This window comes from Pseudomonas sp. CBC3 (assembly GCF_037967085.1).
Taxonomy (GTDB): Bacteria; Pseudomonadota; Gammaproteobacteria; order Pseudomonadales; family Pseudomonadaceae; genus Stutzerimonas.
Genome location: NZ_JBANEO010000003.1, coordinates 564549 through 620511 on the forward strand (window position 1 = coordinate 564549; position 55963 = coordinate 620511).

A 55963-nucleotide genomic window follows, 5' to 3' on the forward strand; every position below is an offset into this window, starting at 1 on the left:
CTCGCGCCGCCCCGAGGCGAAAAGCAAAGGTAGCTATTGCCGATGGGTTCGGGGATGGCTCCGAGCCTTGTAGGGTGGGCTTTAGCCCACGATGACCGCGTTGGTGGGCTGAAGCGGAACGCCGCCCGGCCCACCCTACGGCTTTGCACCAACCCCAACACTTAACGCAGACATAGCCAAAGCAAAACGCGTTCCCTGCCGAGTCGCCACGAACTTAACCCACAAGACAAAATGCGCGCACAGCTTCACAGAATTCCGGTATAGTACGCGCCGGCTGAAACCCAGCCTGCGTTCAGGTACTACAACACACGAAGCGCTGCTTCGGCTGCTGTCCGCTTCTCGCGGCTGTCCTAGACGATTCATCATTCAATACGTTTTCGCAAACCCCGCCGACCAGGCTGCCAGGGTGACCTTCGGGTTTTGCATGGCATGCGCAGCTTCGGAACATGGGTCTTTGCGGAGCATCAGGAAAAGACCCATGACCCAGGAAATCGGCGGCTTTGCCGCACTCGGTATTCATCCCTCTGTACTCGCTGCCGTTATCGCGGTGGGCTACGAAGAGCCTTCGGCGATCCAGAGCCAGGCTATCCCGGTAATTCTCGGCGGCCACGACATGATCGGCCAGGCCCAGACCGGTACCGGCAAGACCGCAGCCTTCGCGCTGCCCATTCTGTCCAAAATCGATCCGGCCAAGCGTGAGCCACAGGCACTGATCCTCGCGCCAACCCGCGAACTCGCCCTGCAGGTCGCTACCGCGTTCGAAACCTATTCCAAGCAGATGCCTGGCGTTGGCGTTGTCGCCGTCTACGGTGGCGCCCCGATGGGCCCGCAGCTCAAGGCCATCCGCCAAGGCGCGCAAATCATCGTCGCCACCCCCGGCCGCCTGGTCGACCACCTGAGCCGCAACAGCGCGCTGCTGTCGACCATCCAGTACCTGGTGCTCGACGAAGCCGACGAAATGCTGAAGCTGGGCTTCATGGATGACCTCGAAGTCATCTTCGAAGCCATGCCGGAAAGCCGCCAGAGCGTGCTGTTCTCCGCGACCCTGCCGCACTCCATCCGCGCCATCGCCGAGAAGCACCTGCGCGAGCCGCAGCACATCAAGATCGCCGCCAAGACCCAGACCGTCGCCCGCATCGAGCAGGCGCACCTGATGGTTCATGCCGACCAAAAAATCCCGGCCGTGCTGCGTCTGCTGGAAGTCGAAGATTTCGACGCGCTGATCGCCTTCGTACGTACCAAGCAGGCCACTCTTGATCTGGCCGCTGCGCTGGAAGCCAAGGGTTACAAGGCTGCCGCACTGAATGGCGACATTGCTCAGAACCAGCGCGAGCGCGTAATCGAATCGCTCAAGGATGGTCGTCTGGACATCGTCGTCGCTACTGACGTCGCCGCTCGTGGCCTGGACGTGGCCCGTATCACCCACGTTTTCAACGTGGACATGCCGTACGATCCTGAATCCTACGTGCATCGCATCGGCCGTACCGGTCGTGCTGGTCGCGAGGGTCGCGCACTGCTGCTGGTCACTCCCCGTGAACGCCGCATGCTGCAGGTCATCGAGCGCGTTACTAACCAAAAGGTTGCCGAGGCCCGTCTGCCTAACGCCCAGCAGGTGTTGGATGCGCGCATCAAGAAACTCACCAACAGCCTGTCGCCGCTGGTAGCCGATGCCGAAGCCAGCCATGGCGAACTGCTCGACAAGCTTGTGGCCGATATTGGCTGCAGCCCGCGCGCCCTGGCCGCTGCGCTGCTGCGCAAGGCCACCAATGGTCAAGCGCTGACCCTGGCCGAAGTGGAAAAAGAACAGCCGCTGGTTCCGACCAGCAGCCCGCGCGAACGCGCTGAGCGTTCCGATCGTCCAGAGCGCAGCGGTGACCGTGAGCGTCGCGCCCCGATTCCGCTGGCCGAAGGTCGCGCCCGTTGCCGTACTCCGCTGGGCGCCCGCGACGGCATCGCTGCCCGCAACCTGCTCGGCGCCATCCTCAATGAAGGCGGCCTGGCCCGCGAAGCCATCGGACGCATTCAGGTGCGTGATAGCTTCAGCCTGGTCGAGCTGCCGGAAGAAGGACTGGAGCGTCTGCTGGGCAAACTCAAGGACACCCGCGTCGGCGGCAAGCAGCTCAAGCTGCGTCGCTATCGCGAGGATTGATGCCTAACCACAGCGAAGCGCTTTAAGTTAAAGCCTCTCGCTAGCTAGAAAAATAAAGGGTGGGCCTCGGTCCACCCTTTTTTGTATCCGTTATTCGCTTGCGTAGGATGGGTGGAACCCATCACCGAACTTCGCGCGCCGGAGCGTCCAAACGTTCCGATGACGCCAACGAAACCCATCGCTTTCCCCAAGCTCGTCCCATCCCCTCCGTTCATATCTCAATTCCGCACAAAATCCCCTTACCTCGCCAGGCTGTTCAAACTCTGAACAACATGCTACAAACGAACGCAACCCAAATGATCTAGCCGCTTGAAAACGAAGGGAAAACCATGACCAAGTCGGAGTTGATCGAGCGTATCGTCACCCAACAAGGGCTGCTTTCGTCCAAGGATGTGGAACTGGCAATCAAGACTATGCTCGAGCAAATGGCCCAAGCACTGGCGACCGGAGACCGCATCGAAATTCGCGGCTTCGGCAGTTTTTCCCTCCACTATCGCGCCCCCCGCGTCGGCCGTAATCCCAAGACCGGCCAATCCGTCCCGCTCGATGGCAAATTCGTCCCGCATTTCAAGCCGGGAAAAGAGCTGCGTGATCGGGTGAATGAGGATGAATAAGAACCACTGTTGTTAAAGGTGTGAGGTTCAAGGCCAGCTTGAACCTCACACCACCTTTCGTCCGATAAATATGTGATTTGTGTTTGGCTTTGAGTCTCGCCCATGGCAGGATTCCGCCTTTTTTAGGCGCATCCTTTGGAGAGATTCATGCAGGACAAGGACACCCATCCAAATGCATACCGGGACGATGAAATCGATCTGGTGGAACTGTTCAAGGGGCTCTGGAAACAGAAGCTCATCATAATAGGGGTAACCATCGCCGTAACTGCATGCGCGGCTGCGTATGCATATCTAGCGAGACCCATATATGAAGCTCATGCGACTGTTTTGCCGCCGCTCCTTTCTGACATTACCGCCTATAACGCTGGCCGAAACGTACCGGCTTATAGAGCTGATCGAGATAATTCAACCGAGGGACTGCAGAAGACTTTCTCGACTGAAGATGTCTACGCCGTTTTTACACGCAATCTGAATTCATTGTCGTTGCGTCGCGCTTTCTTCAAAGATGTGTATCTCCCTTCTTTCCTGGATGGCCAATCTGCAGCGGACGACCGCCTTTGGACGAGTTTTAACGATCTGCTTTCTATCAAAGCGCCAGATAAGCAGCAACCGGATATGTATGAAGTGAAGGTCGAGCATCATGACCCAGAGCAAGCGGCGGCTTGGGTCAATGACCTTGTCAGCCGAGCTTCGGTTGCCGCGAAAAGCGATATGCAACGCAACGTAATGAGCGAAATAAATACGCGGATCCGTTCAACCGAACGTCGCATTGCCTCCTTGCGCAGTACCGCATCTCAGCGCCGCCAGGATCGTATAGCTGTGCTTCAAGAAGCGCTAGTGGTCGCCAAGGCCGTCGGGATGATCACACCTCAGGTGACTGCGGGCCATACTTCGTCGAGTGATGAGCTGGCACAGTTTGTCGATGGAAGCTTGACCTATATGCGTGGCGCCAAAGCCATCGAAGCTGAGCTGGCTGTTTTGGAGACGCGCAAATCCGATGACCCGTTCATCCCTGAATTGCGTCGCCTGCAGGAAGAGTTGTCCTTTCTAAATACTATCGAGATCGACCCCAGCACCGTCGCCGTGTTCACGCTAGACAGTGCTGCCCAGCAACCGCAAACCCCGATCAAGCCGAAGAAGATGATGATTGTTGCGCTTGGGCTGGTACTAGGCGGGATGCTCGGCATCTTTGTTGCCTTGATACGACTCATGATCGGCCGAAACGCGAGCCAGGTGTAAGCACGCTCGTCGCATTATGTTGCGGTGTTGTTGAGTTGGTATACGTTACTGCTCCTCTCCAAGGCGGAACGCTTAACTAGGTGCTATTGGTGTTAAAGGAATAACCATGAACTATCCACAAATAGAACATCACGGCGCCAAGGACGGCGTTACCGGCTCCTGCCACCAACTGCGCATGAATGCCACCGCCAGCCTGCTAATCGACTGCGGCCTATTCCAAGGCAACGATGCGTCGATTCCAGGCGAGCCTGGCACGGATCGTCTGTCCATTGAATTCCCGCTGGACACCATCAAAGCGTTGGTTGCCACCCACGTGCACATCGACCACGTCGGCCGCATCCCTTACTTGCTGGCAGCGGGCTTCGAGGGGCCCATCCTCTGTAGCGAGCCTTCCGCGAAACTGCTGCCGATCGTGCTGGAAGATGCCTTCAAGCTCGGCTTCAGCCGGGACCAGGCGCAGATCGAGAAATACATCCGCCTCGTCGAGCAGCGAATCATCGCATTGCCGTACCAGCAATGGTTCACCCTGACTGATACCGACGAGTTGTTGGCACGCATACGGCTGCAGCGTGCTGGGCATATCCTGGGATCGGCCTACGTAGAAATCGATCTGGCATACCCGCAAACAGGGCAGAGCAAGCGCGTAGTCTTTTCCGGCGACCTCGGTGCGCCGCACGCCCCCTTCCTGATGCCGCCCGAATCACCGGAACGCGCCGACATCCTGGTGCTGGAAAGCACCTATGGCGACCGCATCCATGAAGACCGTGCCAACCGCCGAAAGCGGCTCGAAGCCGTCATCGAACAAGCCCTCGAAGACCAAGGCACCGTCCTCATTCCCGCATTCAGCATCGGCCGCACCCAAGAGCTGCTCTACGAGCTCGAAGACATCATTCAAAACAACCAAAGAGCGACCGCAGACCAGTCCCCTCTCCCCTCTGGGGAGAGGGCTACCTCCGATCATCTCCCTCTCCCCCCTGGGGAGAGGGCCGGGGTGAGGGGCAAGGCTAACAACACCGATGCCAAGCCCAACACCGAACCAAACTGGCCTGAACTCCCAGTCATTCTTGACTCACCCCTCGCAAGCCGCTTCACCGAGACCTACCGAAGCCTAAAACCATTCTGGAACCAGGAGGCCCGCGACCGCATCCAATCCGGTCGCCGACCGCTAGCCTTCGAACAATTGATCACAATAGACAGCCACGGCGACCATCAGCGCATCGTCAATCATCTGACTCAGACTGCCCGTCCCGCCATCGTGATTGCCGGTGGCGGCATGTGCAGCGGCGGTCGCATCGTCAATTACCTCAAAGCGATGCTGAGCGATAAAAGACACAACGTCCTGTTCGTCGGCTACCAGGCCAGGGGGACGCCAGGCCATGCAATCCAGTCCTACGGGCCGAAAGGCGGTTACGTTGACCTCGATGGCGAACGCATCGATATCCGTGCTGGCATCACTAGTATCGGCGGCTACTCTGCTCATGCGGATCAGAAAGGGTTAGTTGAGTTTGTGACTGGGATGCAACAGTGGCCGACTGAGATACGGGTGGTGCATGGTGAGGAGGGAGCGAAACGGGCATTGGCTGCCCAGCTCCATGAGAATTACAAGCAGCATAAGAAGCCGCCCACCGAGATTAACACCGGCACGTAAGCCTAGATTAATTAGGCCGTATCCAATGCGATATGGTCACTTTTGCAGCCTGGCCCGCAAGTCAGCCAGGTAGGGGCATATTTTTATGAAAATCACAATTGCTGGCACCGGCTACGTCGGGCTTTCAAATGCTGTACTCCTTGCGCAGCACAACAAGGTCATCGCTCTAGACATCGTTCAAGCCAAGGTAGATCTAATCAATGATCGTCAATCGCCTATCGAGGACAACGAAATTGAACGTTTCTTTGCCGAGAAGTCTCTTGATCTCAGGGCTACCCTCAACAAGGAAGAGGCATATCGCAACGCCGAATTCGTAATCATCGCCACGCCTACCGATTATGACCCGCAAAGCAACTTCTTTAATACCCGCAGCGTAGAAGCCGTAATTGAAGATGTCCTGGCGATCAAACCCGATGCGGTCATGGTGATCAAATCCACTGTACCGGTTGGCTACACAAAGAGCGTACGCGAGAAGTACAACACCCAGAACATCATATTTTCGCCGGAATTTCTGCGCGAAGGCAGGGCGCTATACGACAATCTCCATCCCTCGCGCATCATCGTTGGAGAGCAAAGCGAGCGTGCCAAGGTGTTTGCCGAGCTGCTGCTACAGGGGGCCATCAAGCGGGATGTACCAGTCCTGTTTACAGACTCCACCGAAGCGGAAGCCATCAAGCTGTTCTCCAACACCTACCTGGCCATGCGCGTAGCCTACTTCAATGAGCTGGACTCCTATGCGCAGGTGCATGGCTTGGACACCCGGCAGATCATCGAGGGAGTAGGGCTGGACCCCCGTATTGGTACTCACTACAACAATCCATCTTTCGGCTACGGCGGCTACTGCCTGCCTAAAGACACCAAGCAATTGCTGGCCAACTACGATCAAGTACCCAACAACCTGATCAATGCCATCGTCGATGCCAACCGAACTCGCAAGGACTTCATCAGCGATAGCATTCTCGCTCGCAGCCCGAAAGTCGTCGGTATTTACCGCTTGGTGATGAAATCAGGATCGGACAATTTCCGTGCCTCAGCCATCCAGGGCGTGATGAAACGCCTCAAAGCCAAAGGCATCGAGGTGGTGGTCTACGAACCTGTGCTGGAGGAGAGCAGATTCTTTCAATCCCGCGTAATCACTGATCTGAACGAATTCAAAACCGTCAGCGACGTCATTGTGGCCAACCGCCGCTCGGACGATCTGCAGGACGTTGAAGATAAGATCTACACCCGGGACCTGTTTGGGAGTGACGCGTGAAATACCTGATCACCGGCGCAGCCGGCTTTATCGGAATGCACACGGCCAAGCGCCTGCTGGAGCAAGGCGAAGAAGTGGTCGGGCTTGATAATCTGAATGACTACTACGACCCGGCACTAAAAGAATACCGCCTTGCCCAGCTCTCGCCGTTCCCCCATTTTCGCTTCGTTAATATGGACCTGGCCGACCGTGTAGGCATGGCTGCGCTGTTCAAAACCGAACAGTTCACCCACGTCATCCATCTAGCCGCCCAGGCTGGCGTGCGTTACTCGCTGGAAAATCCCTTTGCCTACGTAGACAGCAACTTAGTAGGCACCATGACCGTCCTCGAGGGCTGCCGTCACAATCCGGTGCAGCATCTGTTATATGCCTCATCCAGTTCGGTCTATGGCATGAATGCTAAAATTCCCTTCAGCGAAACCGATCAGGTAGACAGCCCAGTATCCCTTTATGCCGCCACAAAAAAAGCCAACGAACTTATGGCGCACAGCTATTCCAAGTTGTACAAGATCCCGACTACGGGTCTGCGCTTCTTCACTGTCTATGGCCCCGCAGGTCGCCCGGATATGGCCCCCTGGCTATTCACCGAGGCCATCCTAAAAGGCGAGCCGATTAAGGTATTCAACCACGGCAAAATGCAGCGCGACTTCACCTATATCGACGACATCGTAGAAGGCGTCATTCGCATCCAGCAGCAGCCGCCCAAGGGCGAAATGCCCTACAGCCTATTCAACATCGGCAACAACCAGCCCATCCAGCTTTCACGCTTTATCTTGGCTATAGAAACCGCCTGCGGCAAACAGGCAGAAAAAATCATGTTGCCCATGCAGCAGGGGGATGTTGAGCGTACCTATGCCGATACCAGCAGATTGGAAGAAAAGGTGGGCTACAAACCGAAGATGGAGATTGAAGAAGGTGTAGCTAGGTTTGTGAAGTGGCTCAAGGCATACAGTAGTAATGACTAAAAATCTTAAGAATAAGGCCCTGAAGGGCTTCGGTTGGATTTTCGCAGGCACACTTGGACAAAATGTTCTTCAGTTTCTGAGCTTAATGATTCTAGCTAGGCTACTTACGCCTGATGAGTTTGGGGTAGTTAGCATAGCTCTCGTAATCATTGGTTTTTTGAGGATATTCACTGAGCTTGGTGTCGGGCCAGCAATAGTACAAAGGCTGGAGTTAACAGAAGCCCATATTGGAACTGCTAACACACTGGCAGTTGCCCTGGGAGTAACTATCTCTTTTCTGTTATATTTGAGCGCAAATGAAATCTCTTATTTCTTTGAAATGCCCGAGTTGACGAATGTAGTTAAAGTTCTATCCTTAATGTTGCCGGCGTCCTCACTTGCTGTTGTCGGCCAGTCACTATTGCAGCGCGATTTGAAGTTCAGACAAATAGCGATATATAACGTGTTGAGTTACTTTGTCGGGTATGCCTGTGTTGCAATACCTATGGCACTTTTAGATCATGGTGTTTGGTCTTTAGTGTTTGCCCAGTTGGGACAGATACTAACTATAAATCTGATCATACATTTCGTTGTAAAGGAGACAAATCACTACTCGTTTAACTTGGCTAGTGCAAAGGAGCTGTTGAATTACGGAGCTGGTTATTCACTAGCTAGATTTTCAAACTTTATAGCTGGTGAAGGTGATAACTTAATAGTCGGAAAGTTTCTTGGTGCAGGTGCTTTAGGAGTGTATAGCAATTCATACCGGCTAATGCTTTTCCCCGCCTCACTGATTGGCGGTGTAATAGATAAAGTTTTGTTCCCTATTTTGTCTAATATTCAAGATGATAAGAAAAGGATTTCTCGAATCTATGTAGATATATTATCGTTAGCAACAATGCTTCTTGTGCCTATTTCGATTTATTTATATTTTTTTGCAAGTGAAATAATTATGTTGGTGTTGGGCGAGCAATGGGGCGATGCTATTATTGTTTTTCAGTTACTAATAGTTTTTCTTGCTTTTAGACTTAATTATAAATTTAGTGACTTGCTAGCAGCGGCATTGGGTGCGGTTTACCGTAGAGCGATCAGGCAATTAGTGTATGCGCTTGCTGTTATTTTTGGGGCATATGTAGGGCACTACTTTGGCACAGAGGGTGTTGCTGTCGGAGTTGGATGCGCAATTATATTAAACTATGTGATTATGTTGCACTTAAGCCAGGCTTTAATTGGCTTCAATTGGGGGGAGGTTGCGTTCATGCACTTCAAGCAGTTATGCATAGCTATGCCTACAATTGCACTCACCTATTTCTCTAAGCGCTATATTTTCGATGGGATAGATAATGAGTTATTGATTTTATGCCTGTCGGGTTTGTTTTTTGTTTCAACAACCTTAGTGCTTTGGTTTGTCTTTGCGAAAACGATGAAGAAAGAGTTTGAAATTTTGAAATTTGTTGCGGGTCGATTTGCGCACTAAATTAGCAATGTAGAAAACCTGAAAATCAGATGGCAAATATTGAGATTGAAAAGTATCGATAAAAGTAGTTGGGGCTGAAATCATTCTAACTGGCGTTTTATTTTTGGTATTGAGAAAATAGTGTTCGATAACAAATTAAAAAAAATTAAACTTCATGCCATAGTGGTTATTACATTTTCTTTCGTTTTTCTAAGAGCTGTAATTCCTGCAGGCATTGCTGATTTATCTTTTTTGGTTATGCTTTGTTTTTTTATTCCAAAAATTAAATTTAGTAAGCATAATTTAGTATTGCCCATGGTAATTATCTTGTTCTTGTTCTCTGTTCTGGTAAGTGCTATCGCGCATGCTGACAGTATTAATATAATGGACTTGATAAGGATTTCTGTATACAGCTTTGTGGCTATCTCAATAGTTGGACTTTCTCAAGCTATTAACCAAGAGAAAGAAATCTTTATATACATGATGCGGATTTTTCTGATAGTTGTTGCGGTTTATTCAGTGATAGTAGTTGTTGCATTTATTCTTTTTTATATGAACATCAGTGTTTTAGGGTTGCATGATCTGCTGTATATTAGACGTTCAATCGCAAGGGCATCTGGTTTAGCTGATAATCCTAATTACTATTCTTTCTCGATGTTTTTTGCTTTTGTAATCGCTTTTTTTGCTTATAAATTGCAAAGAATTTCAAAAATTGTTTTGGCTATAATATTTTTGGGTGGGCTGATTAGCCTTTCTCGGGGATTCATTTTGAGCGTAATAATATTCACCTTCGTTTACGCTTCTTTATCCTTTTCATCGCCCACAATGAAATTTAAGGGTAAGTATACTGTGAATCTGATTTTCACCTTTTTTGTGTCCTTTTTAATCTATTTATCATCGCAGTATGATTGGGTAATTTCGGAGACCCTGCAAAAAATATTTCTTCGATTTTCAGATGGCGGTGGTGGAGCAGGAGCGAGACTGGAATCGGTAACTAACTGGTATCAGTTTGGCACAAACTACCATTGGCAATTATTACTAGGGAATGGGTCTGATTTTTTTAGAGAACTTTCTAGTACTAACAACGCTGCTCATAATACATATATTAGAATTTTGGGTGAATTTGGACTTCCTTCGCTTATTGCGTTCCTTTTATCCTTGGTTGTATCTGGCAGGTTAAGCATAAGAAAGTTAGATATGTTTAGCTCTAGTGTGATTCTTTCCCTGGCCGTGCTGATATTTACTAATGACTATTACTTGGTCAGAGAAACTTGGCTAATTATGGCATTTTTATACATTGCACCTTCGCTGCAAGTCAATGACAAGTCTGGAGTGAATTTGAATGGGTAGATTGCTATTCACACGCTTTTGGCCATTGTTAAAACTAATGGTTTTGTTGTTTAAATTTATTCCCGGTTTCATTCATTGTCTGTTGTGGGGTGTAAGTACTTCTTTTTCTGGAATTTTCGCTGTTTTTTTGCGTTATTTATCTTTTTCATCTAGAGTAAAATCTTTTAATAGAAACTCATATATTGGTACTCATGTAGTTCTAAAAAATATAAAGAATATGCATGTTGGCGAAAATTTCAGTTTGCATGATTTTTGCTATATTGATGCGGTTGGCAACATTCAGATTGGAAATAATGTATCCATTGCGCATGGATCATCCTTGATCAGTTTTAATCATACGTGGGGCTCTACGGAACTGCCTATTAAATATAACCCTGTTAAAGTGGCACCTATAGTTATTGAGGATGATGTTTGGATTGGCTGCGGTGTTCGTATAATGCCGGGTGTAACCATTGGAGCGAGAAGTATTGTTGCTGCAGGGTCAGTAGTTGTTAAAGATGTTCCTGCCAATACTATTGTGGGGGGTGTTCCAGCCAAGGTAATTAAAAAAATATGAAAACTTTATTTGTGCATGATCATAAATTTAAGTGCCTTGGTGGGAAATACTATTCTAGTGGTGGATTACCATACTCTATCTGGCCTCGTTACACCAATATTCTGGGTCAGATAACTGTTGTAGGGCGGGACGGCGGTATTCTTGCCGACGCTGATAAAGGCTTTACTCTTTCAAGTGCTGAAAAAGTGGCTTTTCAGCTATTTCCTAATATTGCTAATATTAAAAGCTTATTATTTGGCAATGAGCAAGCCATGAAATCAGCGCGTGTTCTGGTGGGTGAGCATGATGCACTTATTGCTCGATTGCCCAGCAGGCTTGGTGTGTTGTTTGTCAAGGAAGCTATTAAACAAGGTAAGCCTTATGCAATTGAGGTTGTTGGCTGCCCCTGGGATGCTTTGTGGAACTACGGCGGATTAAAAGGGAAAATGTTCGCCCCCTATGCATTTTTGGAATTAAAAAAGATAGCCGGCAATTCCATGTTTGCACTTTATGTAACTGAGTCTTTCCTTCAATCACGTTATCCGGCTCACAAAGATGCGGTAACAACTTTCTGCTCAAATGTGGAGATTCCTTCTGTTGGCAGTCACGTGTTAGTCGACAGGCTGAATAAAATTGCCGGTGATACATCAGGGAAACCAGTTATTTTTGGGCAGATTGCCAACTACTCGTCTAAGTACAAGGGCATAGACATTGCCATTAAAGCTCTAAAAGAGGCGGATTTGTCGAACTGGCATCTGCAGGTGTTAGGTAATGGTAACCCTAGCTACTATCAATCTATTGCTGATGAGCAGGGCGTTGCAGACAGGGTGCATTTTGTCGGTAGCCTTCCGTCCGGCGATGCAGTTTTTGAATGGATAGATTCAATTGATATCTATCTGCAGCCCAGCTTAACAGAAGGATTGCCACGCGCCCTTGCCGAGGTCATGAGTCGGGCAGTGCCAGCATTTGCTAGCAATGTTGGAGGGATTCCTGAACTGTTGAATCGTTCCGAGCTGATTGTCGCTGGCGACCAGAAAGTCTTGGCGGAAAAAATAGCAAGGCTGGTAAATGATAAAGCCCTGCAAGCTTCACTAGCTGAGCATAATTATAACAAGGCGAAGGGCTATTACAAGAAGGTCCTTGATGAGCGCAGAAGGGCTTTTTGGCAGCAGTTCCGGCAAAGTGTGGACAGGTAGGCTCTTTCTATCAATGATTCTTCATTATTGTTAATTACTTTTTGGTTTATGGATATGGATACTTCAAACAGTTCTAAAGGTTTAAATCTCGCCATAATCGGACTCGGCTATGTAGGCCTACCCCTAGCCGTTGAGTTCGGTAAAAAACGCCCTTTAGTGGGCTTTGACATCAACACCAACCGCATTACCGAACTGCAATCCGGCTACGACTTTACTCTTGAAGTCAGTGGAGAAGATTTGAAGCAAGCCAGCCAGCTGAGTTACACCGCCAATCTGGACGATCTGCGCCAATGCAATTGCTTTATCGTTACTGTGCCAACGCCGATTGATGCCTACAAACGTCCTGACCTGACACCACTGATCAAGGCCAGTGAAACCATCGGCCAGGTGTTGAAAAAAGACGATATCGTGATTTACGAGTCTACGGTCTACCCTGGTGCTACCGAGGAAGACTGTGTGCCGGTGCTGGAGCGGGTGTCTGGCTTGAAGTTCAACGAGGACTTCTTCGCAGGCTATAGCCCGGAGCGTATCAATCCCGGTGACAAGCAGCACCGTGTGCACAACATCATGAAGGTCACGTCCGGCTCCACACCAGCAATTGCCGAGGTGGTGGACCGGCTGTATCAGGAAATTATTGTAGTAGGCACACACAAGGCCCCGTCGATCAAGGTGGCCGAGGCGGCTAAGGTTATCGAGAACACTCAGCGCGATGTGAACATTGCACTGGTCAACGAGCTGGCCCTGATTTTCAACAGGATGGGCATTGATACCCAGGCGGTGCTTGAGGCTGCTGGTACCAAATGGAATTTCCTGCCGTTCCGTCCCGGTCTGGTCGGTGGCCACTGTATTGGCGTGGACCCCTATTACCTGACGCACAAGGCGCAAGCCATCGGTTACCATCCAGAGATGATTCTAGCCGGGCGGCGCATCAATGACGGTATGGGCGAATATGTGGTCAGCCAGCTGGTTAAGGCGATGGTCAAGGCATCGATTGGCGTGGCAGGTGCGAAGGTTTTGGTTATGGGGCTGACCTTCAAGGAAAACTGCCCGGATCTGCGTAATTCACGAGTAGTGGATATTGTCGGGGAGCTTAACGAATACGGTGCTAAACCGATTGTCTATGACCCTTGGGTGAGCGCCTCTGAAGCACAGCAGGAATATGGCATTACGCCGGTCAGTGAGCCGCAGGCTGGTGCTTATGACGCCATTATCCTGGCCGTTAGCCATGAGCAGTTCCGTCAGATGGGCGCTGCCGCCATTCGCGCTTTGGGCAAGGACAAGCATGTGCTGTATGACCTGAAGTACCTGCTCGCCGCCGATGAAAGTGATTTGAGGCTGTAAAACCATGACTACGTATGAAAATTTGCTGGAGGCCTTGCCACAGCAACCTAAAACCTGGCTGGTCACCGGCGTAGCCGGTTTTATCGGCTCCAACCTGCTGGAAACCCTGCTCAAGTTGGATCAGCAGGTGGTCGGGCTAGACAACTTTGCTACCGGCCATCAGTACAACCTGGATGAAGTTCGGGGGCTGGTCACGCCGCAGCAGTGGGCACGCTTTCGTTTTATCGAGGGCGATATCCGCAATCTGGATGACTGCCGCCGCGCCTGTGAGGGCGTGGACTATGTGCTGCACCAGGCAGCACTAGGCTCGGTGCCGCGCTCGATCTATGACCCGATTACCACAGATGGCACCAATATTGGCGGTTTCCTCAATATGCTAGTGGCAGCCCGTGATGCCAAAGTCAGCAGCTTCACCTACGCTGCCAGCAGCTCCACCTATGGTGACCACCCGGCGCTGCCCAAGGTCGAGGAAAACATCGGAAAACCGCTGTCACCCTATGCCGTGACCAAGTATGTGAATGAGCTGTATGCCGATGTATTTGCCAAAAGCTATGGCTTCAAGTGCATTGGTCTGCGTTATTTCAACGTGTTTGGGCCGCGTCAGGACCCCAACGGCGCCTATGCCGCCGTCATCCCGAAATGGGCTGCGGCGATGATCAAGGGCGAAGAGATATTTATCAATGGCGACGGCGAAACCAGCCGTGATTTCTGTTTTATCGAAAATGTCGTACAAGCCAATCTACTCGCTGCCACCGCAGGCGATGAGGCGAAAAACGAGGTGTACAACGTAGCTGTAGGCGACCGCACTACGCTAAACGACCTGTTCTACGCACTTCAGGCGGCGCTGGCCGAAAGCGACAAGGCCTACGGGCAGCAGCCGGTATACCGCGACTTCCGCGCCGGCGACGTACGTCACTCGCAAGCGGATGTGTCCAAGGCGGCTAGCAAGCTCGGCTATGCACCGCAGTTTGACATTAGGCAGGGAATTGTCAGAGCGATACCTTGGTATGTTTCGTCTTGCTAAGGAAACTCTGAACAGCCATACCTCGAAGTTACCGTGCAGGCGGCGGCCTAAGCGCTGTGGCTTCTAGCCTGCGCTGGAATGTTAATACTTCAGAGCGTCGCTAAGAAATCGACCTGTTGCTAGTGGGAATTAAAGGAAAAATTCATTTGCCTTCCCGTATAATCGTCTTTGTTGTAAATGACCCCGCTTACTTTGTTTCTCATCGCATGTGCATCGGTCTACGCCTACTTGCAGAAGCTTATGCAGTACATGTCATGGCTCCGGGGCCATGTCCTGAAACGCTAGTGGGGCACGGCTTCATTTATCATGAGGTATCGATGTCTCGCAAAGGCAAGAATCCCTTGTCTGAGCTTTCAACTATTTATGAGCTGTATTCGCTTTTCAAGACACTCAAGCCGGACGTGGTACACTTAGTTACTATCAAGCCTTACCTTTATGGTGGCATTTCCGCGCGGCTTGCTGGTGTTAAAACGGTGGTTTCTGCTGTGGCCGGCTTGGGTATTCTGTTTAGCCAAAATACCCTTAAAAGTCGTGTTTTACGTGCAGTGCTTTACCCGCTTTATCGTTTTGCTTTTGGCCATCCACGGCAAACGGTTATTTTCCAGAATCAGGATGACAAGGCTTTGTTGCAGCGATTTGCCCGCCTGCCGAAGGAAAAGGCTGTTGTGATCCGTGGTGCGGGCGTTGACCTTGCTGCATACCCTTTTCTTCCAGAACCGCAAGGCGAGATTGTCGTTAGTCTTGCTTCCCGATTGCTCAAGGACAAGGGAGTGGTCGAGCTTGTCGAAGCCTCCCGCATTCTGCGGCAACGGGCTGTTGCTGCGGTTTTCTGGCTAATTGGCACGCCTGATCCCGGCAATGCCAATACTGTCACCCAAGAGCAGCTGGATGCTTGGGAGAAGGAAGGGCTGGTAAAGTGCCTGGGCTATAGGACGGATATAGCTGATATCTTTGCTAAGTCTCACATTGTTACTTTACCTTCCTGCTATGGTGAGGGATTGCCGAAGGTTCTCATTGAAGCAGCAGCTTGTGGGCGAGCAGTTATAACAACTGATCATCCAGGTTGCCGAGATGGTATTGAGGTTGATGAAACCGGCTTGCTAGTTCCGATCAAAGACAGTACTGCTTTGGCTGATGCCATTGAGCTTTTAATTGCCAATCCTGAAAAAAGGAAACAGCTCGGACAGGCGGGGCGCCGGCTGGCTGAAAGTGTATTTGATGTGGAAAAGGTCATTGATGAGCATATAAGGATTTATGATCAATTGTTGAAGCCCTGAGTGGATTTTTGGTGTTGAACCTGGCTACAGCCCAGGCACGCTGGCATTGGTAAAGCCGATGAGAATATATTGGAGCTATAATGGCTTCAAGGAGAGTTAATGAGATTGTTTTATTTCCCATGATCAAAATTATTCTGTCCGGTGCGAACGGTTTTGTTGGTTCTCGATTGTTCTCCGAGCTTAAGCAAGGCCCTGGGTTTCAGACTGTCGGGCTGTGCCGTCGCTTACCGCAGGGAGAGGACAGCTCCGGACTGGATGCTGTGGGGGATTTACAGCAGGCTGATTTGTCTGCCTTGTTGCCGGGCGTGGATGTGCTGATCCACGCCGCCGCCCGTGCCCATATCATGAAGGACGAAGTGTCCGATCCTTTGGCTGAGTATCGTCGCGTCAATGTGGAAGGCACGCTGAACCTGGCTCGTCAGGCTGCGGCTGCTGGAGTGAAGCGTTTTATCTTTATCAGCTCGATCAAGGTAAATGGTGAAGCAACCATTGATGGGAGGGCTTTCTCTGCTAATGACAAGCCTGCTCCCGAGGATGCCTATGGCCTTTCCAAATCTGAAGCAGAGCAAGGCCTGATGCAATTGGCTGCAGTAACTGGCATGGAGGTGGTGATCATCCGTCCCCCGCTGGTGTATGGGCCGGGCGTAAAGGGCAACTTCGCCAGCATGACCAAGCTGGTCGAGAAAGGGATTCCCCTTCCATTCGGCGCCATCCACAACAAGCGCTCACCGGTCGGTATCGACAATCTGGTTGATCTGATCATCCGCTGCATTGATCATCCCGCCGCCGCTAATCAGGTATTCCTTGCAGGCGATGGTGAAGACTTGTCGACTACTGAGTTACTGCATGGCGTGGGCAAGGCCATGGGTAAGCCTGCTCGGCTGATCCCCGTGCCGGCTGCTCTGCTGCAGTTTGGGGCTACGCTGCTGGGTAGAAAGGCCATGGCTCAACGGCTTCTCGGCTCGTTGCAGGTGGATATCAGCAAGACATGCGAGCTGCTGGACTGGAAGCCGCCTTATACGGTGAAAGAAGGGCTGAGGCGCTGCTTCGAGCGTTCCAATTGATCTTTTGATGGTGAATCCGTGATTCGAGTGTTTGATTTTGTTTTTTCGCTGTTGGGGCTCGTGGTTGGTTTTCCGGTGTTGCTGGTCCTGACGATTGTCGGCTTGTTCGATACCGGCTCGCCGGTTTTTCGCCAGGTGCGGGTTGGGCGCCATCAGAAACCTTTCACATTGGTCAAGTTCCGCACCATGAAGGTGGATACCGCATCGGTTGCCACTCACTTGGCCAGTAGTGCTTCCATTACCCGTTTTGGCCACTTCCTGCGCAAGACCAAGCTGGATGAACTGCCCCAACTCTGGAATGTACTCAAGGGTGAGATGAGCCTGGTGGGGCCGCGCCCTGGGCTGTTCAACCAGGAAGAGTTGACGGAAGAGCGCGCCAAGCGCGGGGTATTCGATGTTCGGCCTGGTATTACCGGGCTGGCACAAGTCAATGAAATCGATATGTCCACGCCGGCGTTGCTAGCGGAAACGGATCAGAAAATGATCCAGAGCCTGACGGTGGGGGACTATTTCAAGTACATCTTTATGACGGTTGCCGGGAAAGGGGCGGGCGACAGGGTTCGGTGAGGTAGCTGTGTTTTCTGCTGGGCTATTTTTTGATCGAGGCTGAAGCGCTCCCGCAGGTATGTAGCGAGCAAGCTGGCTCTTATCTATAGGAGGCGAGCTAGCCGTTATATTAGTTAGGCAGTGCTCGTGAATAGGGCCTATACCTTTTGGGGTACAAACGCGCATTAAGGTTGATTGGTTTGAGGTTTTCCTGTGTTGAGACTGGCTGAAAAACTGCGCTCCCGCCTAGTAAAGCTGCCACGTCGGCAGAAGCGTGTCATTCAGGTGGCCACGGATGTTCTGTTGGTCTGGATGGCGCTTTGGCTGGCCTTTTTCGTTCGTTTGGGTGATGCGGATTTTGTGCAGCCACTCGGTGGGCACGCCTGGTTATTCGGAGTTGCACCGCTGGTCGCGATTCCGTTCTTCATCCGTTTCGGCATGTATCGGGCCGTGATGCGCTACTTCGGCAACGACGCGCTGATGGCCATCGTCAAGGCGGTTACGCTCTCGGCGCTGCTTTTGTCTCTGGCGGTGTATTGGCGTACCGACGCGCCCAAGGTCATTCCACGCTCGATGGTGTTCAACTATTGGTGGCTGAGCCTGGTGCTGATCGGCGGTTTGCGGCTGACGATGCGCCAATACTTTATGGGGGACTGGTTTTCCCCGGATTCGCTTACCAAGTTCAAAGGCCGCGATGTGAGCCTTCCCAAAGTGGCCGTCTACGGAGCAGGTGCGGCGGGCAATCAGGTGGTTGCAGCGTTGCGTCTGGGACGCGCGATGCGTCCGGTTGCGTTTATCGATGATGATCCAAATCTCTTCAACCGCACTATCGCAGGGCTGCGCGTGTATTCGCCCAAGCATATCCAGCAGATGATCGACGAGACAGGAGCGGATGAGATTCTGTTGGCGATTCCGTCTGCATCGCGGGGCCGGCGGCGTGAGGTGCTGGAGACATTGGAGCATTTCCCCCTCCATGTACGCAGTGTTCCCGGTTTTATGGACCTGGCCAGCGGCAAGGTCAAGGTCGAGGATATTCAGGAAGTCGACATTGCCGACCTGCTCGGGCGCGACGCCGTACCGCCGCGGCAGGCGCTGTTCGAGAAGTGCATCCGCGGCAAGGTGGTAATGGTGACCGGTGCTGGCGGCTCGATTGGTTCGGAGCTGTGCCGGCAGATTCTGTCGAACAAGCCTCAAACGCTGCTGCTGTTCGAGCACAGCGAGTTCAATCTATACAGCATTCACATCGAACTGGAGCGAGCTATCGAACGGGCTTCGCTGCCGGTTCGATTGGTGCCGATCATGGGTTCCATTCGTAATCCCGAGCGTCTACTGGATGTCATGCGCACCTGGCAGGTGGAGACGATCTACCACGCGGCGGCGTACAAGCATGTGCCGATGGTGGAGCACAACGTCGCCGAAGGCGTTCTGAATAATGTGCTTGGCACCATGAACACGGCCCAGGCGGCGGTGCAGGCAGGGGTTACCAACTTCGTGCTGATCTCGACCGACAAAGCGGTGCGCCCGACCAATGTGATGGGTAGCACCAAGCGTGTCGCGGAGATGATTCTGCAGGCGTTGAGCCGTGAAACTGCGCCGGTGCTCTTTGGCGCTGGCGAGTCGGTGCATCACGTCAACAAGACTCGCTTTACTATGGTGCGTTTCGGCAATGTGCTGGGCTCGTCGGGGTCGGTGATTCCGCGCTTCTATCAGCAGATCCGTTCGGGTGGGCCGGTGACGGTTACTCATCCGAAGATCACTCGCTACTTCATGACCATTCCGGAAGCCGCTCAGCTGGTGATCCAGGCAGGCTCTATGGGGCAGGGCGGTGATGTGTTCGTGTTGGACATGGGCCAGCCAGTGCGGATTGCCGAGCTGGCCGAGAAGCTGATTCACCTGTCTGGCCTGAGCGTGCGTTCGGAGAAGAGTCCGCACGGGGATATCGCCATCGAATTCACTGGGTTACGGCCGGGTGAGAAGCTGTATGAAGAGCTGTTGATAGGCGACAACGTGAGCCCTACCGAGCATCCGATGATCATGCGCGCCGATGAGGAGTATTTCACTTGGGATGCGCTGCGCAGTGTTCTGGCGAAACTGCTCAAGGCGGTTGAGCAGGATGACTATCCGCAGGTCCGGGTACTGCTGCGCGAGGTGGTGAGCGGTTATGTGCCTGAGGGTGAGATCGTTGATTTGATTTATCAGCAGCGTAGAGCGGGGCCGGCTGAGTAGGGGTGGTTTGGAGCTGGGTTTGGCGATGTCAATAGCCTGAAAGCAAAAGCTTCGCCCCGAAGGCGGGCCTCCTACAGGTGAATCGCAGATTTTCGCTATGTGCTAGCCCGCTGCGCTGTAGAAGTGTTTTCCGATTCGGGCGATGTGATCGATCAGCTGTGGATTATCGAGTTGGTGATGCAGGGACAGGTCGATCTTGTAGGGCAAAAGCAGGTCGTCCAAGGCCAGCTCGATGTTGAGCAAGTCTTGATATGAGAGCTCATTACCTATCAAGGTCAGGTCGATGTCCGAGCCGGGCCGATAGGTCCCCTTGGCGCGAGAGCCATACAGGATTGCTTCGGTAATTTTTGGAAACAGCCGGAGCGCTTCTTGGATTGACTCGATGTCCTTATCTGATAAGCCAGAGTCGTGTGGATTCATGCGCTTGGCTCGACGCGGCTGAGCAGGGTCTGCTGTAGCTCCGTGAGCAAGGGATGGTGCTGCAACCGGATGTTCGTCAGGATCGCTTCGGCGGTTTCTTCGTTGTACGTATGCGAAGTGCGGTTACGATCCGTGAGCATTTGCATCCAGGCATGACCGTCGCTGATCAAATTCTTGCTGAAGGCTTCACGAATGGTATCGCGCGAGCCGACGATGCCATCAATGCCTTGCCATACAAGGAAATCCTTTAGCGTGTTCCAGCCAAGCTCATAGCAGTATTCGAAACCCTGAATGACACCTTGTTTTTCCAGTTTCGATAACTCACGTTGCTGCATGAGTTCCATTGCGTCATCGAGCTGTAGCAGAGCCCTGCTGAAGTTATCCAGGCGTTGTTGCCAGCGCACATCAATATTGTTCATTCGTGGGCCCTAATACGTTTGCGCATATGCTACAGCTTCGTCGTTGATAGGCCTATTTGTCTGACTCCTGCATCCATTTTTCGGCTTCGGATAAGGACGGTCCGACTTCCCCGCCTTGAGCACGGCGCCCGGTACGTCATGCCCGACTAGTTCCGGTAGGCTGGCGGCGCATTGGATCAGCTGATCAAGGTTAACTCCCGTATCCAGGCCCATGCGCTGGAACATGTGCACCAGATCCTCGGTGCAGATATTGCCGCTGGCGCCGGGCGCATAGGGGCAGCCGCCGAGTGAAGCGTCGAAGCGATCGATACTTGCATTCAGCGCTGCTGATGCATTGGCCAGTCCCATGCCGCGGGTGTTGTGAAAGTGCGCGTGAACACCGCTTCGGGCCAGTTGCTTAAGGCTTCACGGCAGATGCGCTCGACCTGCGCCGGATCATCCATGCCGGTGGTGTCGCAGAGGGTGATGCCTTGCACGCCGATATCCAGCAGGCGCTGCACCAGCTTGTATACACGGGGCTCCGGAATCTCGCCCCGAACGGGCAGCCGAAGGTGGTGGACAGCGAGGCGTTGATGAACACGTCGCTGGCACGGGAGACTTCGATGATTTCGCGGAACTGAGCCAGAGATTGCTCCGGCGTCATACGCAGACTGGATGTATAGGCGTTTGGTCATGATGTCTCCGGGAGTGGCATGCGCTGATCGTTCGATGACCATCAGGTTAGTTTGATAGTCCCAAGCTCCGCTGGAAACGGCACTGCGACGCTTTGCGTCGCTGGACGCTGAGCGTCCCGTTGGCGCTCCTACGCAGAGCGTGACAGCCATAAGATGCCCTTTGGGCAGCGAGTGGCTGGTGGGCTGAAGCCCACCCTACGACTGCTTCGTGCCGAGGGCTGGCCTCCTACGACATTTAAAGCCTACGCCGCACCGCTTTTTGTGGGAGGCGCGCCCTCGCGGCGAATACAGGCGATAGCTAACAAAACCAAAGCCTCGCCCCGCGGCGAACGGGTTTGATGGCTGCTCAGATAACTCCCCGTTCACGCAATCCCTGACGCTGCGCTTCGGTAAGGCCAAGCCCTGCCAGTACGTCTTCGGTGTGTTCGCCCAGCTGCGGGCCGCCGGTGCCGATGCGGCCCGGTGTGCGGCCGAGTTTGGGCAGCACGCCTGGAACCTTGAGCGGGCCGGCGAACGTTTGTACCTGCTCGATCATCTGCCGCGCCAGGTAGTGCGGGTCCTTGACGATATCGGCGGCGGTGTAGGGGTAGCCGGCTGGGACGCGCGCTTCTTTGAGCGCCTCGATCACCTCGTCGCGGCTGTGCTGCGCGGTCCATTCACCGATGGCGGCATCGATCAGTTCGGCATGCTGGGAGCGGCCGTCGTTATGGGCGAAGCGCGGATCATCGGCCAGGTCCTGACGCTCCATCAGCGTCATCAGGCGCTTGTAGATGCTGTCGCCGTTGCCTGCGATCAATACGTACGCGCCGTCGCTGCACAGGTAGGAGTTGGACGGCGTGATGCCGGGCAGGGCGCTGCCGGCTGGCTCGCGAATATAGCCGAAGGCGTCGAACTCGGGCACCAGACTTTCCATCATGGCGAATACCGATTCGTACAGCGCGACATCAATCTCCTGGCCCTTACCGCTGCGGTTGCGCTCCTGCAGGGCGAGCAGCACACCGATCACACCGTAGAGCGAAGACAGCGAGTCGCCAATGCTCACGCCTACCCGTACCGGCGGTTGGCCCGGATAGCCGGACAGATGCCGTAGGCCACCCATGGCCTCGCCGATCACACCGAAGCCGGGCAGGTCTCGGTACGGGCCGGTTTGGCCGTAGCCGGAGATGCGCAGCATGATCAGGCGCGGGTTGAGCTTGGCCAGTTCGTCCCAGCCGAGGCCCCAGCTTTCGAGGGTGCCGGGGCGAAAGTTTTCCACCAGCACGTCGGCTTCAGCCACCAGCTGACGAACGATTTGTTGACCCTCGGTTGCCTTCAAATCGAGGGTTATCGATCGCTTATTGCGCGACTGCACGTGCCACCAGAGCGAGGTGCCATCCTTGAGCTTGCGCCACTTGCGCAGTGGATCGCCGACGCCCGGCGGCTCGATCTTGATCACCTCGGCGCCGAACTCGCCGAGCATTTTGCTGGCGAAGGGGCCGGCGATCAGCTGGCCCATCTCGATAACCTTGAGGCCTTGCAGCGGCAAGCTGTTTTCATTCTTTTCGTTCATCACAACACCTGTGCCGGCTCGATTCATGTGCGGAGGATGACCGAGAGCCGCGACGCGGACAATTACCAACTAACCAAGCATGGTTTCGCAGAGTGCACAGGCTGTCGGTTGATGTCTTTTAATCGGGCGGTTTACCAGGGGTAGTGCAGGCCTTGGTTGGCGCGGGTGTGGTTGTCGCGGGGAGCGGTCCAGGCCTCGGTTTGCATAGGAGGCACGCCAACGGGGCGAGGTGTTTTTGCTCTGCCGGTGAGCTAACGAACGCCACCGGTTTTCGAATGGTGGTTCAGGCGCGCGGAGAATCTTGAGCCATTCGCCGCGAGGGCGCGCCTCCTACAGGATTTATGCAGGTTTCGGCGTTAGTGGCGGGCGTGGTGGTTGCAGGGGCGGCGCAGGCCTTCGGTTTGATGTAGGACTCGGGGCGAAGCTTTCAGGAGGGCTGTCAGAGCTGACGTCGCGGGCTGGGATCGAGGTGAATGTCGGCCCTATAATCGCGCGATATTTCCCAGGGGTATCGACATGGCTATCGACGATCAGCGTTTTGGCGGTATAGCCCGTCTCTACGGTGCTGCTGGGCTAGAGCGGCTGGCGGCGGCGCATGTGGCTGTGGTCGGGATCGGAGGGGTTGGTTCCTGGGCGGCCGAGGCGCTGGCGCGTAGCGGGGTCGGCGAGATCAGTTTGTTCGATCTGGACGATGTCTGTATTACCAACACCAACCGGCAGGTGCATGCGCTGGAAGGCGCCGTTGGCAAACCCAAGGTTGATGAGATGGCGGCGCGGATCAAAGCGATCAACCCCGCATGTGTGGTGCATGCCGTTGCCGACTTCGTCACGCGCGACACCATGGCCGAATACATCACCGAACAGATGGATTGCGTCATCGACTGCATCGACAGCGTGCCGGCCAAGGCGGCGCTGATCGCCTGGTGCAAGCGGCGCAAGATTCAGATCATCGCCACGGGCGGCGCGGGCGGGCAGGTTGATCCGACGCAGATCCAAGTCACCGATTTGAACAAGACCTTCAACGATCCGCTGGCCGCCAAGGTGCGTTCCCTGCTGCGGCGCGAATACAATTTTTCCCGCACGCCGGGCCGTACCTACAGCGTGCCCTGTGTGTTTTCCACCGAGCAATTGCGCTACCCCAAGCCGGATGGCGGTGTCTGCCAGAGCAAGAGTTTCGTGGGCGAGGGAGTAAAGCTCGACTGTGCCGGCGGTTTCGGCGCGGCGATGATGGTCACTGCCAGTTTCGGTCTGGTGGCGGCGGCGCGCGCCGTCGACAAGCTGGTGGCGGGAGCACGGCGGCCGGCGGAGCGTGCGCCGATAGGCTAGTCCTGACGCTGTTGCCTTTGTCTTCATTGAAGTCGAACCGTGGCGTTGCGCTTGTTGTCCTTTAGATTCATGGAAAGGATGGGACGCCAGAGAACGTGAAAAAGCTGCTCGGCAGGGTCGATACCCTGATCTACCTGATCGTCGGCCCGTTCGGCGTGCTCTATGTATTCCCGCGTTTCTTTCTGCAACTGGAACAGCAACTGGGCATCGAGCTGCCGCGCCTGGCAGTTCTGAAATACGCCGGTGTCACGCTGATGAATCTGGGAGGGCTGCTGGCGATCGTCTGCGCGCTGATGATGTACCGGCATGGCAAGGGTACGGTCAGCCCGCTCTCTGGACCGAAGGCTCTGCTGCGAGGCGGTCCGTACGGATGGGTCAGGCATCCGATGATGTGGTCGGGCACTTTCGTACTGATCGGCCTGATGTTGATCTACAGTTCGCCGCTGCTGGCGGTGTGGCTGGCGATCTGGAGCCGCTTTGCCGCGGTATATATCGCGCGCTATGAAGAGCCCTACCTGGAATCGGTGTTCGGTGAGCAGTATCGCGATTATCGCCGACGTACGCCGCGCTGGTTCCCCTGGCGCCCTGCCAGATGAGCTGCTATCGCGTTTGCCGGCTCAGTTCGCGCATGCGCGCCAATACTGCATTCATGCCGTTGCTGCGCGAAGGCGATAGCTGCCGCGACAGGCCGAGTTGGTCGAACCACTCTGCGATGTCGAGCTGCCGCAGCTGAGCAGCGTCGAGTCCGTTGACGCGCACTAGCAGAACGGCCAGAAGCCCGCGTAGCAGGCGCGCCTCGCTGGTACCCCGGAAATACAAGAGATTTCCCTGCCGCTCGCCGATCAACCACAGCTTGCTCTCGCAGCCTGCCACTTGGTTGGTCTCGTTGCGTTCGAGTTCGCTGACCGGCTCGAGCCGGTCGCCCCACTGCATCAGCAACCGCGCGCGCTGCTCCCAGCCGGCAGCCTGTTGAAAGCCGAGCAGGGCTTCGCTGGCAGAGGCAGGCAGCTCGCTCATTGAAGCAGCTCCAGCGATTGGTCCAGCGCTGCGAAGAAGCGTTCCAGATCGGTGCCGTCGTTGTACAGCCCGAGCGATACGCGGATGGCGCCATCGACTCCCAAGGCTTTCAACAGCGGCTGTGCGCAGTGGGTCCCGCTGCGTATGGCGATCCCTTGCTCGGTGAGCAGGTGCGCTAGATCACCGTGATGAATGCCGCTCACGGTGAAGCTGGCCAGCGCTAACTGCGGCTTGCCCAGCAGTCGCACGCCTTCACGTGCCGCGAGGCCTTTCAATAAGTGTTTATGCAGTGCTTGTTCGTGATCAGCCACTGCCGTTGCGTCCAGGCTGGACAGATAATCCAGCGTTGCGCCGAGCCCGATGACCGCACCGATGGGCGGCGTACCGGCCTCGAAGCCCAGCGGCGCGGCATGGAATTCGGCGTCCTGGAAGTCGGCGATACGGACCATCTCGCCGCCGAATTGCCAGTGCCTGAGCTTGAGCAGTGACTCGCCGCGCCCATAAAGCGCGCCGACGCCTTCCGGCCCGTAGAGCTTGTGGCTGGAGAGCACATAGAAGTCGCAGGCTAGCGCCTGCATGTCGTGTCGGCCATGGACCACGCCTTGGGCGCCGTCGACGATGGTCAGCGCGCCTTGAGCCTTGGCCAGCGGCAATAGCTCTGCAAGCGGTTGCCAAGCGCCGAGCACATTGGATAGCTGGCTGACGGCAAGTAGGCGGGTCCTTGGGCCAATCAATTGAGCCGCCGCTTCGAGATCGATCACTCCGCGATTATTCAACGGCAATACCACCAGCCTGGCATTGCGTCGCTTCGCCAGTTGCTGCCAGGGCAGCAGATTGGCGTGATGCTCCAGCGCGCTGACGACGATCTCGTCATCCGCTTTGATCAGCGGTTCGAGGCCATAGGCAAGTAGGTTGAGCGCCTCGGTGGCGCCACGGGTGAAGACGATTTCGGTCGGGCTGGCTGCGTTGAGCCACCGCGCCACCTTGATCCGTGAATCCTCGAAGGCGCGTGTCGCGCGCTCGGCCGGCTGATGCTGGGCGCGGTGAACATTGGCGGTGCCGCTGGTGTAATAGCCGGTCAGCGCATTGATCAACGCTTGCGGCTTTTGCGCCGTGGCGGCGCTATCGAGGTAGGTCTGGCCCTGGGCTTCGAGAATGGCCAGGGCGGGGAAATCGGAACGCCAGGGGGACAAAAGCATAGCGTTAAGCCTGAAGCTGGAAGCTGGAAGCCCAAGCGATGCGCGGTTGCTTCCGGCTTCCGGCTTATGGCTTCCAGCTAGCGGTCAGTTATGCGCGTGCAGCGCTTCGTTCAGCTCGATCGCGGACTTGTGCGTCTTGCATTCGACCGCGCCAGTCAGCGAGTTGCGGCGGAACAGCAGGTCGGTTTGGCCAGCCAGCTCGCGTCCTTTTACCACCTTGACCAGCTCGCCTTGCTCGTCGAGCAGGTTCACTTTGGTGCCAGCGGTGATGTACAGGCCGGCTTCCACGGTGTTGCGGTCGCCCAGCGGGATGCCGATGCCGGCATTGGCGCCGATCAGGCAGCCTTCGCCCACGGAAATGACGATGTTGCCGCCACCGGACAGCGTGCCCATGGTCGAGCAGCCGCCGCCGAGGTCCGAGCCCTTGCCAACGAAGACGCCCGCCGAGACGCGGCCTTCGATCATGCCTGGGCCTTCGGTGCCGGCGTTGAAGTTGATGAAGCCCTCATGCATGACGGTGGTGCCTTCGCCCACGTAAGCGCCAAGACGGATGCGTGCGGTGTCGGCTATGCGCACGCCAGTCGGGACCACGTAATCAGTCATCTTCGGGAATTTGTCGACGGAAATGACTTCCAGCAGATAGCCCTTCAGGCGTGCTTCCAATTGGCGCTCGGCCAGTTCAGCCAGATCCACCGCGCCCTGGTTGGTCCAGGCGACGTTGGGCAGCAGCGGGAAGATGCCGGCAAGGTTCAGGCCGTGCGGCTTGACCAGGCGATGGGAGATCAGATGCAGCTTGAGGTAGGCCTCGGGCGTCGAGGTCAGCGCGGCGTCTTCGGCAAGTAGTGTGACTACCAGCGGGCGCTGGCTTTCGGCCAGACGGGTCAGCAGTGCGTGCTGGGTGCTGTCGATCGATTTGATCGCATCCGCCAGTTGCGCGGCCTGGCTGGTGGAGATGGTGATGGCCTGATTGCCACCTTCATAGCCGAGCAGCGGGGCGATAGCGGCGACCAGCTCGCCGGCCGGTTGCAGCAGCGGCTGCGCGTAGAAAACTTCCAGCCAGCTGCCCTGACGGTTCTGTGTGCCGACGCCGAACGCCAGGCTGAATAGGTTTTTGCTCATGGGGAATCCCTTTATCAATCACGCTCGTCTTGGCGAGCGGGTCTCAGTTCTTGGCTGCCAGCTCGACAGCGTAAATATCCGGCTTGAAGCCAATCAGCGTCTTGTCGCCCAGATCGAATACGGGGCGCTTGATCATCGATGGCTGAGCCTGCATCAGCTCGATGGCCTTGGCTTGGTCAAGATCAGCTTTTTGCACGTCGTCCAGCTTGCGGAAGGTGGTGCCAGCACGGTTGAGTACGGTCTGCCAGCCATGTTCGTTGCACCAGGCTTCCAGGTGGGCGCGGTCGATGCCGGCGCTCTTGTAGTCATGGAACTCATAGCTCAAGCCCTGCTGGTCGAGCCAAGTACGGGCCTTTTTCATGGTGTCGCACGCCTTGATGCCGTACAGACAGAGTCCTTTGTGTTGATCGGGCATAACAGCTCCGCATTCTCCGGCCAAACTGGACCGCGGATTATGCCACGATGAACACGAACCTGCCGCTTTGAGCGGCCTGGCGCTTTAGCTAGCGGAGTTGTCCGCCTGGCGCAGCAGATCCTCGATAGCCTGGGTGCTGGTCGGACGCACCACGCGGTCGAGTTCTTCGCCCTGGCGCATGAGAATCAACGTCGGCCAGAGTTTGACGCGAAACGACCGCCCCAGTGGCCGCCCAGGACCGTCTTCGATCTTCAGATGACGCAGTGAGCGCTCGGCCATAGCAGTCGCCAATGGCGGTTGCGCCGCACGGCAATGACCACACCAGTCGGTGCCGAATTCGAGCAGGGTAAAACCTTCGAGATCATCCACTTCGTCTCGCGAAGGGGCATTGGCGGTGTAGGTTTCGTTCACGGGCATGGTCGGCTCCTTGAGAATCCTAATAAGAGTGGGAGTCGCCGCAGCGGCCATCGGTTCAGCGGTAAAGGTCGCAAAGCGGTTCGACCTTTTTCAGGCCATACGTTGTCCATTGATCACAATCGTAACGATGAGGTCATGTATGGCACGCAAGCATTTCGAAAACCATGAGGCCATTTCCTCCGCCGTTCCTGCCGATGATGGATTCGAGGCGGTGATCGCGGTGAAGCGTCGTGATACCGACGACACTGCCCGAGTATTCAAAGTCGCCAACGGCCGGCATTACGACCTTGCGTCCGAGGCCGAAGTAGCAGCCGAGGCGGCGCTGACCAAGGTCAGGGAGGTCAGCAACGACGGTGAGCTGATTTGGGAAGAGAACGCAATCTGAGGAGAGCGCCATGAACGAGCCCGAAAAGCCCAATGTGGAGGAGCGCGATGAGCGCGAAGAACCCATCACGGCGGACATTCCGGAGCATATGAAGCCGGAAAACCTCGAGAAACTGCGCGACTACGGTAAAGACAAGATTCCGCCAGGTGTCGCCTGAAAGAGGGCCGGACGCCGCCGCGTCCGGCTCCGGCTCAAAGCGTGGCGATAAACGCGCGGATGCGCTCGGCTGCTTCAACGCAATCGGCGAGCGGCGCCACCAGCGCCATGCGAACCCGATCCTTACCAGGGCTGACGCCATCGACTTCGCGTGACAGATAGGACCCTGGCACCACGGTCACATGTTCGCGGGCAAACAGCTCGCGAGTGAATTGTTGGTCGTCGACAGGCGTTTTCGGCCACAGGTAGAAGCCGCCATCGGGGCGCTGCACATCCATCACTGGTGTGAGGATGTCTAGAACCGCATCGAACTTTTCGCGGTACATCTGGCGATTGGCCTGGACGTGCGCCTCGTCGTTCCAGGCGGCGATGCTCGCGAGTTGGGTCTGCACCGGCATGGCGCAGCCGTGATAGGTGCGGTAGAGCAGAAACGCCTTGAGAATATCCGCGTCTCCAGCGACGAACCCGGAGCGTAGCCCCGGGAGGTTCGAGCGCTTGGACAGGCTGTGGAACACCACGCAGCGTTTGAAATCAGTGCGACCCAGCGCGGCGCAGGCGGTCAGCAATCCGGCTGGCGGTTGTTTCTCATCGAAGTAAAGCTCGCTGTAGCACTCGTCGGCGGCGATGACGAAGTCATGCTCGTCGGCCAGCGCGATCAGCTTCTGCAGCGTGTCGAGCGGCACCAACGCGCCGGTGGGGTTGCCCGGCGAGCAGAGAAACAGGATTTGCGTGCGCTGCCAGATATCGGCCGGAACGGCGTCGAAATCCGGATTGAACCCATTCTCGGCGGTACAGGGCAGGTAGTGCGGCGTGGCGCCAGCCAGAAGCGTCGCGCCTTCGTAAATCTGATAGAACGGATTGGGGCTGAGCACCAGGGCGTCCGCGCTGCGGTTGACGACGGCCTGAGTGAACGCAAACAGGGCTTCGCGGGTGCCGTTGACCGGCAATACGTGGCGCGCCGGATCGAGACTGCCAGCCGGTACGCCGAAGCGACGTTCGCACCAGCGGGCGATCGACTCGCGCAGCTCGGGGATGCCGAGTGTGGATGGATACACGGCCAGCTGGTCAAGACTGGCGGTTAGTGCCTGAGCAACGAAATCGGGCGATGGATGTTTCGGTTCGCCAATCGACAGCGCGATCGGGCGCTTTTCGCTCGGCGGTTGCGCGCCAGCGAGCAGGGCGCGGAGTTTCTCGAACGGATAAGGCTGCAGCAGAGACAGGGCGTTATTCATTGTGTGGTCTTCGAAACGTCGGGAAGCGCACAAATGCACGCTTCGATAAATCATTCGTTACGTGCACCGCCGTAATAGGCGCAGCCACGCAGGGTCTGGCCGTCGAGGCGCAGTTCGGCGGTCAAATGGCTGATCGCACCGCTGGCATCATCGACGCAACGCTGTGGCGCCACCCAGAGATCGAGGCGCTGGTTGTTGGCTTCGCTGCTGAAGCTCGACTGTCCGCCCGGAAGTTGTTCTTCCAGATACGGCACGGCCAAGGGGGCCTCGCCGGGACGTACGAGCAGCATGCCGCGGGTGGTGATCCTTACGCTCCAGCCTGGCTCGTTGCCACTGGCGCGCAGCGTCAATTGCTTGAAGTCGTCCGCGTCGCAGCCAGGACCTTCGGCTTGCAGTCGATAGACTTGGGTCAGTTGCAGTTGGCTATCGCCCTCTCGCGAAATCAGCGTGCCACGTACATCGGCAAACAGCGGTTGGCCGCTGTCGGACAATAGCGCCTGGGCATCTTCTGACAATCCGATCGCGTCGGTGTCGAGCAGTGTGATATGGCGTTCGCCCTGACAAGTGCGCAACGACAGCAGACCGTCGCGGTGCGTGACCTCGCCCTGAAGCCGCTCGGTTGGTTGTCTGCGAGGGCCGTCGCTCCAGGGTAACGATTGGCAGCCAGCAAAAACCGCCAGCAGGGCGAGCAGCAAGACGCGCGGAGAAGTCATGGTGAGATTCGCTGAAACGGCGGGCGATGACGCGCCGGCTGCCCGGCGCGGTGGTAATCAGTCACCTTTCACGGCTTTGTCGTCGACGGTGCCTTCTTCGAGCATGATTTGGTATTCCTTGCCGTCCTTCTCCACCTGATGCAGGCGGACCAGCATGTAGTCCCAGTCCTTGGCGAACCAGAGGATGGTCTGACGCTTGCTCTGCGTCGGATCACGCACGCGCTCGACCTTGATCGCATCGATCTGGCCTGCCTTGGTGCTGACCGCTTCCTCGCCGAGCACACGGAAGTCGTAGGTTTCGATTTCATCGCCATCGACGACCTGATAGCTCATGCTTTTTTCGCCCGCTGCCACCGCTTCCTGCAGCGCGATCTGGTAGGTGGACTTGTCCAGCAGGCCGCGGTTGAGCGGCAGCTTGACCGGATCACCACGATCTTCTCCGGTGACCTGCTTAGCCTGCCAATCGAAGTCGTGCTTGATGGATTTGCCTTTGCCTAGGCCGCTGCGCTTGAGACGGTATTTCTGCGGGATGAAGGTCTCGCCCTCGACGGTGAAGGTGCTGCGTTCATTGAAGCTGGCTACCAGCATGGAGGCTTCGAAATCCAGCTGCCAGGTATTGCCTTCGAGTTTTTCCAGGCTGCGCTGGGCGGTGCCGCTGACAGGCACTTGTTTCCAGTCTGCGGTGTAGCTGGCGGAGAAGGGCTTGAGCTCCAGAGCCTGGGCCGGCAGGGCCAGTACGGCGAGAGCGAGCAGCAAAGCGCGATGCATAAGATCTCCTAGATTCGTATCGGATGGCCGGAAGCCGGCAACGGAATGCCGTCAAGCATCGCGCCTTGCTCGGCAAGGCGCAAGCGGCCTTCGGCAAACCAGCGGACGGCCAGCGGATAGATGATGTGCTCGGCTGCATGCACCCGATCGGTCAGTTCGCCGATGCTTTCACCGGGCTCGATATTGAGGCTGGCCTGTATTGCCACGGGGCCACCATCGAGCTCTTCGGTGACGAAATGCACGCTGCAGCCGTGCTCGCGGTCACCGGCTTCGAGGGCGCGACGGTGGGTATCCAGCCCCTTGTATTTCGGCAGCAGGGACGGGTGGATGTTGAGCAGACGGCCCTGGTAATGGCGGACGAAGCTCGATGTAAGGATGCGCATGAAACCGGCCAGTACGACCAGCTGCGGCTCGTACGTATCAATGATCTCGGTCAGCGCGGCGTCAAAGGCTTCACGATCGGCGAAGTCCTTATGTTGCACGACGTGAGTGGCAATGCCGACGGCTTGCGCGCGCTGCAGGCCGAATGCTTCGGCGCGATTCGACACGACCGCGCGGATATGCACCGGATTCTTTTCACCGAGGCTGTCGATCAGGGCCTGGAGATTGCTGCCAGACCCTGAAATCAGCACTACGACATTGCAGGGCGCGCCGAGGCTCATCAGTGTTGTTTCAGATTGTTCAGCACGACGCGCTCGGCATCCGCACCAGCCGAGGCGATTTCACCGATCACCCAAGGGCTCTCGCCGGAGTCACGCAGGTTGCCGAGAACGGTTTCGACTTGATCCTGTGCCACACAAATGACCATGCCGACGCCGCAGTTGAGCACGCGGTGCATTTCATGCTCGTCGACGTTGCCTTTCTCCTGGAGCCAGTCGAACACCGCGGGACGATTCCAGCTGGCGATATCGAGGACGGCCTGACTGCCTTCGGGCAGTACGCGCGGGATGTTGTCCAGCAGGCCGCCACCGGTGATGTGGGCCATGGCCTTGACCGCGCCGGTGTCCTTGATCAGCTTGAGCAGCGGCTTGACGTAGATGCGGGTCGGCGCCATCAGCAGTTCGGTGAGTGGTTTGCCGCCGAGCTGGATGTTCTCGATATCGGCGCCGGCCACTTCGATGATCTTGCGGATCAGCGAATAACCATTGGAGTGCGGGCCGGAAGAGGGCAGCGCGATCAACGCGTCGCCGGCAGCGACCTTCGAGCCGTCGATGATTTCGCTCTTCTCGACCACGCCGACGCAGAAGCCGGCCAGGTCGTAGTCTTCGCCTTCGTACATGCCAGGCATTTCGGCGGTCTCACCGCCAACCAGCGAGCAACCGGCCAGTTCGCAGCCGGCACCGATGCCGGTAACCACGGTTGCGGCGATATCCACGTTGAGCTTGCCGGTGGCGTAATAGTCGAGGAAGAACAATGGCTCGGCGCCGCAGACCACTAGGTCGTTGACGCACATGGCCACCAGATCCTGGCCGATGCTGTCGTGCTTGTTCAGATTCAGTGCCAGGCGCAGCTTGGTGCCGACGCCATCGGTACCGGAAACCAGTACCGGCTGCTTGTAGCCGGCCGGAATTTCGCAGAGCGCGCCGAAGCCGCCCAGACCGCCCATGACTTCAGGACGCGCGGTACGCTTGGCCACGCCCTTGATGCGTTCGACCAGCGCTTCGCCTGCATCGATGTCGACACCGGCGTCCTTGTAGCTGATGGAGGGTTGCTTGCTCATAATCCGGACCTGTAAGGAGAGTGCGGGGCGACCGGTGGGACAAGGCTGTTGTCTCGACGCGGCGAGGGCGCCGGACCGGTCTGCGGAAAGCGCGCGATTTTATCAGGCTTGCCGCACAGCGGCCATCCCGCCGCGGTTCCCGTGGATGGATCGGCGAGTATGCGCCGCAGAGTAGTGATGTCCGACGCGCAACTCCGGAGCGCGGCGGTTGCCGCGGTTCAGACGCCTGTTTAAGGTATAGCGCTTGATTCCCCGTGGCCGAAGCTGATCGTCGTCAGTCGACCGGCAGGCTCCCCATGACTGGCCAGCCAGCGAGTATTTCCATGCGCCTCATTCCCCGTCTTTTGGCCCTTTGCTGTGCGGTCGTCTCCGCCCACGGCATGGCGGCACCTCTCAGCGATCTATACAAGGTGCGTGAACCAGTTGCCAGCCAGCAGCCGGATGAGCGCGAGGAAGCGCTGCGCAAGGCGTTCGATACCCTCGTACTACGCCTCACGGGCGAGCCCGAAACGGCAGCTGTTGCGCAACTGCGCAGCGATCCGCAGCAGCTCGTAAGCCGCTACGCCTATGAGGGCGATGCCGTTGTGGTGAGCTTCGATCCAATCACAACCGAGCGCGCGCTGCGGTCCGCGGGGGTGTCCCTGTGGGGAGCTGACCGCCCGAGCATCCTGATCTGGTGGCTGGGCGAGTCGGTCAACGGCACGAATCTGGTCGGCGACGCTCAGGAGGGGGCGTCCGATCTGCAAGCAGCCGCCCAGCATCGCGGCTTGCCACTGCGCCTACCTCTCGCCGATCTGAGCGAGCAGCTCGCGGCCACTGCCGAGACCATCGCGGCGAACGAGCCTGAGGCGCTTCGCGACGTGTCGGAACGCTACGATGCGGATGGCCTGCTGACGGTGCTTGCGAAGCAGTCCGGCGAAACCTGGGAGGCCAGTTGGCGCCTCTGGGTTGGCGATAAGCAGACGCAAGGCAAGGCGAGCGGCGACAGCCGGGCCGCGGTGGCAGATGCGGTGATGTTGGCGGTGAGCAAGTTTCTCGCACCGCAATACCGCGTGGCGCCGGGCGAGACCGAAGAAATCACTCTTGAAGTGCTGGGCGCCGATGTCGAGCGTTTCGCCGAATTGGATCGCCTGCTCGAGCCATTCGGCGCTCGCCTGATACGGGTCGAAAGCGATCGGCTGGTGTACCGCCTCAATGCCAGCCCGGATCAGCTGCGGTCTCAGCTGGCCTTGGCACGTTTGCAGGAAGTGCCGGCTGATGAAGTTGTTGCGCAGCCGATCGATGCCGGATTGCCGACGAACGATGCCGACGCACCGCCGAGCGATGCAACCGCGCCGGTTGCGGGCAGCGAAGCACCTCCGATCGATGCCCAGGCCCCACTCGAGGAGCCGGACCAGTCTGCCGCTGAGCCACCGTTGCAGCCAGATCAGGGCGAGGTATTGCGCTACCGCTGGTGATGCGCCGCTTGATCAATGCCGACAAGGCGGGTGCTGCACATGTGGCGCTCGCTGGTTCATGAATCCTTACCTTTCGCCAGCGATGGCACTGCGGCTCGAATAACGGAGCAAGGCGTCTAGCCCATGACGATCACTCATACCAACCGCTGGCTATGGCTGGCAGCGCTGTTGCTGCTTGGCTGGCTGGTTTATCAGCTGTCACCCATTCTGTCGCCGTTTCTGGTGGGCATCCTGCTGGCCTACCTGGGCGATCCGCTGGTTGATCGCCTGGAGCGCTGGAAGCTTTCCCGCACCTGGGGCGTGATTCTGGTGTTCGCGCTTTTCACCTTGCTGTGCATGTTGCTGCTACTGGTATTGGTACCGATGCTCGGCAAGCAGCTGATGCACCTTTATCAGCTGGCGCCCGTGGGGCTCGATTGGCTGCAGATGACGGCGCTGCCCTGGGTGCAGATGCAGTTTGGTCTTGACGAAGATTTCTGGCGCTTCGACCAGATCAAGAGCGCATTCACCGCCAATCTCGGCAGTACCAAAGATGTGGTGGCGGTCATTCTCAGTCAGGCGACGGCTTCCAGCATCGCGCTGCTGGCGTGGCTGGCGAATCTGTTGCTGGTGCCGGTGGTGTGCTTTTACCTGCTCCGGGATTGGGATCTGATCATGGCCAAGCTGCGAGCCTTGTTGCCGCGGCGGCGGGAAGAGACAGTCATGGCGTTGTTGCGTGAATGCCATGAGGTGATAGGCGCGTTCCTGCGCGGGCAGCTGCTGGTGATGCTGGCGCTGGCGGTCGTGTATTCCGCCGGCCTCATGCTGGTCGGCGTCGAGCTGGGGCTGTTGATCGGCGTTCTGGCAGGTCTCGCCAGCATCGTGCCCTATATGGGCTTCGTGGTCGGAATCGGCGCGGCAGTCGTCGCTGTGCTGTTCCAGTTCGGCCTGGAGCCTTACCCGTTGCTGGGTGTCGCGGCGGTGTTCACGGTCGGACAGATGCTCGAAGGCATGCTGTTGACGCCGTTACTGGTCGGAGACCGGATCGGCCTGCACCCGGTCGCAGTGATTTTCGCGGTGCTGGCGGGTGGGCAGCTGTTTGGTTTTACCGGCGTGTTGCTGGCCTTGCCGGTGGCGGCGGTGATCATGGTTCTGCTGCGCCACGTGCATGATCTCTATAAACTCTCCGACCTTTACGCAGAGCCGCCGGTCGTATCGGTCGACCCACCCAGCCAGACATGAAACCCATCCAGCTTCCCCTTGGCATTCGTCTTCGTGACGACGCCACCTTCGCCAACTTCTATCCGGGCGCCAATGCTGCCGCGTTGGGCTATGTCGAGCGGGTCTGTTCGCCCGAGGCCGGCTGGTCCGATGAGTTGATCTATCTCTGGGGCAATACAGGTGTTGGGCGTAGTCATCTGCTGCAGGCCGCTTGTTTGCGTGTCGAACAGCGCGGCGAACTGGCGGTGTATCTTCCGCTCGCCGACGTGGCCGAGTATGGGCCGGCGCTGCTGGACAATCTGGAGCAGAGCGAGCTGGTCTGCCTGGATGATGTGGATGCCATCGCCGGCGATCCCGTATGGGAAGAGGCGCTGTTCCACCTGTTCAATCGGCTGCGTGACAGTGGTCGGCGACTGCTGCTCGCGGCCGATGCCTCGCCGCGGGAAATCGCCGTGCAGCTGCCGGATCTCAAATCGCGCTTGAGCCTCTCGCTGGTATTCCAGCTGCAGGAGCTGTCCGACGAAGACAAGCTGCGCGCGCTGCAACTGCGTGCCTCGCGCCGCGGTCTGAACCTGCCGGATGACGTCGGCCGCTTCATTCTCACCCGTGGCGCGCGGAACATGAGTGCGCTGTTCGAATTGCTCGATCAGCTCGACCAGGCCTCGCTGCAGGCGCAGCGCAAGCTGACCATTCCGTTTCTCAAGCAAACGCTCGGCTGGTAGCGATTCGGTTGTAGCAGTGCTGGGGTTTGCCTGATGCTCTAGCGTCGCGCCATTGGTGGGCTGAAGCCCACCCTACGGTCTAGCAGGTAGGGTGGGCTTTAGTTGTAGGGTGGGCTTCAGCCCACCAACACCCGGCAGCAACTCCCTGCGCTCAAGCTGCCTCAGCTTTCACCTGCCGCTTTACGCTCGTACTGATACGCCCAGCGGGTATAGAGCAGGGCGCTGATGAACAGCGTCAGGCTGATGATCGCTTCCAGCCAGCCGTAAACCATCCGTGCTGGGTTGATGGCAGCAAGAACACCTTGGATGAAGTAAAGATTGACGATGAAGCAAGTCCAGGCATGGGCGCGTGGGCTGCCGGAAATCATGCCCGGAGCGACCAGTAGCAGCGGAATCAGCTGAATGCTGATCACCACCCAGGTCCGCGCACCGTGCAGGTCGGCGAAGGCCAGATTCCAGATGATCAGCAACGCGGCAAGGCTAATGAAGCTGGCCAGGCTGAGCACTCGGCTGAACTTCAATCGCGGGGCCAGCCATTCGAGCGACGGAAGGGGTTTGGGCTTTCTAGCCACGGTCACTCTCCAAACGCTTGGCGGTCTGCGCGAGGCGTTGGCCTAATGCGCGGCAGAGGCTGATTTCATGCTTGTCCAGCAAGCGCTTGCCGTCTGCGCCGGCGTGATGGCTGGCGCCATAAGGCGTGCCGCCGCCTTGCGTCTCGAGCAGGGCGTTTTCGCTGTATGGCAGGCCGAGTACCAGCATGCCGTGGTGCAGCAAGGGCAACAGCATGGACAGCAGGGTCGATTCCTGACCGCCGTGAAGGCTGGACGTCGAGGTGAAGACGCCGGCGGGTTTGCCCACCAGTTCGCCGGTCAGCCAGAGTCCGCTGGTGCCGTCGAGAAAGTATTTCAGCGGGGCGGCCATATTGCCGAAGCGAGTCGGACTGCCGAGCGCCAGGCCGGAGCAGTTCTTCAGGTCATCGAGCGTTGCGTAGACCGCGCCTTGTTCGGGGATCGTCGGCGCTACCGCTTCGCATTCGGTGGAAACGGCCGGCACGGTGCGCAGCCGCGCTTCGAAGCCGGCCTGTTCGACACCGCGTGCGATCTGTCGCGCCATCTCGGCGGTGGCACCGTGGCGGCTGTAATACAGCACCAGAACGTAGGGTGCGCTCATGGCAGGATCTCCAGCACCTTTTCGGGCGGACGGCCGATCACCGCCACATCGCCGGCAACCAGGATCGGTCGTTCGATCAGTTTTGGATGCGCGACCATCGCATCGATGATTTCGGCATCGCTGAGCGCAGGGTTGGCCAGGTCGAGGGTCTTGTATTCCTCTTCGCCGCTGCGCAGCAGTTGTCTCGGCCCGATGCCTAGACGTGCAAGGGTCTGCTTGAGTTCGGCGGCGGTGGGAGGCGTTTCCAGATAGCGGACGACCGTGGGGTTCAGGCCGCGTTGTTCGAGCAATTCCAGCGCGCCGCGCGATTTCGAGCAACGTGGATTGTGATAAAGAGTCAGTTCGGTCATTTGTAGTTGCTTCACGCCAGGGTAGGTGGCCATTCTAACCTTCAATGCAGCGAGGCCTGAAACGGTAGGTCGCCGGCAACGGTGAGCAAAGGTAAGTCGCCGGTTGTCCCACGCAGGCGGACAGGGTTGGAACGACCGGGTCATCAAGGGGATGGAATGCAGCAACGGATCAATGATTTCGTCGAGTTCGGCCGTTTCCTGGTGCAACGCTTCCTGGCGGACCGTGGCCCGCACAGTGCCGCCGCGCTGACCTACACGACACTGTTCGCCGTGGTGCCGATGATGACGGTCACCTTCGCCATGCTTTCGGCCATCCCCGCATTTCAGGGCGTCGGCGAGCAGATCCAGCTGTACATCTTCCGAAACTTCATCCCTTCCACGGGCGCAACCATTCAAGAATATTTGGTCGCCTTCACGAATCAGGCAAGGCAACTCACTTGGTTTGGCGTGGGGTTTCTGATGGCGACCGCGCTGATGATGCTGTTGACCATCGAAAAGGCGTTCAACGTAATCTGGCGGGTGCGACAGCCACGCCGTGGCATCTCGAGCTTCCTTCTGTACTGGGCCATCCTCAGCCTCGGTCCGCTGCTGCTCGGAGCGGGGTTCGCCATGAGCACCTACATCACATCCTTGTCGCTGATCTCCGGCCCCCATGCATTGATTGGCGCCCGTACCGTACTCAAGGCGATGCCGCTGGTGCTCAGCGTCGCGGCCTTCACGCTGATCTACGCAGCGGTGCCGAACACCCGGGTGCCGTTACGGCATGCGGTTGTCGGCGGTACTTTCACGGCGGTTCTGTTCGAAGCGGCCAAGCAATTGTTCGGTTTGTATGTGAGCTATTTTCCCAGCTACCAGCTGATCTACGGGGCTTTCGCCGCGGTACCGCTGTTTCTGCTGTGGGTTTATCTGTCCTGGATGATCGTGTTGTTTGGTGCGGAGCTGGTCTGCGGTATGTCTTCGTCGCAGCAATGGCGGCGTCGCTCGGTACCGCGCCTTCTGGTCATGCTCGGGTTGCTGCGTGTGCTGCACGAAAGCCAGAAGGCTGGGCGCGAGGTACGCTTGCGTGATGCGCATCGAAGCGGTTGGCAACTACCCGAAGATGAGTGGGATGAAATTTTCGAATTCTTCGAACGGGAACAACTCGTCTGTCGGACCGGGTCGTCCGGATGGGTCCTGTGTCGCGATCTCAATCATTACAGTTTCGATCAGCTGTTGCGCTCCAATCCCTGGCCGCTCTCGGGTAACCATGCCTTGCCGGAGCAGCTGGACGAACCCTGGTACCCGACGCTGAAACAGTCGCTGGAGCTGCTACAGAAGGAGCAGGCGAACCTGTTCGGTGGCAGTGTTGCCGACTGGCTGCAGGCGCGACGGGTTTGAACGAGACAATTCAGCATTGCAAGGAAACGAAGATGATCAAGCGCTCCATTGGTGTATTCGGTCTGCTCGCCTGCCTGGCGCTGACTGGATGTGCAGAAGACTGGGGCCCCGACCAGCACGGTGCCGACGTCACGGCGCAGCAACTCGAGGGTCAATGGCTGTTGATCAATTACTGGGCTGAGTGGTGCGGCCCGTGTCGGACGGAAATCCCCGAGCTGAATGCGCTGGACGACTCACACGACGACATCACCGTTCTCGGCGTCAATTTCGACGGCCTGCAGGGGGAGGAACTGGCTGCGGCAGCCAAGGACCTGGGCATCGGTTTTCGAGTCCTCAGCGTCGACCCCGCCGAACGCCTGGATCTGCCGCGCAGCGCGGTGCTACCGGTGACCTATATCGTCGATGGCGACGGCAAGGTGCGTCATCAGCTGGTCGGCGAACAAACCGCTGAGGGCCTGCAGGAGCATCTGGCAAAGTTAGGGAGGTAGCGGTCGAGCTTCAAGCTTCAAGCCACAAGTTAAGAGCAGGGCAGCAGGGGACGGTGGCGCTTCTGCTTGCAGCTTGCCGCTGCCCTTAGGGCTTCACGTACCAGAAGTCCTGCCAGAAGCCGATCACCTTCGCCGGGTAGTGGTTCTTGCCGAGGCTACCGTTGTAACGGGCCAGGGCGCGATTGATGTCGCCTTTTTCCTTTTTCAGGTAGTAGCTGAGGATGGTGCAGCCGTAGCGCAGGTTGGTGGCGTTGTCGGTGAGATTGTCCTGCGGGCGCCCCAATTCGGCCTTCCAGAATGGCATCACCTGCATCATGCCTTGCGCACCGACGCTGGAAATGGCGAATCGGTCGAAATGACTTTCGGCGTGTATGAGCGCAAGCACCAGGTCAGGTTTCAAACCCGCCTTGCTGGCCTCCTGGTGCACCAGTCGCAGTAGCGTCAACCGTTCTTGCGGGTCGCGAACGTAGCGCTTGAGGCGGGTCGACATATCCATCAGCCAGACTTCCGCCTCGAAGCGATCCTGGAAACTCTCGGCTTCCGCTACGGTGCGTTGCATCAGTTCGCGCAATTCCGGCTCGGGTGCCTGGCGAACGTTGGCGGACACTGGCCCGGCGACGACCAGCACAAGTAGCAATGCGTAGCGCAGCGGCGTCACGATGGATCAGCCGTCTTCGCCCGGATCGCTGGCCTGGCGGCCAGCGTCCTGCATCAGGCTGCGAAGAAACTCCTGCTGCAAATCAGGATCATTGCGGGTCAGCTCGATCAGGCTCTGCTCGAGTTCGCTGGCTTCTTCCTCGAGGCCAAGCTCCGAGAGCCGCTTGACGCGATGCACCCACTGGCTGACGTCATCGCCCTCGAGATCGTTGAAAATCAGGTCGTGGGCTTCGAGCAGCTTGCCGCGCAGACTACGGCTGACCAGCAGCATCGCATCGGCACGGGTCGAGTCCTGTGGATCCTCGACCTGCAGGTGGAGCTTGCCGATCTGACTGATGTCCTGATCGGCGAACGAGCCATCGAGCAGGTTGAGCCGCAACACTCCGTTGCGGTCAGTGCTCAGCTCATGGGTTTCGGGGCCGGCAACGACCAGCACGGGGCGCTCGGCCCAAGGCAGGCTGGAGTATTCGAGGCGAGTATCGCGGCGCTGTTCGTCGAGGCTGGCAAGGTTCTGCTGCGAACGTCCGTTGGACTCGACGTTGACGAACGGGTTGAGGCCAGCAAAACCGTAGTTGATCCAGCCGCGCGTGGCGCTTTCCGGTATTTTGCCGAGCAGGGCCACGTTGAGCACGTTGGCGCCGACCCCGGCGACCACTGCGACTGCTCCCAGCGGAATCTCGTACAGCTCGCGCCACGCCTGATAAGGCGTGTAGCGATCATAGCGGCGGGTCACTTCGAAATCAGTGACTTCGAAGGTCTTCTGGTCGAGCACGCGGATACGCCGCTGCGGTAGCTCCAGCAAGGGCTCTCCCACTTCGATGCGAAGGCTGTGGTCGAGCAGTTTGCGTTCGGTACGGGCTTCGTGTTCGCTGCGTTGAGGCAGCTGGTTGGCGCAGCCACCCATAAAAAGCGCCACGCAAAGCGTGGCGCAGAGTGAAGCACTTCGGTTGTGCATGATGTCCGTCAGCGACTGGCGCGTGAATTGATGAACTCGAGGATGTCGGCGGCAGCGACGGCCTGGCTTTCGGCATCGCGACGATGCTTGTATTCCAGCGTGCCGTCGGCAAGTCCACGATCGCCGATGACGATGCGATGCGGGATGCCCACCAACTCCATATCGGCGAATTTGACGCCGGGACTGGTCTTTTTGTCACGGTCATCGAGCAGTACGTCGTAGCCGGCGGCGGTGAGCTCCGCATAGAGCTTATCGGTCGCTTCGCGAACGGCCTGATTTTCATACTTCATTGGCACCAGGGCGATCTGGAAGGGTGCCAGCGCCTCAGGCCAAAGAATGCCGCGCTCGTCGTAGTTCTGCTCGATGGCCGCGGCGACCACACGGGATACGCCGATGCCGTAGCAGCCCATGGTCAGGGTGACCGGCTTGCCGTTCTCACCCATGACGCTGCAGTTCATCGCCTCGCTGTACTTGGTACCTAGCTGGAAGATATGCCCGACCTCGATGCCGCGCTTGATCACCAGAGTGCCCACGCCATCGGGGCTGGGATCGCCTGCTACCACGTTGCGCAGGTCGGCGACCTGCGGCAGAGGCAGGTCGCGCTCCCAGTTGATGCCGAAATAGTGCTTGTCTTCCAGATTGGCGCCGGCTGCGAAGTCGCTAATCAGCGCGACCGAACGGTCGATGACGCAGCTGATCGGTAGATTCAGCGGGCCCAACGAACCGGGACCTGCGCCAATGGCGGTACGGATCTCAGCATCGGAAGCGAACACCAGCGGGCTGGCAACCTGAGCCAGGTTCGCCGCCTTGATCTCGTTCAGTTCATGGTCGCCACGCACGACCAGAGCAACCAGCTGGCCTTTCTCGACCCCCTGTACAACGAGCGTCTTGATGGTTTTCTCGATGGGCAGCTGAAACTGCTCGACCAGCGCAGCAATCGTTTTGCAGTTCGGTGTATCGACCAAGCGCAGCTCTTCGGTCGCCGCGCCGCGCTCCGTTTCGCGTGGGATGGCTTCGGCCTTCTCGATGTTGGCGGCGTAGTCGGAGCTGTCGCTGAACGCGATATCGTCTTCGCCGGATTCAGCCAGTACGTGGAATTCATGCGAGCCGGTGCCGCCGATCGATCCGGTATCAGCCTGCACGGGACGGAAATTCAGCTCCAGGCGAGCAAAGATATTGCAGTACGCCTGGTGCATGCGGTCATAGGTTTGCTGCAGCGATTGCTGGTCCGCATGGAAGGAGTAAGCGTCCTTCATGATGAACTCGCGCCCACGCATCAGACCGAAGCGCGGCCGGATCTCGTCACGGAATTTGGTCTGGATCTGATAGAAGTTGATCGGCAACTGCTTGTAGCTGTTCAGCTCGTTGCGGGCCAGATCGGTGATGACTTCTTCATGAGTCGGGCCGACACAGAACTCACGGTCATGGCGGTCCTTCAGGCGCAGCAGCTCGGCGCCATATTGCTCCCAACGGCCCGATTCCTGCCAAAGCTCGGCGGGCTGGATTGCGGGCATCAGGACTTCCAGTGCGCCGGCCTTGTTCATCTCGTCGCGAACGATGGCCTCGGCTTTGCGCAGCGCACGCAGGCCCATCGGCATCCAAGTGTAGAGGCCGGACGCCAGCTTGCGGATCATGCCTGCACGCAGCATCAATTGATGGCTGATGACCACTGCATCGGAAGGCGTTTCTTTAAGGGTCGAAAGCAGGAACTGACTGGTGCGCATGAGGGCCGTTGTGTCCTTGCAGAGCGGGAAATTTAGCTCGGCATTGTACGGCGCTCAGGATGCGACGTACAGAATGTGGGTGGGGAGCTGTTGCTGGAACGAAAGAGCCCGGCTTTCGCCGGGCTCCGTTTCGCTTAGTACAGACTGGGCGCCTGGGTTACAGGATGCTCAGTGGGTAAATGGCATACAAGCGCCATTCGTTAGTGTCAGGCAGGTACGGACCGTTCAGGTCGTTGCTCGTGCGCAGAATGGAGTTACGTGCTCTAAGGGTCAGATCCTTCGCAGCGCCGTTCTGGAATGTATAGGACACTTGGTTAAAGAATTCGCGCTCAGTTGCTTCGCCGCTGCCGCCATAGTACTCCGCGTCGATATTGTCGCCGCGCAGATAGGCGGTTTTCCAGAACAAGCCGGGAATACCGTAGCCAGTGAAGTCCAGCTCGTAGCTCGCCTGCCAGGATCTTTCGTCTTTGTTGTTGAAGTCCGAAAGGAAGGAGTTGGCAACCCAGATGGCGCCGCCGCCATCGCCATTGTCGTACAGATAGCCGGTGTCACCCGACACGCGCTGGTGGGCGATGATGAAAGCGTGAGCACCAATCGCGTATTTAGCCGATAGGCTCCAGATGGTGTTGTCATCTACTTCCGATCCATCTGCACTGAAGCGCTGATCGATATCATCCGTCTTGTAGTAGTTGAGATCGAAAGTCAGCGACTGATCTTCAGTCAGCGGCATCACGTAATTGACGTTTGCATACTTCTTGTCGTAAGTCTCTTCGACGTCGGAGAAGTACAGAGAGGCGCTCAGATTTTCGTTGAGGGCATAAGTACCGCCAAAGACGTTGAGGCTATTCAGGCCGTTGGGATCGCGTGCGGGCGAGCCCATCGGGCTGTCTGCAGTGAAGCGACCGGCGCTGAGTTCCAGGCCTTCGATTTCGCTGCTGGTGACCAGCGTGCCGGTGAAAGCTTGCGGAAGCAGGCGCGAATCGTCAGACGCGATTACCGGCAAGTTAACGAACTGGTTACCGTACTTGGCTGTGGTATTGGAGAGGCGAAGTTTGACTGCCGCGCCGGCTTCGGAGAGGTCGTCTTCCCAGTCGAAACGCTCACCCGGGAACATATCGCCTTGGCCGCCGTCGAGCTTCACACCCAGCAAACCGTAGGCATCGATGCCCACGCCAATAGTGCCTTGAGTAAAGCCGGATTCAAAGGTTGCGATAAAACCTTGAGCCCATGTGTTTCGGTCTGGAACTCCGTCTGCATAATCGCGGTTCCAGTAGGTATTACGCAGCAGCAGATCCAGCTTCGCATCTTCCACGAAACCGTTAGATTCAGATTGCTGGCTGGCGAATGCCATTTGGGATGTGCCCGCGGCTACGGCCAGGGCGATGACGCTCCACTTCATCACTTGCATGAGTGATTGCTCCTTTGGTTCAAATTGGTGCTTGCTTTCCTGCTTGTGGCGGGAAAGAGGCATCTTATTTTCGGTATACAAGCTCAATTGCAGTCCTTGTTTACCTAGCTGGTCGAAACCTGCAACAACTCTGGGAATGTATTTCCGAGAATTATTGTGTAGCTGGGGAAACTAGCGACAGCAAGCTTACTCCAGCTTTTTACGTTTTTCTGCCCCCTCGCGTGGGGCTTTTTACCGCAAAGCAATAACCGTGCACAGAATGAAAAGCTGCCCCGTTGCAGGAAAACTGACTGCTGCGCGCCTCGGCCCGCTCTATAGCGGGGCTTTGTCGTCGGTGGCAGTCCCGAATTGGTGCGCTTTGCTCGGCTGCTGGCGCTGGAGCGTTGGAGTATCTTATCTGACGATCCGGTGCGGCTTCGCTGCTGCCGGTTCCCCATATGAACAGGAGTGCCGTTATGTTCGTTCTCGATTCACGCCTGGAGCAGGACACGCTGAATCTGGGTGATTTTCCGCTGTGTCGCTTGCTGCTGATGAACGATGCCAATTACCCCTGGTTCATTCTTGTGCCGCGCCGTGAGGAGGTCAGTGAGCTGTTTCAACTGGACGCGGCGGATCAGCAGGCGCTTTGGCGAGAGGCGACGGCGCTGGCTGAAACGCTGAAGGACACCTTCGGCGCAGACAAGATGAATGTCGCGACCTTGGGCAACGTGGTGAATCAGCTCCATATGCACGTGATCGCCCGGCGTCGGGGTGATGCCGCCTGGCCAGCGCCCGTCTGGGGTCACAAGCCGGCCAATCCTTATAGTGAGGTGCAGGTCGATGCGATAAGGCAGAAGCTGAAGCTGGTGCTCACTGACAATTTTCGTTTTGCGGAGTGACGTAATGGAGATGGAACAACGCATCACCGATCTCGAGGCGCGCCTGGCTTTTCAGGACGACACGATCCAAACCTTGAGTGATGTGCTGTTTGCGCAGCAGCGTACCGTCGAGCGGCTACAAGCGCAGCTGGGTGTGCTGGCCAGGCGGCAGGAAGACATGCAGAGCAGGATGGGGGGCGAGGAGGATGAAGCGCCTCCGCCGCATTATTGAAGGCTGCGGCGCAGGGTGACGAACGCCAGCACTGTTCTGGCGTTCGACGTCGGTGGTCTGACTAGATTGCGACCACGTCTTCGGCCTGGAGACCTTTGTCGCGCATCATGACGGCGAATTCGACGCGTTGACCTTCTACCAGTACCCGGTGGCCTTCGCCTCGGATGGCTCTGAAGTGGACGAACACGTCATCACCGCTATCGCGGGAGATAAAACCGAAACCTTTCGAGGTGTTGAACCATTTGACCGTGCCTGCTTCGCGCCCGGCGGTACTAGCAGCCGGCGCCGTGGCGTTCTTGTGCTGGCTTCTGCGATGCGAGGATGGGCTGCGGTTGGTGGTACGTGCATTTACTGATTGCGTTGCAGCCAGTTGCAGCAGGACGGCGATGAATGCGAGCACTAGGCTGGCCAGGGTTGCTGGTTGTCCCGCAATGGCAACGACGGGAAGCAACAGAATCGCAGCCTGGATCACAACCGCGATAATCAGCAGCACAGAAGCGCCGAGTAGAACAGGGCGGCTACGCCCGTGGCTGTTCGCCTGAGCGGATGCAAGCTGTACGTTCAGCAGACCTAGAAACAGCAGGCTCAATGCCTCGGGTTGTACCAGCAAGGGCATTGCCCCGGTAATACTGGGTACGAATGACAGCGTCAGGGCAACAACGCCCGTTAATACATGGATGATCTTAAGCATTCTTATGACTCACAGTTAAATAGCACGACAGAAAGCGGCAGGCTTGGGCGGAGGAAATTGAGTGGTATGCGATCGCCTTAATTGAATGCCCAAGCTGCGACGCGCGCGTATTTAACAGTAAAGGAAGGCGGTGCTCAAATGGCTTGCCCATCGAGGCATCGGGAAGGGGTTGGGGCGGGTGTCACGCCGTTAGCGGCGAGCTTCGTGTCATTTGCCAAGCGGAATGGCCATGCTTCGACCATCCCGCTTGCAGCGGAGGTTGCGCCTCGTATCAGGCGGCAAGCAGGCTGCGCAGCATCCAGGCAGTTTTTTCATGAATCTGCATGCGCTGAGTCAGAAGGTCGGCGGTGGGCTCGTCACTGACTTTTTCCAGCAGCGGGAAGATGCCGCGCGCGGTCCGGACGACGGCTTCTTGTCCTTCAACCAGCAACTTGATCATGTCCTCTGCGGATGGAATGCCCTCCTGCTCCTTGATCGAAGACAGCTTCGCGTAGGCGGCGTAGGTGCCGGGCGCGGGGAAGCCCAGGGCGCGGATACGCTCGGCGATATCGTCCACCGCAAGGGCCAGTTCGGTGTACTGCGTCTCGAACATGGTGTGCAGGGTGTTGAACATCGGCCCCGTCACGTTCCAGTGGAAGTTGTGCGTCTTCAGATAAAGCGTGTAGGTGTCGGCCAGCAGGCGGGACAAACCATCTGCAATGGAGGCGCGATCCTGTTCGGCAATACCAATATTAATTTCCATGGTTCTCTCCCTTTGGATGAATTGACTGACAGTTATGCCAGAAAACGACGGCTAACAGTGAGCGGCGCACTGACGCCGGTAACGGTCTGTTGGTTGGAAGGCGCCAGTAGGCGTTGGGTTCAATGCGGATTGGCTATTGCTTCGATGGGCAAGCGTTCAGAGTCGGCTGCGTTGAAGCGATTATGCAGATATAATCCCGCGCTTGTGTCGGGCGGCCCGTCTGCCGTAAGGGTAGCCGCGTACTGATGTCTGCCGGCAGCTCTGGCTCTGTGCCGATGAGCGATCGATCCCAGGTGGAGCGCCATTTGGGCTCCGTCTGCCAGTCGCGAATCGAGCGACCCAACGAATTTCCAAGATACGAGAAGCGAACCCCACCATGATGCGCAGCCACTATTGCGGCCAGTTGAACGAAAGCCTGGACGGCCAGGAAATCACTCTTTGCGGTTGGGTCCATCGCCGCCGCGACCACGGCGGGGTCATCTTCCTCGACGTGCGTGATCGTGAAGGCATGGCCCAGGTGGTGTTCGATCCCGATCGCGCCGAGACGTTTGCAGCCGCCGACCGGGTACGCAGCGAATATGTGGTGAAAATCACCGGCAAGGTCCGCCTGCGCCCGGAAGGCGCACGCAACCCGAACATGGCCTCTGGTGCCATCGAAGTGTTGGGCTATGAGCTGGAAGTACTGAACGAGGCAGAAACCCCGCCGTTCCCGCTCAACGAATACAGCGACGTGGGCGAGGAAACCCGCCTGCGCTATCGCTTCATCGACCTGCGCCGCCCGGAAATGGCCGAGAAGCTTAAACTGCGCTCGAGCATCACCACCAGCATTCGTCGCTATCTCGATGAAAACGGCTTCCTCGATGTGGAAACGCCGATCCTGACCCGCGCCACCCCTGAAGGCGCCCGCGACTATCTGGTTCCCAGCCGCACCCATCCCGGCAGTTTCTTCGCCCTGCCGCAGTCGCCGCAGCTGTTCAAGCAGTTGCTGATGGTGGCCGGCTTCGATCGCTACTATCAGATCGCTAAGTGCTTCCGCGACGAAGACCTGCGGGCCGACCGTCAGCCGGAATTCACCCAGATCGACATCGAGACCAGCTTCCTTGATGAATCCGACATCATCGGCATCACCGAAGGCATGGTGCGCAAGCTATTCAAGGAAGTGCTGGGCGTCGAGTTCGGCGAGTTCCCGCATATGCCGTTCGAAGAAGCCATGCGCCGCTACGGTTCGGACAAGCCGGACCTGCGTATTCCGCTGGAACTGATCGATGTGGAAGACCAGCTCAAGGATGTCGAATTCAAAGTGTTCGCCGGCCCGGCCAACGATCCCAAGTGCCGTGTTGCCGCACTGCGCGTGCCGGGCGGTGCGAGCATGCCGCGCAAGCAGATCGACGACTACACCAAGTTCGTCGGCATATACGGCGCCAAGGGCCTGGCTTACATCAAGGTCAACGAGCGCGCCAAGGGTGTTGAAGGCCTGCAGTCGCCCATCGTCAAGAACATCCCCGAAGCCAACCTCAATGCGATTCTCGATCGCGTGGGTGCGGTCGATGGCGACATCGTCTTCTTCGGTGCAGACAAGGCCAAGATCGTTTCCGAAGCGCTGGGTGCGTTGCGCATCAAGCTGGGTCACGACCTGAACCTGCTGACTTGCGAATGGGCGCCGATGTGGGTGGTCGACTTCCCGATGTTCGAGGAAAACGACGACGGCTCGCTGTCGGCACTGCACCATCCTTTCACCGCGCCCAAGTGCAGCCCCGAGGAGTTGGAAGCCAATCCGGGAGCGGCGCTGTCGCGTGCCTACGACATGGTGCTCAACGGCACCGAGCTGGGTGGCGGTTCCATCCGTATCCACCGCAAGGACATGCAGCAGACCGTATTCCGTATCCTGGGTATCGACGAAGCGGAGCAGAACGAGAAGTTCGGCTTCCTGCTCGATGCGCTGAAATACGGCGCGCCGCCGCACGGTGGCCTGGCCTTCGGCCTTGATCGCCTAGTGATGCTGATGACTGGCGCGCAATCGATTCGTGAAGTAATCGCCTTCCCGAAAACCCAGAGCGCGGCGGACGTCATGACCCAGGCGCCGGGTGCGGTGGATGCCAAGGCGCTGCGCGAGTTGCACATTCGCCTGCGCGAGCAGCCTAAAGCCGAATAACCGCAGAGCCGGAGCCCAGGGAAACCTGGGCTTCTCCGTTTCAGCGAGAAGAAAGTTGATCGAAGAGGGAGGCAGTTATGGCTGGTCATTCCAAATGGGCCAACATCAAGCACCGCAAGGGGCGCCAGGACGCCAAGCGCGGCAAGATTTTCACCAAGCTCATTCGTGAGCTGACAGTTGCCGCCAAAAGTGGCGCAATTCCGGCGGATAACCCGCGCCTGCGCCTGGCGGTAGACAAGGCACTGGTCGCCAACATGTCGCGGGACGTGATCGACCGCGCCATCGCCCGCGGCGCCGGCAATAACGAGGCCGACAATGTCGTCGAACTGAGCTACGAAGGTTATGCGCCTAGTGGCGTGGCCATCATCGTCGAGGCCATGACCGACAACCGCAATCGCACCGCGGCCGAAGTGCGTCATGCCTTCAGCAAGCACGGCGGCAACCTTGGCACCGATGGCTCGGTTGCCTACATGTTCGATCGCAAAGGGCAGATCAGCTTTGCCGCGGGCGTGGACGAAGATGCGCTGATGGAAGCGGCGCTGGAAGCCGGTGCCGATGATGTGGAAATGGGCGACGATGGCTCGGCGCTGGTCTCCACCAGCTTTGCCGATTTCCATTCCGTCAACGAGGCGCTGAGTGCGGCCGGCTTCAAGGGTGAGGAGGCGGAAATCGCCATGATCCCCTCGATTGCCGCACCGCTCGCCGATCTGGAAACCGCGCAGAAGGTGCTACGCCTGATCGATGCGCTGGAAGATCTGGACGACGTGCAGAACGTCTACCACAACGCCGAGATTTCCGACGAAATCATGGAGCAGTTGGAGTGATTGGGCACTGGTAAGAAGTCAGGAATCGAAGCTGAAAGCCGGGAGCACCGTTTGCGTGTTTCCGGCTTCTTCATTTGTGCGCCTTTGATGCGTGCGGTCGTCGGCATTGTTCCGGTAGCTCTCGCCGCGACTGTACCTTTATACTCGCGGCTGGATAAATAGACAGTACGGCGACCGCATGACGCTCATCCTCGGGATCGATCCCGGCTCTCGCATCACTGGCTACGGCGTGGTGCGCGATACCGGCCGCAGTTGTGAGTACGTGGCATCCGGTTGCATCCGCACCGGCAGTGGTGAGCTATCCGCCCGGCTGCAGGCAGTATTCGCTGGTGTCAGCGAGGTGATCCGCCTTCACGGCCCGGTGACCATGGGTATCGAGCAGGTCTTCATGGCGCGCAACGCTGATTCTGCGCTCAAGCTTGGACAGGCCCGAGGCGCCGCGATAGTGGCTGCTGCCGAACAGGGTCTGGAGATAGCCGAGTACACCGCCACCCAGGTCAAGCAGGCGATTGCCGGAACCGGTGGTGCCGACAAAGTGCAAGTGCAGATGATGGTGATGCACCTGCTGAAATTGGTGAAAAAGCCACAGATCGATGCCTCAGACGCGCTAGCGATCGCCTTGTGCCATGCGCATCATCGGCAGAGTCTCATCCCGCACGGGCTGGCCGGTGCCAAGCGCAGGGCAGGGCGCTTGCGTTTGTAGTAGCTAGTGCCGGATAGCAAGACAATGGCTGACGGCACTCCTTCAGCCGAGAGAGGAATGGATAACTGTGATTGGACGTTTGCGCGGAACCCTGGCGGAGAAACAGCCGCCGCATCTGATACTGGATGTGAATGGCGTCGGTTATGAAGTCGAGGTGCCGATGACGACGCTCTACCGCTTGCCTGCTGTCGGTGAGCCGGTAACGCTGCACATCCATCTGGTAGTGCGAGAGGACGCGCAACTGCTTTATGGCTTCGCCGAAAAGCGTGACCGCGAGCTGTTTCGCGAACTGATCCGGCTCAATGGCGTCGGCCCCAAGCTGGCGCTGGCATTGATGTCGGGCCTTGAAGTGGACGAACTGGTGCGCTGCGTGCAGGCTCAGGACACCTCCGCGCTGGTGAAGATTCCGGGCGTCGGCAAGAAGACAGCCGAGCGGCTGCTGGTGGAGTTGAAAGATCGCTTCAAAGCCTGGGAGAGCATGCCGTCCATCGCACCTCTGGTGGTGGAACCCCGCTCGAATATGGCAGTCTCAAGCGCCGAGAATGATGCGGTCAGCGCGCTGATTTCCCTTGGGTTCAAGCCGCAAGAGGCCAGCCGTGCCGTATCCGCCGTACAGGAAGACGATTTGAGTAGTGAAGATCTGATCCGCCGTGCCCTGAAGGGAATGGTGTAAGCGCATGATCGAAGCCGATCGTCTGATTACCGCCACTGGCCGCGACCGCGAAGAACAATTCGACCGTGCCATCCGCCCACTGAGTCTGGCCGAATACATCGGCCAGCCGGTCGTGCGCGAGCAGATGGATCTGTTTATCCGTGCGGCCCGCGGGCGCGGCGAGGCCCTTGATCACACCCTGATCTTCGGCCCGCCGGGCCTCGGCAAGACGACCCTGGCCAATATCATTGCGCAGGAGATGGGTGTCTCGATCAAGAGCACTTCCGGCCCCGTGCTGGAGCGGCCCGGTGATCTGGCCGCGCTGCTGACCAATCTGGAGCAGGGCGATGTGCTCTTCGTCGACGAGATTCATCGGTTGTCGCCCATCGTTGAAGAAGTGCTGTATCCGGCGATGGAAGATTTTCAGCTGGACATCATGATCGGCGAAGGCCCTGCGGCGCGCTCGATCAAGCTCGACCTACCGCCCTTCACGTTGGTTGGCGCCACCACTCGTGCGGGCATGCTCACCAATCCGCTGCGTGATCGCTTCGGTATCGTGCAGCGGTTGGAGTTCTATTCCACGGCCGATCTGGCGACCATCGTCAGCCGTTCGGCCGGCATCCTTGGCCTGGCTATCGAGGCCGAAGGCGCTTTCGAAATTGCCCGGCGTGCTCGCGGCACTCCGCGTATCGCCAACCGCCTGCTGCGTCGGGTGCGGGATTTTGCTGAAGTTCGTGGAAATGGTGAGATTACCCGCCGTACAGCGGATCTCGCGCTGAACATGCTCGATGTGGACGAGCGCGGCTTGGATCATCAGGACCGACGGTTGCTGCTGACATTAATCGAGAAGTTCGATGGCGGGCCAGTGGGCATCGACAATCTGGCAGCCGCCATTAGCGAAGAGCGCCACACCATCGAAGACGTGCTCGAACCCTATCTGATCCAGCAGGGCTACATCATGCGTACGCCGCGCGGGCGCGTGGTCACCCGGCATGCCTATCTGCATTTCGGCCTGAACCTGCCGAAACGCCTGGGCGATTCGCCAGTAGCGGACCTGTTCGACGGCGACACAAAGTGAAGAAAATATTCTTGTCCCACCCGATTGGAATTTACGGGGCCTGGCTCTAGTATGCGCGCGGAATCGGATGCTCAACCCTTCACTCATCGGTGTCGGGTGTACTACGAAGATACCGATGCCGGCGGCATCGTTTATTACGTCAATTACCTCAAGTTCATGGAGCGGGCCCGCACCGAGCGGTTGCGCAACCTGGGTTTCGCCCAGTCGCAGCTGGCGGGCGAAGACCTGCTTTTCGTCGTGCATTCGAGCGAAGCGCGTTATCACGCGCCGGCGCGGCTGGACGACGAGTTACTGGTAACTGCCGAGGTTGTAAAAATAAAGCGCGCCAGCCTGCATTTCAGGCAGCAGGTACGACGCGCCAAGGATAATTTGCTGCTCTGTGAAGGGCAGTTTCTGGTCGCCTGTGTGCGTACCGAGAGTTTGAAGCCCCGACCTATTCCCGAAGCGTTGCGCTCAGCCTTCGCCGGGTCGGGTCTACCCCCTGCAGGAGATTAAGCGTGGAACCCAACGTCGATCATATGTCCATGTGGAGCTTGATCAGCAACGCCAGCTTTGTGGTTCAGCTGGTCATGCTGATCCTGGTGGCGGCCTCGGTGATGTCCTGGATCATCATCTTCCAGCGCGGCAACATGCTGCGTGCCGCCAAGCGCTCGCTGGACACCTTCGAGGAACGTTTCTGGTCCGGTATCGACCTTTCCAAACTGTACCGCCAGGCTGGCAGTAATCCTGATCCTGATTCGGGTGTCGAGCAGATCTTCCGCGCCGGCTTCAAGGAGTTTTCCCGCCTGCGCCAGCAGCAGGGTGTGGATCCCGATGCCGTGATGGATGCGGTGAACCGGGCTATGCGCGTCGCCATTTCCCGCGAAGAAGAAAAGCTCGATCAGAGTTTGCCGTTCCTCGCGACCGTTGGCTCTACCAGTCCTTACATCGGTCTGTTCGGTACCGTCTGGGGCATCATGAATTCGTTCCGCGGGCTGGCGCAGGTGCAGCAGGCGACTCTCGCCACTGTCGCGCCCGGCATCGCCGAGGCATTGATCGCTACTGCGATCGGCCTGTTCGCCGCAATTCCTGCGGTCATCGCATACAACCGTTTCTCCGCGCGTGGCGAGATGCTCATCGGTCGTTACTACACCTTCGCCGATGAGTTCCAGGCGATTCTCCATCGCAAAGTTCACACCACCGAAGATTGAGGCCCCCAGGCCATGGCCAGAATTCGTAACAGACGCAAACCTGTCGCCGAGATGAACGTGGTGCCTTACATCGACGTGATGCTGGTGCTGCTGGTCATCTTCATGGTGACCGCGCCGATGCTCAATCAGGGTGTAAAGGTCGATCTGCCCAAGGTCAGCAGCGAAGTCCTGCCTCAGGATAACGATGCTCAAGTACTGACCATTTCGATCAAGGCGGACAAGACTTACTTCTGGAACATCGGGAGCGAAGTGGACACCGAAACCGTCCAGGATCAGGCCCTGACACTGGATGAGATGACCAAGGCGGTCACCGCAATCATGAACCAGAACCGTAGCCAGGGTAAGCAGGTTCAGGTGTTCGTGCGCGGCGACAAGGCGGTGGACTACGGTTCGGTGATGTCTGCCATGGGCGGGCTGCAGGAAGCGGGTGTCGGTAACGTCGGCTTGATCACCGAGGCGCCTTAATGCAACAGCCGGAACGTTCACGCTCGGAGAGCTACTACTGGCCCACCATTCTGGCGGTCGGTCTACACATCGTTATTTTCGGAATGCTCTTCGTCAGCTTCGCCATGACGCCGGAGCTGCCGCCATCCAAGCCCATCGTTCAGGCGACCTTGTACCAGCTCAAATCTCAGAGCCAAGCTACGACTCAGACGAATCAGAAAATTGCGGGTGAGGCTCAGAAAACGGCGGCCAAGCAGTACGAAGCCGAACAGCTGGAACAGCGCAAGGCCGAGCAGCAGAAGCAGGCCGCCGCCAAGGCAGCGGAACAAAAGAAGGCGGACGAGGCTCGAAAGGCCGAAGCAGCGAAGGCTGACGCGGCAAAGAAGTCCGCGGAGACGAAAAAAGCCGAAGAAGCCAAGAAACTAGCCGAGCAGAAAAAACAGGCGGATATCGCCAAGAAGAAAGCGGCTGACGAGGCGGCCAAGAAAAAGACTGTCGAAGAAGCCAAGAAGAAAGCTGCTGCCGAGGCCGCGAAAAAGAAAGCGGCAGAGGACGCAAAGAAAAAGGCGGCAGCTGAAGCTGCGAAGAAAAAGGCCGCCGAAGAAGCCAAGAAGAAAGCAGCAGCCGAGGCTGCTCGCAAGGCTGCCGAGGACAAGAAGGCGCAAGCTCTTGCCGAACTGTTGTCTGAAGACACGGAGCGGCAGCAGGCCATGGCTGACACTCAAGGCGATCAGGTAGCTGGTAACTTCGATGACCTGATTCGTATGCGTGCGGCAGAGGGCTGGACCCGACCGCCATCGGCCCGGAACAACATGTCGGTAACGCTCCGGGTCAACATGCTGCCGGATGGCACCATCACTGCTGCAACCGTTTCGCGTTCGAGTGGCGATGCGCCGTTCGATAATTCGGCGGTCGCAGCGGTAAAGAATATTGGTCGGCTGACCGAAATGCAGGGGCTCACTGCCCAGGAGTTTCAGCCGTATCGCTCGTTCACGATGACATTTACGCCTGAGGATCTAGCGTTGTGATCAATTACCTTCGAGGTTTTATCGTCTTTTTCCTGTTCGTGATGGGCAGTGCCGTGGCACAGGAGAAGAACATTGTCGTCACCAGCGGTACCGATCGTGCGATTCCGATCGCGGTTGTGCCGTTCGGTTGGCAGGGCGGCACTGTGCTGCCGGAAGACATGGCAGAAATCATCGGCAATGACATGCGCAATACCGGTATTTTCCAGCCGATTCCCAAGCAGAACATGATCAGTCTGCCGACGCGCGGTAGCGAAATCATTTTCCGTGACTGGAAGGCATTGGGTGCCCAGTACGTGATGGTCGGCAACATCGAGCCTTCGGCCGGCAAACTGCAGATCCGCTACGAGGTGTTCAATGTGACCACCGAACAGCAGGTCATGACGGGTACCGTGGGTGGCGGTCAGGATCAGCTGCGGGATATGGCGCATTTCGCGGCTGATCAGGCGTTCGAAAAGCTGACGGGCATCAA

Annotated in this window: 57 protein-coding genes and 4 pseudogenes (1 of these 61 running past the window's edge); 37 read left to right on the plus strand and 24 right to left on the minus strand. The window is 57.4% G+C overall.

The window, feature by feature from the left end; genetic code table 11:
• Window positions 1–446: 446 nt before the first annotated feature.
• From V6943_RS15230 to V6943_RS15305, 16 genes and pseudogenes are all read left to right on the plus strand, one after another.
• Window positions 447–2149, plus strand: a pseudogene (locus V6943_RS15230) (DEAD/DEAH box helicase).
• A 329-nt stretch (window positions 2150–2478) separates the two neighbouring features.
• On the plus strand, window positions 2479–2763 hold the full coding sequence (ihfB, locus tag V6943_RS15235) for an integration host factor subunit beta (protein WP_019340642.1): 285 nt from the start codon (window positions 2479–2481) through the stop codon (window positions 2761–2763).
• A gap of 147 nt (window positions 2764–2910) precedes the next feature.
• Window positions 2911–4002, plus strand: coding sequence for an LPS O-antigen chain length determinant protein WzzB (locus V6943_RS15240; RefSeq protein ID WP_340554281.1), 1092 nt, complete (start codon window positions 2911–2913; stop codon window positions 4000–4002).
• Window positions 4003–4108: 106 nt separating this feature from the next.
• On the plus strand, window positions 4109–5650 hold the full coding sequence (locus V6943_RS15245; RefSeq protein ID WP_340554284.1) for an MBL fold metallo-hydrolase: 1542 nt from the start codon (window positions 4109–4111) through the stop codon (window positions 5648–5650).
• A gap of 85 nt (window positions 5651–5735) precedes the next feature.
• Window positions 5736–6905 carry a nucleotide sugar dehydrogenase gene (locus tag V6943_RS15250; RefSeq protein WP_340554286.1) on the plus strand — a complete coding sequence of 390 codons (1170 nt, stop codon included), beginning with the start codon at window positions 5736–5738 and terminating at the stop codon, window positions 6903–6905.
• Window positions 6902–7870 carry an NAD-dependent epimerase gene (locus V6943_RS15255; RefSeq protein ID WP_340554288.1) on the plus strand — a complete coding sequence of 323 codons (969 nt, stop codon included), beginning with the start codon at window positions 6902–6904 and terminating at the stop codon, window positions 7868–7870. Before V6943_RS15250 ends, V6943_RS15255 begins: the two co-directional genes overlap by 4 nt.
• Window positions 7863–9326 carry a lipopolysaccharide biosynthesis protein gene (locus V6943_RS15260; RefSeq protein ID WP_340554290.1) on the plus strand — a complete coding sequence of 488 codons (1464 nt, stop codon included), beginning with the start codon at window positions 7863–7865 and terminating at the stop codon, window positions 9324–9326. Before V6943_RS15255 ends, V6943_RS15260 begins: the two co-directional genes overlap by 8 nt.
• A 120-nt stretch (window positions 9327–9446) precedes the next feature.
• The gene (locus V6943_RS15265; RefSeq protein WP_340554292.1) at window positions 9447–10655 is read left to right on the plus strand and encodes a hypothetical protein; all 1209 of its coding nucleotides are present in this window, start codon (window positions 9447–9449) and stop codon (window positions 10653–10655) included.
• On the plus strand, window positions 10648–11211 hold the full coding sequence (locus V6943_RS15270) for an acyltransferase (RefSeq protein ID WP_340554294.1): 564 nt from the start codon (window positions 10648–10650) through the stop codon (window positions 11209–11211). Before V6943_RS15265 ends, V6943_RS15270 begins: the two co-directional genes overlap by 8 nt.
• Entirely contained in the window at window positions 11208–12386 is a 1179-nt protein-coding gene (locus V6943_RS15275; RefSeq protein WP_340554296.1) for a glycosyltransferase, read from the plus strand. Before V6943_RS15270 ends, V6943_RS15275 begins: the two co-directional genes overlap by 4 nt.
• A gap of 54 nt (window positions 12387–12440) precedes the next feature.
• Window positions 12441–13727, plus strand: a complete 1287-nt coding sequence (gene tviB / locus V6943_RS15280) for a Vi polysaccharide biosynthesis UDP-N-acetylglucosamine C-6 dehydrogenase TviB (RefSeq protein ID WP_340554298.1) — start codon at window positions 12441–12443, stop codon at window positions 13725–13727.
• A 4-nt stretch (window positions 13728–13731) separates the two neighbouring features.
• Window positions 13732–14751, plus strand: coding sequence for an NAD-dependent epimerase/dehydratase family protein (locus V6943_RS15285; RefSeq protein ID WP_340554300.1), 1020 nt, complete (start codon window positions 13732–13734; stop codon window positions 14749–14751).
• 122 nt (window positions 14752–14873) lie between these two features.
• Window positions 14874–16028 carry a glycosyltransferase family 4 protein gene (locus V6943_RS15290; protein WP_340554717.1) on the plus strand — a complete coding sequence of 385 codons (1155 nt, stop codon included), beginning with the start codon at window positions 14874–14876 and terminating at the stop codon, window positions 16026–16028.
• 119 nt (window positions 16029–16147) lie between these two features.
• Window positions 16148–17092, plus strand: coding sequence for a UDP-glucose 4-epimerase family protein (locus V6943_RS15295; RefSeq protein ID WP_340554301.1), 945 nt, complete (start codon window positions 16148–16150; stop codon window positions 17090–17092).
• A gap of 18 nt (window positions 17093–17110) precedes the next feature.
• The gene (locus V6943_RS15300) at window positions 17111–17659 is read left to right on the plus strand and encodes a sugar transferase (RefSeq protein WP_340554303.1); all 549 of its coding nucleotides are present in this window, start codon (window positions 17111–17113) and stop codon (window positions 17657–17659) included.
• A 192-nt stretch (window positions 17660–17851) separates the two neighbouring features.
• Window positions 17852–19864, plus strand: a complete 2013-nt coding sequence (locus V6943_RS15305) for a polysaccharide biosynthesis protein (protein ID WP_445324138.1) — start codon at window positions 17852–17854, stop codon at window positions 19862–19864.
• A gap of 102 nt (window positions 19865–19966) precedes the next feature.
• Here the strand turns inward: V6943_RS15305 and V6943_RS15310 are convergent, their stop codons facing one another.
• From V6943_RS15310 to V6943_RS15325, 4 genes and pseudogenes are all read right to left on the minus strand, one after another.
• Window positions 19967–20284, minus strand: a complete 318-nt coding sequence (locus tag V6943_RS15310; protein WP_340554305.1) for a nucleotidyltransferase domain-containing protein — start codon at window positions 20282–20284, stop codon at window positions 19967–19969.
• Window positions 20281–20703, minus strand: coding sequence for a nucleotidyltransferase substrate binding protein (locus V6943_RS15315; RefSeq protein WP_340554307.1), 423 nt, complete (start codon window positions 20701–20703; stop codon window positions 20281–20283). The genes V6943_RS15310 and V6943_RS15315 overlap by 4 nt, the downstream gene beginning before the upstream one ends.
• 52 nt (window positions 20704–20755) lie before the next feature.
• Window positions 20756–21358: pseudogene (locus V6943_RS15320) on the minus strand (hydroxymethylglutaryl-CoA lyase); the annotation flags it as partial.
• Between the two features lie 365 nt (window positions 21359–21723).
• Window positions 21724–22926, minus strand: coding sequence for a CaiB/BaiF CoA transferase family protein (locus V6943_RS15325; protein WP_340554309.1), 1203 nt, complete (start codon window positions 22924–22926; stop codon window positions 21724–21726).
• Between the two features lie 516 nt (window positions 22927–23442).
• Between V6943_RS15325 and tcdA the strand changes: the two genes are divergently transcribed.
• Both tcdA and V6943_RS15335 read left to right on the plus strand, forming a co-directional pair.
• Window positions 23443–24252 (plus strand): tRNA cyclic N6-threonylcarbamoyladenosine(37) synthase TcdA, encoded by an 810-nt coding sequence (tcdA, locus tag V6943_RS15330; RefSeq protein ID WP_197445978.1) that lies wholly within the window; start codon window positions 23443–23445, stop codon window positions 24250–24252.
• Window positions 24253–24347: 95 nt separating this feature from the next.
• The gene (locus V6943_RS15335) at window positions 24348–24848 is read left to right on the plus strand and encodes a methyltransferase family protein (RefSeq protein WP_340554311.1); all 501 of its coding nucleotides are present in this window, start codon (window positions 24348–24350) and stop codon (window positions 24846–24848) included.
• 4 nt (window positions 24849–24852) lie between these two features.
• On the opposite strand, the gene V6943_RS15340 is transcribed toward V6943_RS15335, so the two are convergent.
• The 5 genes from V6943_RS15340 to V6943_RS15360 all read right to left on the minus strand — a co-directional run bounded on the left by V6943_RS15340 (window position 24853) and on the right by V6943_RS15360 (window position 28419).
• The gene (locus V6943_RS15340) at window positions 24853–25269 is read right to left on the minus strand and encodes a SufE family protein (RefSeq protein WP_340554313.1); all 417 of its coding nucleotides are present in this window, start codon (window positions 25267–25269) and stop codon (window positions 24853–24855) included.
• The gene (locus V6943_RS15345; protein WP_340554315.1) at window positions 25266–26468 is read right to left on the minus strand and encodes an aminotransferase class V-fold PLP-dependent enzyme; all 1203 of its coding nucleotides are present in this window, start codon (window positions 26466–26468) and stop codon (window positions 25266–25268) included. The genes V6943_RS15340 and V6943_RS15345 overlap by 4 nt, the downstream gene beginning before the upstream one ends.
• 84 nt (window positions 26469–26552) lie before the next feature.
• The gene (dapD, locus tag V6943_RS15350) at window positions 26553–27587 is read right to left on the minus strand and encodes a 2,3,4,5-tetrahydropyridine-2,6-dicarboxylate N-succinyltransferase (protein WP_340554317.1); all 1035 of its coding nucleotides are present in this window, start codon (window positions 27585–27587) and stop codon (window positions 26553–26555) included.
• A 43-nt stretch (window positions 27588–27630) separates the two neighbouring features.
• Window positions 27631–28002, minus strand: coding sequence for an ArsC family reductase (locus tag V6943_RS15355; protein WP_181100981.1), 372 nt, complete (start codon window positions 28000–28002; stop codon window positions 27631–27633).
• A gap of 84 nt (window positions 28003–28086) precedes the next feature.
• Window positions 28087–28419: a thioredoxin family protein gene (locus V6943_RS15360; RefSeq protein WP_181100983.1), complete on the minus strand. Its 333-nt coding sequence runs from the start codon at window positions 28417–28419 to the stop codon at window positions 28087–28089.
• 139 nt (window positions 28420–28558) lie between these two features.
• On the opposite strand from V6943_RS15360, the gene V6943_RS15365 reads away from it, so the two are divergent.
• Window positions 28559–28804, plus strand: coding sequence for a hypothetical protein (locus tag V6943_RS15365; RefSeq protein WP_181100985.1), 246 nt, complete (start codon window positions 28559–28561; stop codon window positions 28802–28804).
• Between the two features lie 10 nt (window positions 28805–28814).
• On the plus strand, window positions 28815–28961 hold the full coding sequence (locus V6943_RS15370) for a hypothetical protein (protein ID WP_181100987.1): 147 nt from the start codon (window positions 28815–28817) through the stop codon (window positions 28959–28961).
• Between the two features lie 34 nt (window positions 28962–28995).
• Here the strand turns inward: V6943_RS15370 and dapC are convergent, their stop codons facing one another.
• From dapC to purM, 5 genes are read right to left on the minus strand one after another with little or no spacing between them, the layout of a single operon-like run.
• The gene (dapC, locus tag V6943_RS15375) at window positions 28996–30192 is read right to left on the minus strand and encodes a succinyldiaminopimelate transaminase (RefSeq protein WP_181100989.1); all 1197 of its coding nucleotides are present in this window, start codon (window positions 30190–30192) and stop codon (window positions 28996–28998) included.
• 50 nt (window positions 30193–30242) lie between these two features.
• Entirely contained in the window at window positions 30243–30905 is a 663-nt protein-coding gene (locus V6943_RS15380; RefSeq protein ID WP_181100991.1) for a hypothetical protein, read from the minus strand.
• Window positions 30906–30962: 57 nt separating this feature from the next.
• A complete protein-coding gene (locus V6943_RS15385; RefSeq protein WP_181100993.1) occupies window positions 30963–31673 on the minus strand; it encodes a DUF3108 domain-containing protein in 711 nt (236 codons plus the stop codon).
• Between the two features lie 8 nt (window positions 31674–31681).
• Window positions 31682–32335, minus strand: a complete 654-nt coding sequence (gene purN, locus V6943_RS15390) for a phosphoribosylglycinamide formyltransferase (RefSeq protein WP_181100994.1) — start codon at window positions 32333–32335, stop codon at window positions 31682–31684.
• A complete protein-coding gene (gene purM, locus V6943_RS15395; protein WP_181101489.1) occupies window positions 32335–33396 on the minus strand; it encodes a phosphoribosylformylglycinamidine cyclo-ligase in 1062 nt (353 codons plus the stop codon). The genes purN and purM overlap by 1 nt, the downstream gene beginning before the upstream one ends.
• A 320-nt stretch (window positions 33397–33716) precedes the next feature.
• Between purM and V6943_RS15400 the strand changes: the two genes are divergently transcribed.
• The 3 genes from V6943_RS15400 (at window position 33717) to hda (ending at window position 36772) form a co-directional block, all read left to right on the plus strand.
• Window positions 33717–34850 (plus strand): DUF2066 domain-containing protein, encoded by a 1134-nt coding sequence (locus tag V6943_RS15400; RefSeq protein ID WP_340554324.1) that lies wholly within the window; start codon window positions 33717–33719, stop codon window positions 34848–34850.
• A gap of 123 nt (window positions 34851–34973) precedes the next feature.
• Complete coding sequence (locus tag V6943_RS15405) at window positions 34974–36071, plus strand: AI-2E family transporter (RefSeq protein WP_340554326.1); 1098 nt, start codon at window positions 34974–34976, stop codon at window positions 36069–36071.
• Window positions 36068–36772, plus strand: a complete 705-nt coding sequence (gene hda, locus V6943_RS15410) for a DnaA regulatory inactivator Hda (RefSeq protein ID WP_340554328.1) — start codon at window positions 36068–36070, stop codon at window positions 36770–36772. The genes V6943_RS15405 and hda overlap by 4 nt, the downstream gene beginning before the upstream one ends.
• Window positions 36773–36933: 161 nt before the next feature.
• Here hda and V6943_RS15415 read toward each other — a convergent pair whose 3' ends face one another.
• The 3 genes from V6943_RS15415 to arsC are packed head-to-tail and all read right to left on the minus strand — an operon-like array spanning window position 36934 to window position 38292.
• On the minus strand, window positions 36934–37344 hold the full coding sequence (locus V6943_RS15415) for a DUF2069 domain-containing protein (protein WP_340554330.1): 411 nt from the start codon (window positions 37342–37344) through the stop codon (window positions 36934–36936).
• On the minus strand, window positions 37337–37942 hold the full coding sequence (gene wrbA / locus V6943_RS15420; protein ID WP_340554332.1) for an NAD(P)H:quinone oxidoreductase: 606 nt from the start codon (window positions 37940–37942) through the stop codon (window positions 37337–37339). The genes V6943_RS15415 and wrbA overlap by 8 nt, the downstream gene beginning before the upstream one ends.
• Window positions 37939–38292 carry an arsenate reductase (glutaredoxin) gene (arsC, locus tag V6943_RS15425; RefSeq protein WP_340554334.1) on the minus strand — a complete coding sequence of 118 codons (354 nt, stop codon included), beginning with the start codon at window positions 38290–38292 and terminating at the stop codon, window positions 37939–37941. The genes wrbA and arsC overlap by 4 nt, the downstream gene beginning before the upstream one ends.
• Window positions 38293–38448: 156 nt before the next feature.
• On the opposite strand from arsC, the gene V6943_RS15430 reads away from it, so the two are divergent.
• Together V6943_RS15430 and V6943_RS15435 are read left to right on the plus strand one after the other, a co-directional pair.
• Window positions 38449–39669 carry a virulence factor BrkB family protein gene (locus V6943_RS15430; RefSeq protein WP_131650190.1) on the plus strand — a complete coding sequence of 407 codons (1221 nt, stop codon included), beginning with the start codon at window positions 38449–38451 and terminating at the stop codon, window positions 39667–39669.
• Between the two features lie 32 nt (window positions 39670–39701).
• The gene (locus V6943_RS15435) at window positions 39702–40157 is read left to right on the plus strand and encodes a TlpA family protein disulfide reductase (RefSeq protein ID WP_131650191.1); all 456 of its coding nucleotides are present in this window, start codon (window positions 39702–39704) and stop codon (window positions 40155–40157) included.
• Window positions 40158–40242: 85 nt separating this feature from the next.
• Here the strand turns inward: V6943_RS15435 and V6943_RS15440 are convergent, their stop codons facing one another.
• From V6943_RS15440 to V6943_RS15455, 4 genes are all read right to left on the minus strand, one after another.
• Window positions 40243–40815: a transglycosylase SLT domain-containing protein gene (locus V6943_RS15440; RefSeq protein ID WP_181101001.1), complete on the minus strand. Its 573-nt coding sequence runs from the start codon at window positions 40813–40815 to the stop codon at window positions 40243–40245.
• 6 nt (window positions 40816–40821) lie between these two features.
• Window positions 40822–41769 carry a hypothetical protein gene (locus V6943_RS15445; protein ID WP_181101003.1) on the minus strand — a complete coding sequence of 316 codons (948 nt, stop codon included), beginning with the start codon at window positions 41767–41769 and terminating at the stop codon, window positions 40822–40824.
• 8 nt (window positions 41770–41777) lie between these two features.
• Window positions 41778–43493, minus strand: a complete 1716-nt coding sequence (locus V6943_RS15450) for a proline--tRNA ligase (protein WP_340554338.1) — start codon at window positions 43491–43493, stop codon at window positions 41778–41780.
• Window positions 43494–43650: 157 nt separating this feature from the next.
• Window positions 43651–44901 (minus strand): OprD family porin, encoded by a 1251-nt coding sequence (locus tag V6943_RS15455; RefSeq protein WP_340554722.1) that lies wholly within the window; start codon window positions 44899–44901, stop codon window positions 43651–43653.
• A gap of 455 nt (window positions 44902–45356) precedes the next feature.
• Here V6943_RS15455 and V6943_RS15460 point away from each other — a divergent pair, with 455 nt between their 5' ends.
• Both V6943_RS15460 and V6943_RS15465 read left to right on the plus strand, forming a co-directional pair.
• Window positions 45357–45779, plus strand: coding sequence for an HIT family protein (locus V6943_RS15460; RefSeq protein ID WP_131650195.1), 423 nt, complete (start codon window positions 45357–45359; stop codon window positions 45777–45779).
• A 4-nt stretch (window positions 45780–45783) separates the two neighbouring features.
• Window positions 45784–45990, plus strand: coding sequence for a SlyX family protein (locus V6943_RS15465; RefSeq protein WP_131650196.1), 207 nt, complete (start codon window positions 45784–45786; stop codon window positions 45988–45990).
• Between the two features lie 61 nt (window positions 45991–46051).
• On the opposite strand, the pseudogene V6943_RS20495 reads toward V6943_RS15465, so the two are convergent.
• The 3 genes and pseudogenes from V6943_RS20495 to V6943_RS15475 form a co-directional block, all read right to left on the minus strand.
• Window positions 46052–46258, minus strand: a pseudogene (locus tag V6943_RS20495) (cold-shock protein); the annotation flags it as partial.
• A gap of 108 nt (window positions 46259–46366) precedes the next feature.
• Window positions 46367–46681, minus strand: a pseudogene (locus V6943_RS20500) (cold shock domain-containing protein membrane protein); the annotation flags it as partial.
• A 271-nt stretch (window positions 46682–46952) separates the two neighbouring features.
• Window positions 46953–47423, minus strand: coding sequence for a Dps family protein (locus tag V6943_RS15475; RefSeq protein ID WP_131650198.1), 471 nt, complete (start codon window positions 47421–47423; stop codon window positions 46953–46955).
• A 376-nt stretch (window positions 47424–47799) separates the two neighbouring features.
• On the opposite strand from V6943_RS15475, the gene aspS reads away from it, so the two are divergent.
• From aspS to tolB, 10 genes are all read left to right on the plus strand, one after another.
• Window positions 47800–49575: an aspartate--tRNA ligase gene (gene aspS, locus V6943_RS15480; RefSeq protein ID WP_340554342.1), complete on the plus strand. Its 1776-nt coding sequence runs from the start codon at window positions 47800–47802 to the stop codon at window positions 49573–49575.
• A gap of 77 nt (window positions 49576–49652) precedes the next feature.
• Window positions 49653–50399, plus strand: a complete 747-nt coding sequence (locus tag V6943_RS15485; RefSeq protein WP_340554344.1) for a YebC/PmpR family DNA-binding transcriptional regulator — start codon at window positions 49653–49655, stop codon at window positions 50397–50399.
• 178 nt (window positions 50400–50577) lie between these two features.
• Window positions 50578–51102, plus strand: a complete 525-nt coding sequence (gene ruvC, locus V6943_RS15490; protein ID WP_131650201.1) for a crossover junction endodeoxyribonuclease RuvC — start codon at window positions 50578–50580, stop codon at window positions 51100–51102.
• 67 nt (window positions 51103–51169) lie between these two features.
• On the plus strand, window positions 51170–51775 hold the full coding sequence (ruvA, locus tag V6943_RS15495) for a Holliday junction branch migration protein RuvA (RefSeq protein WP_131650202.1): 606 nt from the start codon (window positions 51170–51172) through the stop codon (window positions 51773–51775).
• 4 nt (window positions 51776–51779) lie between these two features.
• Entirely contained in the window at window positions 51780–52832 is a 1053-nt protein-coding gene (gene ruvB, locus V6943_RS15500; RefSeq protein WP_340554347.1) for a Holliday junction branch migration DNA helicase RuvB, read from the plus strand.
• 51 nt (window positions 52833–52883) lie between these two features.
• The gene (gene ybgC, locus V6943_RS15505; RefSeq protein ID WP_131650204.1) at window positions 52884–53327 is read left to right on the plus strand and encodes a tol-pal system-associated acyl-CoA thioesterase; all 444 of its coding nucleotides are present in this window, start codon (window positions 52884–52886) and stop codon (window positions 53325–53327) included.
• 2 nt (window positions 53328–53329) lie between these two features.
• Complete coding sequence (tolQ, locus tag V6943_RS15510) at window positions 53330–54022, plus strand: protein TolQ (RefSeq protein ID WP_131650205.1); 693 nt, start codon at window positions 53330–53332, stop codon at window positions 54020–54022.
• Between the two features lie 12 nt (window positions 54023–54034).
• Window positions 54035–54487, plus strand: a complete 453-nt coding sequence (gene tolR, locus V6943_RS15515) for a protein TolR (protein ID WP_131650206.1) — start codon at window positions 54035–54037, stop codon at window positions 54485–54487.
• Complete coding sequence (tolA, locus tag V6943_RS15520) at window positions 54487–55494, plus strand: cell envelope integrity protein TolA (protein ID WP_340554350.1); 1008 nt, start codon at window positions 54487–54489, stop codon at window positions 55492–55494. The genes tolR and tolA overlap by 1 nt, the downstream gene beginning before the upstream one ends.
• Window positions 55495–55535: 41 nt before the next feature.
• A protein-coding gene (gene tolB / locus V6943_RS15525; RefSeq protein ID WP_218568023.1) for a Tol-Pal system beta propeller repeat protein TolB crosses the window boundary here: on the plus strand, window positions 55536–55963 show its beginning. 829 nt of this gene lie beyond the right edge of the window; 428 of the gene's 1257 nt are visible here — the first part of the coding sequence; the start codon lies at window positions 55536–55538; its stop codon lies beyond the right edge, outside the window.

Coding starts and splice junctions, on each gene's coding strand:
- V6943_RS15325 (WP_340554309.1), bottom strand. CDS start 22,926: ATGAACGAAAAGAATGAAAACAGCTTGCCGCTGCAAGGCCTCAAGGTT.
- V6943_RS15485 (WP_340554344.1), top strand. CDS start 49,653: ATGGCTGGTCATTCCAAATGGGCCAACATCAAGCACCGCAAGGGGCGC.
- V6943_RS15385 (WP_181100993.1), bottom strand. CDS start 31,673: ATGCATCGCGCTTTGCTGCTCGCTCTCGCCGTACTGGCCCTGCCGGCC.
- V6943_RS15370 (WP_181100987.1), top strand. CDS start 28,815: ATGAACGAGCCCGAAAAGCCCAATGTGGAGGAGCGCGATGAGCGCGAA.
- V6943_RS15455 (WP_340554722.1), bottom strand. CDS start 44,901: ATGCAAGTGATGAAGTGGAGCGTCATCGCCCTGGCCGTAGCCGCGGGC.
- V6943_RS15240 (WP_340554281.1), top strand. CDS start 2,911: ATGCAGGACAAGGACACCCATCCAAATGCATACCGGGACGATGAAATC.
- V6943_RS15475 (WP_131650198.1), bottom strand. CDS start 47,423: ATGGAAATTAATATTGGTATTGCCGAACAGGATCGCGCCTCCATTGCA.
- V6943_RS15285 (WP_340554300.1), top strand. CDS start 13,732: ATGACTACGTATGAAAATTTGCTGGAGGCCTTGCCACAGCAACCTAAA.
- V6943_RS15295 (WP_340554301.1), top strand. CDS start 16,148: ATGATCAAAATTATTCTGTCCGGTGCGAACGGTTTTGTTGGTTCTCGA.
- hda (WP_340554328.1), top strand. CDS start 36,068: ATGAAACCCATCCAGCTTCCCCTTGGCATTCGTCTTCGTGACGACGCC.
- V6943_RS15245 (WP_340554284.1), top strand. CDS start 4,109: ATGAACTATCCACAAATAGAACATCACGGCGCCAAGGACGGCGTTACC.
- V6943_RS15400 (WP_340554324.1), top strand. CDS start 33,717: ATGCGCCTCATTCCCCGTCTTTTGGCCCTTTGCTGTGCGGTCGTCTCC.
- ybgC (WP_131650204.1), top strand. CDS start 52,884: ATGCGCGCGGAATCGGATGCTCAACCCTTCACTCATCGGTGTCGGGTG.
- V6943_RS15345 (WP_340554315.1), bottom strand. CDS start 26,468: ATGCTTTTGTCCCCCTGGCGTTCCGATTTCCCCGCCCTGGCCATTCTC.
- V6943_RS15250 (WP_340554286.1), top strand. CDS start 5,736: ATGAAAATCACAATTGCTGGCACCGGCTACGTCGGGCTTTCAAATGCT.
- V6943_RS15260 (WP_340554290.1), top strand. CDS start 7,863: ATGACTAAAAATCTTAAGAATAAGGCCCTGAAGGGCTTCGGTTGGATT.
- V6943_RS15360 (WP_181100983.1), bottom strand. CDS start 28,419: ATGCCCGTGAACGAAACCTACACCGCCAATGCCCCTTCGCGAGACGAA.
- ruvC (WP_131650201.1), top strand. CDS start 50,578: ATGACGCTCATCCTCGGGATCGATCCCGGCTCTCGCATCACTGGCTAC.
- ihfB (WP_019340642.1), top strand. CDS start 2,479: ATGACCAAGTCGGAGTTGATCGAGCGTATCGTCACCCAACAAGGGCTG.
- tcdA (WP_197445978.1), top strand. CDS start 23,443: ATGGCTATCGACGATCAGCGTTTTGGCGGTATAGCCCGTCTCTACGGT.
- V6943_RS15435 (WP_131650191.1), top strand. CDS start 39,702: ATGATCAAGCGCTCCATTGGTGTATTCGGTCTGCTCGCCTGCCTGGCG.
- V6943_RS15270 (WP_340554294.1), top strand. CDS start 10,648: ATGGGTAGATTGCTATTCACACGCTTTTGGCCATTGTTAAAACTAATG.
- V6943_RS15405 (WP_340554326.1), top strand. CDS start 34,974: ATGACGATCACTCATACCAACCGCTGGCTATGGCTGGCAGCGCTGTTG.
- V6943_RS15465 (WP_131650196.1), top strand. CDS start 45,784: ATGGAGATGGAACAACGCATCACCGATCTCGAGGCGCGCCTGGCTTTT.
- tolA (WP_340554350.1), top strand. CDS start 54,487: ATGCAACAGCCGGAACGTTCACGCTCGGAGAGCTACTACTGGCCCACC.
- V6943_RS15445 (WP_181101003.1), bottom strand. CDS start 41,769: ATGCACAACCGAAGTGCTTCACTCTGCGCCACGCTTTGCGTGGCGCTT.
- V6943_RS15460 (WP_131650195.1), top strand. CDS start 45,357: ATGTTCGTTCTCGATTCACGCCTGGAGCAGGACACGCTGAATCTGGGT.
- tviB (WP_340554298.1), top strand. CDS start 12,441: ATGGATACTTCAAACAGTTCTAAAGGTTTAAATCTCGCCATAATCGGA.
- V6943_RS15340 (WP_340554313.1), bottom strand. CDS start 25,269: ATGAGCGAGCTGCCTGCCTCTGCCAGCGAAGCCCTGCTCGGCTTTCAA.
- V6943_RS15380 (WP_181100991.1), bottom strand. CDS start 30,905: ATGACTTCTCCGCGCGTCTTGCTGCTCGCCCTGCTGGCGGTTTTTGCT.
- dapC (WP_181100989.1), bottom strand. CDS start 30,192: ATGAATAACGCCCTGTCTCTGCTGCAGCCTTATCCGTTCGAGAAACTC.
- aspS (WP_340554342.1), top strand. CDS start 47,800: ATGATGCGCAGCCACTATTGCGGCCAGTTGAACGAAAGCCTGGACGGC.
- dapD (WP_340554317.1), bottom strand. CDS start 27,587: ATGAGCAAAAACCTATTCAGCCTGGCGTTCGGCGTCGGCACACAGAAC.
- tolR (WP_131650206.1), top strand. CDS start 54,035: ATGGCCAGAATTCGTAACAGACGCAAACCTGTCGCCGAGATGAACGTG.
- V6943_RS15275 (WP_340554296.1), top strand. CDS start 11,208: ATGAAAACTTTATTTGTGCATGATCATAAATTTAAGTGCCTTGGTGGG.
- wrbA (WP_340554332.1), bottom strand. CDS start 37,942: ATGAGCGCACCCTACGTTCTGGTGCTGTATTACAGCCGCCACGGTGCC.
- V6943_RS15355 (WP_181100981.1), bottom strand. CDS start 28,002: ATGCCCGATCAACACAAAGGACTCTGTCTGTACGGCATCAAGGCGTGC.
- ruvB (WP_340554347.1), top strand. CDS start 51,780: ATGATCGAAGCCGATCGTCTGATTACCGCCACTGGCCGCGACCGCGAA.
- V6943_RS15430 (WP_131650190.1), top strand. CDS start 38,449: ATGCAGCAACGGATCAATGATTTCGTCGAGTTCGGCCGTTTCCTGGTG.
- V6943_RS15310 (WP_340554305.1), bottom strand. CDS start 20,284: ATGAATCCACACGACTCTGGCTTATCAGATAAGGACATCGAGTCAATC.
- V6943_RS15450 (WP_340554338.1), bottom strand. CDS start 43,493: ATGCGCACCAGTCAGTTCCTGCTTTCGACCCTTAAAGAAACGCCTTCC.
- V6943_RS15315 (WP_340554307.1), bottom strand. CDS start 20,703: ATGAACAATATTGATGTGCGCTGGCAACAACGCCTGGATAACTTCAGC.
- arsC (WP_340554334.1), bottom strand. CDS start 38,292: ATGACCGAACTGACTCTTTATCACAATCCACGTTGCTCGAAATCGCGC.
- V6943_RS15365 (WP_181100985.1), top strand. CDS start 28,559: ATGGCACGCAAGCATTTCGAAAACCATGAGGCCATTTCCTCCGCCGTT.
- purN (WP_181100994.1), bottom strand. CDS start 32,335: ATGAGCCTCGGCGCGCCCTGCAATGTCGTAGTGCTGATTTCAGGGTCT.